This window comes from Ilumatobacter sp. (assembly GCF_030065885.1).
Classification (GTDB): Bacteria; Actinomycetota; Acidimicrobiia; order Acidimicrobiales; family Ilumatobacteraceae; genus Ilumatobacter.
This window is the reverse complement of sequence record NZ_JASJCS010000001.1, coordinates 57672-114028: the sequence shown is the minus strand read 5'-3', so window position 1 is coordinate 114028 and position 56357 is coordinate 57672. Positions and strand designations below refer to the sequence as shown.

General features: G+C 71.0%; 50 protein-coding genes. 27 read left to right on the top strand and 23 right to left on the bottom strand.

The features are described 5' to 3' along the window. Positions 1–197 precede the first annotated feature (197 nt). The gene (locus QNJ12_RS00495; RefSeq protein WP_300617418.1) at positions 198–527 is read right to left on the bottom strand and encodes a hypothetical protein; all 330 of its coding nucleotides are present in this window, start codon (positions 525–527) and stop codon (positions 198–200) included. On the opposite strand from QNJ12_RS00495, the gene QNJ12_RS00490 reads away from it, so the two are divergent. The 4 genes from QNJ12_RS00490 (at position 511) to QNJ12_RS00475 (ending at position 4084) form a co-directional block, all read left to right on the top strand. Beyond that, the gene (locus tag QNJ12_RS00490; RefSeq protein WP_300617415.1) at positions 511–1431 is read left to right on the top strand and encodes a hypothetical protein; all 921 of its coding nucleotides are present in this window, start codon (positions 511–513) and stop codon (positions 1429–1431) included. The two genes, QNJ12_RS00495 and QNJ12_RS00490, sit on opposite strands and share 17 nt — an antisense overlap. A gap of 89 nt (positions 1432–1520) precedes the next feature. Further along, complete coding sequence (locus QNJ12_RS00485) at positions 1521–1865, top strand: antibiotic biosynthesis monooxygenase (RefSeq protein ID WP_300617412.1); 345 nt, start codon at positions 1521–1523, stop codon at positions 1863–1865. Between the two features lie 89 nt (positions 1866–1954). Next, entirely contained in the window at positions 1955–3205 is a 1251-nt protein-coding gene (locus QNJ12_RS00480) for an aspartate kinase (RefSeq protein WP_300617410.1), read from the top strand. A gap of 54 nt (positions 3206–3259) precedes the next feature. Then, positions 3260–4084 carry a class I SAM-dependent methyltransferase gene (locus QNJ12_RS00475; protein ID WP_300617408.1) on the top strand — a complete coding sequence of 275 codons (825 nt, stop codon included), beginning with the start codon at positions 3260–3262 and terminating at the stop codon, positions 4082–4084. Here the strand turns inward: QNJ12_RS00475 and QNJ12_RS00470 are convergent. After that, positions 4044–12566 (bottom strand): Calx-beta domain-containing protein, encoded by an 8523-nt coding sequence (locus QNJ12_RS00470; RefSeq protein WP_300617405.1) that lies wholly within the window; start codon positions 12564–12566, stop codon positions 4044–4046. The genes QNJ12_RS00475 and QNJ12_RS00470 overlap by 41 nt on opposite strands. A gap of 72 nt (positions 12567–12638) precedes the next feature. Between QNJ12_RS00470 and QNJ12_RS00465 the strand changes: the two genes are divergently transcribed. From QNJ12_RS00465 to QNJ12_RS00450, 4 genes are all read left to right on the top strand, one after another. Further along, positions 12639–15587: a BTAD domain-containing putative transcriptional regulator gene (locus tag QNJ12_RS00465; RefSeq protein WP_300617402.1), complete on the top strand. Its 2949-nt coding sequence runs from the start codon at positions 12639–12641 to the stop codon at positions 15585–15587. Between the two features lie 89 nt (positions 15588–15676). Continuing rightward, positions 15677–16699 (top strand): aspartate-semialdehyde dehydrogenase, encoded by a 1023-nt coding sequence (locus QNJ12_RS00460; protein ID WP_300617399.1) that lies wholly within the window; start codon positions 15677–15679, stop codon positions 16697–16699. A 342-nt stretch (positions 16700–17041) separates the two neighbouring features. Then, on the top strand, positions 17042–18058 hold the full coding sequence (locus tag QNJ12_RS00455) for a L,D-transpeptidase family protein (protein WP_300617396.1): 1017 nt from the start codon (positions 17042–17044) through the stop codon (positions 18056–18058). Between the two features lie 53 nt (positions 18059–18111). Continuing rightward, the gene (locus QNJ12_RS00450) at positions 18112–18963 is read left to right on the top strand and encodes a penicillin-binding transpeptidase domain-containing protein (protein ID WP_300617393.1); all 852 of its coding nucleotides are present in this window, start codon (positions 18112–18114) and stop codon (positions 18961–18963) included. A gap of 24 nt (positions 18964–18987) precedes the next feature. Here the strand turns inward: QNJ12_RS00450 and QNJ12_RS00445 are convergent, their stop codons facing one another. From QNJ12_RS00445 to QNJ12_RS00420, 6 genes are all read right to left on the bottom strand, one after another. Then, positions 18988–19299: a hypothetical protein gene (locus QNJ12_RS00445; RefSeq protein WP_300617390.1), complete on the bottom strand. Its 312-nt coding sequence runs from the start codon at positions 19297–19299 to the stop codon at positions 18988–18990. A gap of 19 nt (positions 19300–19318) precedes the next feature. Continuing rightward, the gene (locus tag QNJ12_RS00440) at positions 19319–20839 is read right to left on the bottom strand and encodes an SPFH domain-containing protein (RefSeq protein WP_300617388.1); all 1521 of its coding nucleotides are present in this window, start codon (positions 20837–20839) and stop codon (positions 19319–19321) included. Then, positions 20836–21108: a hypothetical protein gene (locus QNJ12_RS00435; protein WP_300617385.1), complete on the bottom strand. Its 273-nt coding sequence runs from the start codon at positions 21106–21108 to the stop codon at positions 20836–20838. Before QNJ12_RS00435 ends, QNJ12_RS00440 begins: the two co-directional genes overlap by 4 nt. Further along, entirely contained in the window at positions 21105–21605 is a 501-nt protein-coding gene (locus QNJ12_RS00430; RefSeq protein ID WP_300617382.1) for an NfeD family protein, read from the bottom strand. The genes QNJ12_RS00435 and QNJ12_RS00430 overlap by 4 nt, the downstream gene beginning before the upstream one ends. A 245-nt stretch (positions 21606–21850) precedes the next feature. Beyond that, positions 21851–22129 carry a MazG nucleotide pyrophosphohydrolase domain-containing protein gene (locus tag QNJ12_RS00425; RefSeq protein WP_300617380.1) on the bottom strand — a complete coding sequence of 93 codons (279 nt, stop codon included), beginning with the start codon at positions 22127–22129 and terminating at the stop codon, positions 21851–21853. A gap of 107 nt (positions 22130–22236) precedes the next feature. Further along, the gene (locus tag QNJ12_RS00420) at positions 22237–22947 is read right to left on the bottom strand and encodes a nucleoside/nucleotide kinase family protein (protein WP_367281730.1); all 711 of its coding nucleotides are present in this window, start codon (positions 22945–22947) and stop codon (positions 22237–22239) included. Here QNJ12_RS00420 and QNJ12_RS00415 point away from each other — a divergent pair. From QNJ12_RS00415 to QNJ12_RS00400, 4 genes are read left to right on the top strand one after another with little or no spacing between them, the layout of a single operon-like run. Beyond that, positions 22941–23414: a glutathione peroxidase gene (locus QNJ12_RS00415; protein WP_300617373.1), complete on the top strand. Its 474-nt coding sequence runs from the start codon at positions 22941–22943 to the stop codon at positions 23412–23414. The two genes, QNJ12_RS00420 and QNJ12_RS00415, sit on opposite strands and share 7 nt — an antisense overlap. A gap of 19 nt (positions 23415–23433) precedes the next feature. Next, positions 23434–24444, top strand: coding sequence for a hypothetical protein (locus QNJ12_RS00410; RefSeq protein ID WP_300617370.1), 1011 nt, complete (start codon positions 23434–23436; stop codon positions 24442–24444). A gap of 32 nt (positions 24445–24476) precedes the next feature. Then, positions 24477–25388 carry a TIGR03564 family F420-dependent LLM class oxidoreductase gene (locus QNJ12_RS00405; protein ID WP_300617367.1) on the top strand — a complete coding sequence of 304 codons (912 nt, stop codon included), beginning with the start codon at positions 24477–24479 and terminating at the stop codon, positions 25386–25388. Beyond that, positions 25378–25506 carry a hypothetical protein gene (locus tag QNJ12_RS00400; protein ID WP_300617364.1) on the top strand — a complete coding sequence of 43 codons (129 nt, stop codon included), beginning with the start codon at positions 25378–25380 and terminating at the stop codon, positions 25504–25506. The genes QNJ12_RS00405 and QNJ12_RS00400 overlap by 11 nt, the downstream gene beginning before the upstream one ends. Positions 25507–25787: 281 nt before the next feature. Here QNJ12_RS00400 and QNJ12_RS00395 read toward each other — a convergent pair whose 3' ends face one another. Next, positions 25788–27230 (bottom strand): amidase, encoded by a 1443-nt coding sequence (locus QNJ12_RS00395; RefSeq protein ID WP_300617361.1) that lies wholly within the window; start codon positions 27228–27230, stop codon positions 25788–25790. 116 nt (positions 27231–27346) lie between these two features. Here QNJ12_RS00395 and QNJ12_RS00390 point away from each other — a divergent pair, with 116 nt between their 5' ends. The 5 genes from QNJ12_RS00390 (at position 27347) to QNJ12_RS00370 (ending at position 31840) form a co-directional block, all read left to right on the top strand. Then, a complete protein-coding gene (locus QNJ12_RS00390) occupies positions 27347–27763 on the top strand; it encodes a nitroreductase/quinone reductase family protein (protein ID WP_300617358.1) in 417 nt (138 codons plus the stop codon). A gap of 68 nt (positions 27764–27831) precedes the next feature. Beyond that, positions 27832–28104, top strand: coding sequence for a GlsB/YeaQ/YmgE family stress response membrane protein (locus tag QNJ12_RS00385; protein WP_300617355.1), 273 nt, complete (start codon positions 27832–27834; stop codon positions 28102–28104). A gap of 90 nt (positions 28105–28194) precedes the next feature. Continuing rightward, entirely contained in the window at positions 28195–28815 is a 621-nt protein-coding gene (locus tag QNJ12_RS00380; RefSeq protein ID WP_300617352.1) for a TetR/AcrR family transcriptional regulator, read from the top strand. Next, positions 28812–29489, top strand: coding sequence for an ABC transporter ATP-binding protein (locus tag QNJ12_RS00375; RefSeq protein ID WP_300617349.1), 678 nt, complete (start codon positions 28812–28814; stop codon positions 29487–29489). Before QNJ12_RS00380 ends, QNJ12_RS00375 begins: the two co-directional genes overlap by 4 nt. Next, positions 29489–31840, top strand: a complete 2352-nt coding sequence (locus tag QNJ12_RS00370; RefSeq protein WP_300617486.1) for an FtsX-like permease family protein — start codon at positions 29489–29491, stop codon at positions 31838–31840. Before QNJ12_RS00375 ends, QNJ12_RS00370 begins: the two co-directional genes overlap by 1 nt. Before the next feature lie 134 nt (positions 31841–31974). Here QNJ12_RS00370 and QNJ12_RS00365 read toward each other — a convergent pair whose 3' ends face one another. Next, entirely contained in the window at positions 31975–32889 is a 915-nt protein-coding gene (locus QNJ12_RS00365; RefSeq protein ID WP_300617346.1) for a hypothetical protein, read from the bottom strand. A gap of 144 nt (positions 32890–33033) precedes the next feature. Beyond that, entirely contained in the window at positions 33034–33897 is an 864-nt protein-coding gene (locus QNJ12_RS00360) for an SMP-30/gluconolactonase/LRE family protein (RefSeq protein ID WP_300617343.1), read from the bottom strand. A 70-nt stretch (positions 33898–33967) separates the two neighbouring features. Between QNJ12_RS00360 and QNJ12_RS00355 the strand changes: the two genes are divergently transcribed. From QNJ12_RS00355 to QNJ12_RS00340, 4 genes are all read left to right on the top strand, one after another. Then, entirely contained in the window at positions 33968–34894 is a 927-nt protein-coding gene (locus QNJ12_RS00355; protein WP_300617340.1) for a hypothetical protein, read from the top strand. A 31-nt stretch (positions 34895–34925) separates the two neighbouring features. After that, positions 34926–35720: a DUF169 domain-containing protein gene (locus QNJ12_RS00350; protein WP_300617337.1), complete on the top strand. Its 795-nt coding sequence runs from the start codon at positions 34926–34928 to the stop codon at positions 35718–35720. 347 nt (positions 35721–36067) lie between these two features. After that, entirely contained in the window at positions 36068–36703 is a 636-nt protein-coding gene (locus QNJ12_RS00345) for a hypothetical protein (protein WP_300617334.1), read from the top strand. 10 nt (positions 36704–36713) lie between these two features. Beyond that, positions 36714–37682 carry a quinone oxidoreductase gene (locus tag QNJ12_RS00340; RefSeq protein WP_300617331.1) on the top strand — a complete coding sequence of 323 codons (969 nt, stop codon included), beginning with the start codon at positions 36714–36716 and terminating at the stop codon, positions 37680–37682. A gap of 26 nt (positions 37683–37708) precedes the next feature. Here QNJ12_RS00340 and QNJ12_RS00335 read toward each other — a convergent pair whose 3' ends face one another. The 7 genes from QNJ12_RS00335 to QNJ12_RS00305 all read right to left on the bottom strand — a co-directional run bounded on the left by QNJ12_RS00335 (position 37709) and on the right by QNJ12_RS00305 (position 44880). Continuing rightward, the gene (locus QNJ12_RS00335; protein ID WP_300617328.1) at positions 37709–38953 is read right to left on the bottom strand and encodes an MFS transporter; all 1245 of its coding nucleotides are present in this window, start codon (positions 38951–38953) and stop codon (positions 37709–37711) included. A gap of 47 nt (positions 38954–39000) precedes the next feature. Further along, positions 39001–39510, bottom strand: a complete 510-nt coding sequence (locus QNJ12_RS00330) for a hypothetical protein (RefSeq protein ID WP_300617324.1) — start codon at positions 39508–39510, stop codon at positions 39001–39003. Beyond that, on the bottom strand, positions 39492–40121 hold the full coding sequence (locus QNJ12_RS00325; protein ID WP_300617321.1) for a hypothetical protein: 630 nt from the start codon (positions 40119–40121) through the stop codon (positions 39492–39494). Before QNJ12_RS00325 ends, QNJ12_RS00330 begins: the two co-directional genes overlap by 19 nt. 10 nt (positions 40122–40131) lie before the next feature. Beyond that, positions 40132–41319: an LLM class flavin-dependent oxidoreductase gene (locus tag QNJ12_RS00320; protein WP_300617318.1), complete on the bottom strand. Its 1188-nt coding sequence runs from the start codon at positions 41317–41319 to the stop codon at positions 40132–40134. Between the two features lie 569 nt (positions 41320–41888). Then, on the bottom strand, positions 41889–43100 hold the full coding sequence (locus tag QNJ12_RS00315; protein ID WP_300617315.1) for a nitroreductase family protein: 1212 nt from the start codon (positions 43098–43100) through the stop codon (positions 41889–41891). 19 nt (positions 43101–43119) lie between these two features. Beyond that, on the bottom strand, positions 43120–43875 hold the full coding sequence (locus tag QNJ12_RS00310; RefSeq protein ID WP_300617312.1) for a hypothetical protein: 756 nt from the start codon (positions 43873–43875) through the stop codon (positions 43120–43122). Between the two features lie 111 nt (positions 43876–43986). Continuing rightward, positions 43987–44880 (bottom strand): bifunctional helix-turn-helix transcriptional regulator/GNAT family N-acetyltransferase, encoded by an 894-nt coding sequence (locus tag QNJ12_RS00305; RefSeq protein ID WP_300617309.1) that lies wholly within the window; start codon positions 44878–44880, stop codon positions 43987–43989. 151 nt (positions 44881–45031) lie between these two features. Here QNJ12_RS00305 and QNJ12_RS00300 point away from each other — a divergent pair, with 151 nt between their 5' ends. Beyond that, entirely contained in the window at positions 45032–46213 is a 1182-nt protein-coding gene (locus QNJ12_RS00300; protein ID WP_300617306.1) for an RtcB family protein, read from the top strand. Between the two features lie 83 nt (positions 46214–46296). Here QNJ12_RS00300 and QNJ12_RS00295 read toward each other — a convergent pair whose 3' ends face one another. Beyond that, entirely contained in the window at positions 46297–47658 is a 1362-nt protein-coding gene (locus QNJ12_RS00295) for an alkaline phosphatase (RefSeq protein ID WP_300617303.1), read from the bottom strand. Between the two features lie 250 nt (positions 47659–47908). Here QNJ12_RS00295 and QNJ12_RS00290 point away from each other — a divergent pair, with 250 nt between their 5' ends. Next, positions 47909–48844: an alpha/beta hydrolase gene (locus QNJ12_RS00290; RefSeq protein WP_300617301.1), complete on the top strand. Its 936-nt coding sequence runs from the start codon at positions 47909–47911 to the stop codon at positions 48842–48844. A 54-nt stretch (positions 48845–48898) separates the two neighbouring features. Here QNJ12_RS00290 and QNJ12_RS00285 read toward each other — a convergent pair whose 3' ends face one another. Both QNJ12_RS00285 and QNJ12_RS00280 read right to left on the bottom strand, forming a co-directional pair. Then, positions 48899–49927 carry a phosphotransferase gene (locus QNJ12_RS00285; protein ID WP_300617298.1) on the bottom strand — a complete coding sequence of 343 codons (1029 nt, stop codon included), beginning with the start codon at positions 49925–49927 and terminating at the stop codon, positions 48899–48901. Positions 49928–49984: 57 nt separating this feature from the next. Beyond that, positions 49985–51403 carry a diguanylate cyclase gene (locus QNJ12_RS00280; protein ID WP_300617295.1) on the bottom strand — a complete coding sequence of 473 codons (1419 nt, stop codon included), beginning with the start codon at positions 51401–51403 and terminating at the stop codon, positions 49985–49987. Positions 51404–51612: 209 nt separating this feature from the next. On the opposite strand from QNJ12_RS00280, the gene QNJ12_RS00275 reads away from it, so the two are divergent. Both QNJ12_RS00275 and QNJ12_RS00270 read left to right on the top strand, forming a co-directional pair. After that, positions 51613–52188: a hypothetical protein gene (locus QNJ12_RS00275; protein ID WP_300617292.1), complete on the top strand. Its 576-nt coding sequence runs from the start codon at positions 51613–51615 to the stop codon at positions 52186–52188. Between the two features lie 87 nt (positions 52189–52275). Next, positions 52276–53727 (top strand): wax ester/triacylglycerol synthase domain-containing protein, encoded by a 1452-nt coding sequence (locus QNJ12_RS00270; RefSeq protein WP_300617290.1) that lies wholly within the window; start codon positions 52276–52278, stop codon positions 53725–53727. Positions 53728–53858: 131 nt separating this feature from the next. Here QNJ12_RS00270 and QNJ12_RS00265 read toward each other — a convergent pair whose 3' ends face one another. Further along, the gene (locus QNJ12_RS00265; protein WP_300617287.1) at positions 53859–54395 is read right to left on the bottom strand and encodes a hypothetical protein; all 537 of its coding nucleotides are present in this window, start codon (positions 54393–54395) and stop codon (positions 53859–53861) included. Between the two features lie 166 nt (positions 54396–54561). Between QNJ12_RS00265 and QNJ12_RS00260 the strand changes: the two genes are divergently transcribed. Next, complete coding sequence (locus QNJ12_RS00260) at positions 54562–55014, top strand: flavodoxin (RefSeq protein ID WP_300617284.1); 453 nt, start codon at positions 54562–54564, stop codon at positions 55012–55014. A 64-nt stretch (positions 55015–55078) separates the two neighbouring features. On the opposite strand, the gene QNJ12_RS00255 is transcribed toward QNJ12_RS00260, so the two are convergent. Continuing rightward, the gene (locus QNJ12_RS00255) at positions 55079–55597 is read right to left on the bottom strand and encodes a type VI secretion system tube protein Hcp (protein ID WP_300617281.1); all 519 of its coding nucleotides are present in this window, start codon (positions 55595–55597) and stop codon (positions 55079–55081) included. Positions 55598–55727: 130 nt separating this feature from the next. Here QNJ12_RS00255 and QNJ12_RS00250 point away from each other — a divergent pair, with 130 nt between their 5' ends. Continuing rightward, positions 55728–56321: a hypothetical protein gene (locus QNJ12_RS00250; protein ID WP_300617278.1), complete on the top strand. Its 594-nt coding sequence runs from the start codon at positions 55728–55730 to the stop codon at positions 56319–56321. The last annotated feature ends 36 nt before the right edge of the window (positions 56322–56357 follow it).

Below are 56357 nucleotides of genomic sequence, written 5' to 3'. Positions count from 1 at the left end.
GTGGCGGGATGGTTGGGTGTGGTGGGGCGGATGTCACATCGATGACGTGCGGTGTTGTTGGTCGGGGGTGCCGGGATGGTTGGGTGTGGCGGGGCGGATGTCACATCGATGACGTGCGGTGTTGTTCGTGGGTCGGGGTTGCGGGATGGTTGGGTGTGGTGGGGCGGATGTCACATCGATGACGCGTGCCCCGCAGCTCACCGCTCGACGTGCCAGCATGAGCCGATGATCGGTGATCGACCACCGGCCGGCCTCGGCTCCCGAGGCCGGCCCGCTCGCGTGGCGATGACCGTGTCGGCCGTCGCGTTGCTCGCCCTCACCGCGTGCTCGCGATCCGACTCGGTGAGCAGCTCCGACGGTACTGCCCCGGCGGCGACCACCGCCTCGACCGGACCGACGATCCCACCACCGGCGACCACCGCGCCGGCTGCCACCACCACGCCGGTCGACACCACGGCGCCGGCGACCGCGCCGGCTCCGGCGACGACGGCGCCGCCGACCACGGCACCGATGACCGTTCCGGTCACGACGGAACCGCCGGTCCCGACGACGGCACCAGCCCGCGACGACGGCGGGACGCCGACGCCAGACGGGCCGGCGCCGGAGACGGCATTCGTCACCACCGGGACCGACCTGGTCGAGATCGACGTGGCGACCGGCACCGTGCTGCGCGTCGTCGAGGAATTCTTCAACGGCGACGGCGTCTTCCGTGGCGGGCTCCGGCTCACGTCCGACCGCCGGAGCGCCTACTTCAACGAGGGCTACGAGGACTCGTGGTACGGCTGCGAGTCGTCGAAGGGCTCGATCGGGCGGATCGACCTCGTCAGCGGTGACATCGACAGGGTCGCCACCGGGTCGTGGGTGGGGCTGTCGACCGACGGCACGCGGCTGGCCTACGTGACCTCCGACCTCTGCCTCCCCGACCCCGAACAGCCCGACCTCTGGGTGCTCACGCCCGCCGATCGCGTGGTCGTCGAGACCGTCGGCGGGGTGGTCCAGTACGTCACCGCATCACCTCCCGACTCCTACGATGCGCCCACTGCGATCGACTGGGCCGGCTTCGGCGGCGACGACCTCCTCGTGCTCACGGCTGCCGGCGATCTGCATCGCATCCCGCCCGACGGCGCGCCCGTGGTGCAGGACAATCCGATCGTCGGATCCGGCCTCGCCGTGCTACCCGTCGGCATGCTCGGCGGCCGGCTGCTGGCGATCGAGCTCGGTGACGAGGGCAGCGCCGATCTCCAGCTGATCGACCTCGTCACCGGCACCGTGACCCCGCTCGCATCGGCCGAGTCGTTCATGAGCGCCGGCATCAGCGAGGGCGGTCACGTGGCGGTGGTCGCCTTCAGTGACGTCACGGTGGTGCCGGGCGCGCCGGTCACGGTCGTCACGCCGCCGCCCGACGACTCGTACTTCGACATCGACTGGTAGATCGACCGGCCGTCGACACGTTCGTGACCGACTCGTGCCGGCCCGGAGCGCATGAGGAATCTGGCGTCCGCACATGCCACCATCTCGACATGTCAGTCGTGAAGATCAACGCGATCGAGGTGCCCGAGGGTGCCGGGCCCGAGCTCGAGAAGCGCTTCGCCGCCCGCGCCGGCATGGTCGACCAGGAGCCCGGGTTCGAGGAGTTCATGCTGCTGCGGCCGATCGCCGGTGACGACCGCTACTTCGTCGTCACCCGGTGGGAGTCCGAGGAGGCGTTCCAGAACTGGCGCACCGGCCAGGCCTTCCAGCACCAGCACCGTGAGACGCACGACGACGACGGCACGGGCGAGGCCAAGCCCCAGCACGCCGTCGCGACCGGTGCGAGCCTGCTCGAGTTCGAGGTGGTCTCGCTGGCCATGCCGCCGACGTCCTGATCCGGCCCGGGCGGGCCGCGCCGGTCCTGGTGCGAGTTTCCGAATCGGTGGCGAGGGTCGGCGGCGACGCGGCATAGGCTCCCGTACCCGTGGCACTGATCGTTCAGAAGTACGGCGGCACGTCGGTCGCCGATCCCGATCGCATCCGGGCCTGCGCCGACAACGTCGCCATCACGAAGCGGCACGGCAACGACGTCGTGGTCGTCGTCTCGGCCATGGGCAAGGCGACCGACAACCTCATCTCGCTCGCCGACTCCGTCTCGGACAACCAGCCCGGCCGCGAGATGGACATGCTGCTGACCACGGGGGAGCGCGTCACTGCGGCACTCATGACGATGGCGCTCCACGACCGTGGCGTCGATGCGATCAGCTTCACCGGCAGCCAGGTCGGGATCATCACCGACACCGAGCACCGCAAGGCCAAGATCATCGAGGTCAAGGGCGACCGCGTGAGGAAAGCACTCGGCGAGGGCAAGGTGTGCGTCATCGCCGGGTTCCAGGGCGTGTCCACGGCCAAGGAGATCACCACGATGGGCCGCGGCGCCTCCGATCTCACCGCCTCGGCCATGGCGAAGGCCCTCGACGCTGCGGCCTGCGAGATCTACACCGACGTCACCGGCGTCTTCTCGGCCGATCCGCGCATCATCCCGCAGGCCCGCAAGCTCCAGCGCATCAACTTCGACGAGATGCTCGAGATGGCGGGCGCCGGGTCGAAGGTGCTGGCGCTGCGCTCCGTCGAGTTCGCCCGCAACCACAACGTTTCGCTCCACGTGCGCTCGGCCTTCACCTGGGAGTCCGGCACGTGGGTCACCACCGAGGAGCCCTCCATGGAAGATCCGATCATCCGCGGCGTCGTCACCGACACCACCGAGGCCAAGGTGACGGTGCTCGGTGTGCCCGACCGGCCTGGCATCTCGGCGGCGCTGTTCGAGCCGCTCGCCGGTGCCAGCGTCAACGTCGACATGATCGTGCAGAACACCTCGACCGACGGCACCACCGACATCAGCTTCACGATGCCGATGTCGGACATGAAGGTGGCCGAGGACATCGTCGCCCGCGTCGCCGAGGAGATCGGGGCGAAGGGTGTCACCCACGACAACGACATCGCCAAGGTGTCGCTCGTCGGGGCCGGCATGAAGTCGTCGCCGGGCATCGCGGCCTCGATGTTCCGCACGCTCGCCGACGAGGACGTCAACATCGAGATGATCTCGACCTCGACCATCCGGATCTCGGTCGTGGTCGCCAGTGCCGACCTCGAGCGGGCCGCGCGGGCGCTGCACACCGCGTTCGGCCTCGACTCCGGCGAGGGGTACGCCGGGCCGCTGCCCGAGCGCCGGTGAGTGGGCTCACCGACGCGGAGCAAACCGCCGACCGGTCTGGCACAATTCGAGCCCATGCGGCGGCGTAGCCAACTGATCCCCTGGAAGGCGGCGGGCCGCGTCTCCGAGCGCATGATCAGCGGCGACGACGTCGTGCGCGAGACCGGCTGGGTGTTCAACAACGCCACCGGCGACGAGCTGACCCTCGCCGAGTTCGTCGCCACCGGCGACGACGAGGTGCCCGCGTACCTCGAGACGTTCGGGCTGCGCGACCCCGAGAACCAGCAGCGCACCGTGGTCGAGATCGGCGCCGGCATCGGTCGCATGACCTGTGCGTTCACCCGCGAGTACGGGTCGGTGATCGCCTGCGACCTCGATCAGGGCTTCCTCGAACGCTGCTACGAGACGGTCGGCCGGTTCGGCAAGGTCGAGCGGCTGACCACGCTCGAGGTACCCGACGGCCGAACGCTCGACCTGGCCCCCAACACCGCCGATCTCGCGTTCAGCTACATCACGCTCCAGCACTGCGACGAGGACGACGCGCTCGAGCTCGCCTCCGAGGCCGTGCGCGTGGTGCGCCCGGGCGGCAAGATCGCGCTCAACTTCCGTGGGCATGCCGCTGCCGACCCGATCGTCGTGCCCGCCGGGTCGGTCGTGCGCAGCCTGTATCGAGTGCCCCGTGTCGGCGACTGGCTGTCGCGTCAGCGCTTCGTCACCCGGGTCGCATGGCAGGCCTCGCGGCTGCATCCCGACGTCGTCACCGGCCCGCTCGCGCCGCAGCTCACCAAGATCGAGGTCTGGACCAACCCGAAGAGCAAGCTCCGGGCGATCGACGCGTCGATGCGCACGTTCGAGGGCGTCAACCCCCGCCACTGGTGGTTGGTCGCCGAGGTGACGTAGCCGCGAGCTCGCCCCTGCCGCGCCAGATCCACCGGCCGCCCCGCAGCGCGGCTGCGAACACCAGCAGTCCGCTCGCCACCATCGACGCCGCGAGCGCGAGCGACCAGCCGATGCCCCCGCCGGTTGCCGGCAAGGTGCCGACCGGCACCCGGGCGACGCTGATCGGGAGCAGGGTCACGCTGCTCGGACTGGACTCGTCGACCGGGACGATCGCGACGTCGTGGTCGCCGATCGGTGCGTCGGCGGGGATGGTGACGGTGACGTCGACGACGCCCTGTGCGTCCGCGCTGGATGTGCCGAGCACGATCGGATCCGACCGCAACTCGATCCGCACGGGCTCGAACGGCCGGTAGCCGCCCGCTCTGACTCGGATGTCGTCGCCGGGCCCGGTGATCCGGTCGTCGCCGACGAGTGCCGCAGCGGCGTTCCGTTCCTCGACCACGGTGACGTCGAAGCGCTCGACGTCGGTGTTGCCGACCGAATCCTCTGCCGTGCACTCGACGCGAGCGGTGCCGAGGGGGAAGCCGGCGCCCGACGCCGGATCGCACACGACCGCCACCGCACCGTCCTCGTCGTCGATCGCGTTCGCGGTCCAGCCGACCTTCGTGAGGCCGGTCGTGCCGTCGGGGACGACCACGACGAGATCGGCCACCGGCGAGATGCGCGGCGGGCCGTCGTCGAGGATCGTCACGGTGATCGACGAGTTCGACATCTCACCGCGACTCGTCTCGAAGTCGACGAGGAACGTCTCGTCGCCCTCGGTGATGCCATCGGCGACGGTGTCGATGCGGATCGTCCTGGTGGACGCGCCGGGCGGGAACACGGCGGTCGACGAGTCCTCCGCGTAGTCGGCTCCTTCGGTCGCGGCCCTGGACCCGCTTCCGTCGGCCGTCGCCCAGGCCACTTCGACCGGGAACTCCGACGGATTGCTGAGCTCGATGTCGAGGTCGACCGAATCGCCCTCGACCACCGACGCGCCGGCGACGTTCACGACGATGTCGTCGTCGTCGAGGATCGTGACCTGGGCCGACCCCTTGGTGACGCCGGCCCCGCTCGTCGTGATCTCGACCCGGAACGCCTGATCGCCCTCCTCGAGCAGGTCGCCGACGATCGGGATCTCGATCGTGCGGCTCCACGGAGCGGGCTGCGGCGCCAGCGATCCCTCCGTGTGCTCGTAGTCCTTGGCGGGGAGTGCCGCCCCGCCGGGCGCGTCGCCGCCGGGCAGCGTCCGGTACTCCACCCCGACGGGAACGCCGAGGCCGCTCGCCGAGACCGTGACCACCGCAGTCGTCGACCCGCCGGTTCCCTCGACCACGGTCACGTCGGCAACCGAGACCTCGGGCGCGTCGACGTCGACGATCTCGACCTGCACCGTCGCGTACACCTCGGGAGCGAGCAGCTGCTCCGGCGTGGCCGGCGGTCGGGCGAGGAGCAGCGAGAAGGAGCCGTCGTCGTCGAGCGGCGTGTCGCCGCAGATCGTCACGTCGACGTCGAAGCCCGATGCGTCGGCCGGGATCTGGACGATCTCGCCCGGGAGCGGTTCGAAGTCGGCGGGTGAGCCGGGGAGGCACACGCCGGGCGTCGCGTCGCCCGACGGCGGCGTGAGCACCAGCACCGAGCGCACGTACGACACCGGCACGACGCCGATCGAGACCTTCCGAGTGGCATTCGTGGACGACTCCTCGACCGTCACGCCGGTCGTGGTGATCGTGGGCGGCTGGTCGTTGTCGAGCACGGTCACGGTGGTCGAGTCGACCGAGCCGTCCGGGGCGACGAGCACCAGGTCGTAGACGGCGGGTGCCTCGAACAGGTTGTCGGCGCACACCACGACGTCGACCTCGGCCCCCTGTGGTTCGACGACCGCCGACACCGACGGCGAGCCGACGAGGCGGAGGCCGACGTCCTGCCCGGTGCCGCCGAGGAGCGGTGAGCACGTCGCTCCGACGCCACCCGTGCCGGCGAGGAGCACCTGCGCGGGCGGGGACGAGTACCACGGCGGCCGCCCGTCGTCGAGCCGTCTTGTGACCTCGCCGCCGGCGAAGGAGAGATCGACGTCGGCCTCCCGGATGGTGATCGGTTCGAGGTCGTAGCGGTCGTCGTCGCGGATCGTCAGCGTTCGCGAGAGGACCACGGTCTCGTCGCCCGGCACGTCGCCGGGCACGACGAGCTCGACGAGCAGCGTCGCGTCGCGCTCGACGTCGTCGTCGCGGCACACGACGATCGGCAGCGCGGACGGACCGGTGCCGACGGTCACGTCGGTGTCGTCGCCCGCCGCATCCCGACCGAACGCGCACGACGACGCCATCACCGCAGGCCGCGACAGCAGCGTGGTCGGCCCGGTCGGACCGACTCGCAGTTCGACCTCGAGGGCGCGTGCGAGGTCGCCGGCGACGCTCCACGGGCGGTTCAGCGGGCCGGCGCTGTCGCCTTCGACCGCCACCGCAGGGGTGACCGTCAGGGTCGTCGGCTCGACGACGACGTCGACGGTCATCGGCGTCGACTCGTTGCCGCCCGCGTCGACCGCCACGACGCGCAGCGTGTTCACGCCGACATCGGTCATCACCACGTCGAGGTCGGGCGTGCCGGTCGTCCAGCTCCGGCCCGACGGCTGGAGCGCCCACCGGTACTCGACGATGTCCCCGTCGCCGTCCACGGCGTCGGCGGCGAACCGGTTGCGGAGCGGCGACGGCCCAGCCTCGAAGTCGGCGAGCACGTCCTGGATCACCGGCGCAGTGTCGTCGTCCTCGACCACGACGTGGACGAGCAATCGACGACCGCTGTCCACCTCCTCGATCGCCACGACGAAGCCCTCGTCGGCCTCCTCGAGCCCGTCGGCGACGAGGCCCAGTGAGACGGTGTGGCGCAGGGTGCCGGTCGGCAGCGTCACGACGCTCGACGCGCCGGCGACGTCGGCCGGCGACGCCGGGTCCGGGAGCGCACGAGCACGGGCAGCCTGCCCGTAGGCGTCGCCGGTGAGGATCTCGACCGCCAGCTGGTAGCCCGCCGGTGTCGGCTCGTCGAAGCCGAGTCCGATGTTGAGCGGTGTGTCGGCGCCAGTGCCCTCTGCGAGCACGCGTGTCGTGCCGCCCGCTGCGAATGCCGGCCGGGTCGGCGCCAGCGCGATCGTGCAGATCGTCAGCTCGGCCGCTGCCACGTCGATCGTGCCGGGGCCGCAGTCGCCGGCGGGTGTCGCATCCCAGAGGTCGTCGAACTCGTTGTCGAGCGCCAGGGCGTAGGAGCCGGCGTCGACCGGGACGAACCGGCGGCACGTCGCCGGCAGGTCGTCGACGGTCGTGTCGGGTTCGCTGCAGTCGAGCGCCGGCTGGTCCTGTGGTGGCAGCGCGTCGGCGTACGCCGCCTCGGCGACTGTCGTCGCGCCGTCGACCAGCCGGGCATCGACCCGGATGTCGGGCCGCGGGCCGAGCGGTCCGAAGAAGGCCTCGTCGGGGTCGATCGACCATTCGAACAGCACGCCGCCCCGCTGCTCTGACGCCACGTGGACCACCTCGCAGATGACCAGCGTGCCCGGCGCGATCGTGCCCAGTTCGCCGGTCGGGCCGCAGTCGCCGAGCAGGTGCGTCTGCCAGCCCGGGGTGGGTTCGACCTCGATCGTGACGTCGGCGCCGTCGCCCACGGGGAGCGCGACGAACGCCTGGCAGCCGGCGTCGTGACTCGGACAGTCGTCGACCGCCGCGACACACGCAGCGAGGGCTTGCCCGGGCGTCTGGCCGGCGGCGGGCGGCGGGCAGGGAGCGTCGAGGATCGGGTCGACGTCCAACGGCGCGGGCCCGAGCGTGACGACGCCCGCAGTGGTGACCGTCACGTCGGGCGACGACGCGGTGTCGGGCTCGCCGACCCAGCGCTGTGTCAGGTGCAGCGCGGCACCGGTGGCGTCGCCCTGGACCGTCCGCACCATCGACACGCGGCACGTCGGCGACCCCGTGGCGTCGAGGTCGATCACGGCGCCGTCGGCGATGGGCGCGCAGTCCCCGGCGAAGAGCGGGAGCGCGAAGTCGGACGAACCGGTGGCGTCGAGCCGGAGGAGCTCGCCGGTGCCGATCGTGACGTCGAACGCTCCGGAGCAGCCGGGCCGGTCGAACTCGAACCAGTCCGAGAGCACGCCCGAGCAGCTGTCGGGGTCGGCGAACGGCCAGCCGGCTTCGACGGCGAGCGGCTCGGACGCGAGCGCGCTGACGGCGTTCGGGAAGGAGACGGCGGCGTCGAACCCGACGTCCTCGACGGGTCCGCCGAGGAACTCGACCTCGATGGTCACGTCGCCGGCCAGGCCCGCGACGTCGATCGAGACCAGCCCGACGTCCGAGCCGAGGTCGCTGAACACCCGGTACTCGAACGTGTCGGTGCCGACGAACTCGGGCGTCGGCGTGTAGCTGAACGAGCCGTCCGCCGAGAGCGTGAACGCGGCGGCGTGGGCCGGCGGTGTCGCACTGGTCACCAGCACCGGCGCGTCGCCACCGTCGTCGTTGCCGAGCACGCCGGGAGCGGCGACGTCGAGGGTCGTCGCGAGGTCGACCTTGAACGCGTCGTCGACCGCCTCCGGCGGCCGGGGCGGTGGTACCGGTCCGGCTTCGATGGTGGTCGTCGCCGACGTCGTCGACCGGCCGAACAGGTCGGTGGTCGTGACGGTCACGAACCACCGGGTCGCGGGAGCGACGTTCGGCAGCGTGGTGGCGAGCACCGGTTCGCCCTGCGTCAGTTCGAACGGCGTCGGCGGGGCGACCGGGTCGCCGGCGGCGTCGAACGATTCGCCCGTGAACGAGAACCGGTAGCTCTCGATCGTGTTGACCGGGCCGGACGACGAGGCGTCGAGCGTGACGTCGAGTGGCACGTCGCCGGCGACCGGCGTCGCCTCGAGGAGCGCCGTCGGCGCCGGGATGGGCTCGGACTCAGCGATCTGCCGGAGCCGGATCGTGCACGTCGCCCGTTCACCCACGCCGGTCAACAGCTCGACGACGGTCGCGTCACCGTCCTCGCCGACCGCTGCGCACCGTCCGTCGGCGACCGGCAGCCATGCGGCGTTGGCGTCGAGATCGACCCGATCGCCGACGTCGTGGACGATCAGGCCGGAACAGCCGGTTGGCAGTGCGCCGGGCTCGGCGCACGGACCGCCGGCGCCGCTCTCACGGAGGAGCTCGGTGACCGAGCCCGATCCGTCCGAGAACGTGATCGTGGGGATCGCGTCCGGCGCAGTGCTCTCGAACTCGCCGATGCCGGTCCAGACCAGCTCCAGGTCGGTCGTCGGGCGGCCGGGTTGCACGGCGGCCCCGGTGTCGACGAGAGCGACGTCGCACGTCGAGCGGGCGCCGGCGGCGACCTCGAACCAGCCGCTCGGTGACCGGCTGCTCGACGCCTCGAACGCGCAGTCGCCCGAGAGGCGGAACGTCCAGCCAGGCGGCAACCCGCGGACGTCGACGGCGTAGGTGCCGGGCGGGGCGGCGACCGAGCCGAGACATCCGGTCGGGCTGGCCGTGTCGCAGGGCAGCGCGACACCCGACCAGAGGTCGTCCCGGCCGACGCTCGTCGTGGCGCCGCCGTCGGCGGCGAGCTCGATCGACGAGAACGCGGCCGGGACGCTCGGAGATGTGACGGTCAGGGCCACGACGCCCGCCGCACCCGGTGTGCCCGCGCCGATCTTCACGAACGTGATCGTGCACGTCGCACGGGTCGCCGGCGCGAGCCTCACGGCCGGACCGCCGGGGCCGTCGGCGCAGTCACCGGTGAACGTCGCGGTCCAGCCGTCGGGCCCGTCGATCGTCAGCGTCCCGTCGAGGTCGGGGAGCGGCACGCCCGTGGCCTCGCACCCGTTGACGATCGCCTCGTTGCCTGCGCAGCTCGATCCGGACGACCGATCGACCAGCAGGGCGTCCAGATCGGTGCTCGCCGGTGCGGTGCCGACCTCGAGCGACCATGCGCCGGCATCGGCGCCCGCGTCGGGCTGGTCGCTCTCCCACCGGACGGTCAGGCCGAGCAGCGCGCCGTTGGTCGGGACCGGCGACGGGTGCTCGATCAGCACGATGCGGCAACCCAGGCGCGAACCCGGCTCGACGCTGAACCAGCCGCTGCTGCCGTCGACGGCGGCGCCGCCGTCCGCCGTGGAGGCACAGTCGCCGTCGAGCAGCGTCGACCACGTGATGGGGAGGTCGGCGACCGACGGGAGGTACCCCGGAGCGACCGATGCCGGCACCGCGGCGCGTCCGGCGCAGGGGCCGCCGGGGTCCCCGCAGCCGGGGGACAGTTCGTCCCAGCCGAGGGTCAGCGTCGTGACGCCGTCGGTCAAGCGAAGGCCGGTGCCCGGCGCGCCGGTGTCGACGCTGGTCGCGAGCGGTCGCCACACGACCTCGACGTCGACGAGCCCGGCGGTCGGTGTGACCGGGTCGGCGCCGACGCGGACGAGCCCGATCGTGCACCTCGGTGTGGCGCCGGGCGTCACGCCGGCCAGCACGGCGGTCGTGGTGGTCAGGCCCGAGCAGGCGTCCGAGAACGTGGCGAGCCAGTTGCCGGGCACCCCCACCAACTCGACGTCGGGGGCGACCGTCACCGACGTGTCGTCCCACCACGCGCCGAGCGAGCACGCCGGTGGCGAGCACGAGCCGCTGGACACGGTCGTGCCCTGCAGCAGCAGGGTCGGGTCGCTGACGGCGTCGGCCGCCCAGTCCCCGTCGAACGTCACGTCGAGGGTCACCTCGGCGGCACCCGCAGCCGGAGGCGGCGGCGAGGGCTGGGAGATCTCGATCGTGCACGTCGTGCTCGACGAGGGCGCCACGTCGAACCAGCCGTCGGGCACCGCATGGGGACCCGGTGCACAGTCGCCGTCGAGCAGCCAGGTCCAGCCGGCCGGCAGGCCGGTCACGGCGACCGCGTACGGTTCACCGTCCGACGGCGGTACGACACCATGCCCGCTGCACACCGTCTCGTCCGAGACGCACGAACGCCGCGGGAGGTCGATCGTGTGCACCCCGTCGGTGTTCGAGAACCGCACGTCTGCGTCTGGCTGTTCGTCGGCCGTCGGCCAGCCGACCGTGAGCTCGACGAGGCTCGATCGTGGCGCCGGCTCGGGCAGCACGACGATGGTGGCCGTCGCCAGGTCGCTGACCGCACCGTCGTCGTCGATCGCCTGGACCGAGACCTCGTACGTTCCGGCCTCGGCGTACGCGAACCGCTGCGACGACGCGGCGACGGGCGTCGTCGCGCCGTTCCACAGGTAGCCGGTGATCGTCCCGTCGGCATCATCGGCACCGGCGCTCACGTCGACCACGATCGGCGCGATCGCCACCTGCGGGGACGCGTTCGGCTCGACCGTCGGCGGCGTGTTCGCCGTGAACCCGCACGTGCCGTCGCTGTCCGAGTTGCCACCGTTGTCGACCGCGAACGAGCCGCGGTCGAACGCACAGTCGACCGCGTTGCCGGTGATCGACGAGTTCGTGAACTGCAGCTCGTTGGTGTTCGAGGACTGGACGCCGGCGACCGAGTTGCCGGTGATCGTCACGCCGGAGAAGCTGCCGTCCGAGCCGGTGCTCACTCCGGTCTGCAGCGAGTCGAATGAACTGTCGGTGACCGAGAAGCCGGGCGAGCCGCTGATCGCCAACCCGGTGTCGCTGCGGCTCGACCCGCGCAACTCGACGTCGACCAACTCGGGCGCCGCAGCAGTGCGGATCACGATGCCGTCGGCGGGATGGCCGGACACGACGGTCGAGTGGATCGTGACGGTGCGCGGGCCCGTGCCGCCCGGGTTGGAGACGTCGATGCCGTTCGCGAACGAGTTGCCACGGCCGTTGGCGACGAATCGGCTGCCGGTGATCTCCACGGGCGCGTCGCGGACGAACACGCCGGTGGCGTGGCCGTCGTGGACGTAGGCGCCGCTGATCATCAGGCTGCCGCCGTCGACGTCGAGCGCCGTGCCGTCCATGCTCGCCAGCTCGGTGTCGGTGACGACCACGTCGCTGTCCGTCGCGTCGATGCCCCACCCACCGCCGTTCTCGTCGCCGAACGTGCCGATCAGCTCGACGCCGTCGAGCTCGACGCGGCCGTCGGCCACCCGGACGTACCCGATCTTGCCGGCGTCGCGCTGCTCCATCCGGATGCCGCGCAGCACGAGCGTGGCCGAGACGACGTCGAAGGGCCGGTTCTGGTTCTGGAACCCGAACTCGCCGTCGACGAGGAACGTCGCGGCCGAGGGATCGCGCGCCTCGATCGTCAAGTCGTCGCTCACGGTGCGTTCGAACGGGGCGTACGTGCCCGGCTCGACGATGATCGTCTCGGCGCCGACGCAGTCGTTCGCACGCGTGATCGCGTCCTGCAGCTCGCCGTCGGTGTCGACCGTCGCGCCCGGGCAGACGGCGGCGTGTACCGGCGATGTCGGGTTCGACGAGAGCGCCGGGGCCACGAGCGTGCCGACGAGCGCGCCGGAGACGAGGAGCCGGAGTGGTCGACGCCGGCCACCCGGCCACAGGGTGTGTTCCGCCATGCCGGCAGTTCACCAGGCGCCGCTTAAGCGTCGCTGAAGACAACCGGGCCTGCGCTCGCTACGGTGCCGACCATGAGCGGCGACGTCGCCGTCCAGGTGCTCGGTGGACTCCGCTGCCTGGTGGGCGGCAACGAGGTGTCGATCGGCGGCGAGCGGCGACGACAGGTGCTCGCGCGGCTCGCCCTCGCCGCGCCCGAGTTCGTGACGCCGGAGGCGCTCGTCGACGCGGTCTGGGGGCGAGGTGCCGGGGCGAAGGCCAAGTCGACCTTGCACGTGCACCTCTCGACGCTCCGGGCGGCGCTGCGCGAGGCCGGGGCGTCCACGGTCGTCGTCACCGGCGAGCAGGGGTACCGCCTCGCCGTCCCCGCCGACGCGGTCGACGTCCACCGCTTCGAGCGTCTCGTGGGCGAGGGCGTGCGCGCGGTCGTCGCCGGTCGCTACCTGCCCGGTCGGGCCGATCTCGCCGATGCGATCGATCTGTGGGCCGAGCCGTTCCCCGAGCTGGTTGCCGACGAGGAGGCGACCGCAGAGCGACATCGGCTCGGCCTCGTCCTCGAACGGGCCCAGGACCACCTCGTCGATGCCGAGCTCGGGCTCGGGCGCGCATCCGACGTCGTCGACGAGCTCGAGAGGCGGGTCGAGGTGGCACCGTGGCGCGAGCGGTCGGTCGAACAGCTCGTTCGTGCGCACGCTGCGCTCGGTCGCCGAGACGCGGCGGCGCTCGCCTACGACCGGGCGTGCGCCCGGATGCGAGCGGAGTTCGATCTCGAGCCCTCCGAGCGGTTGCGCGCTGCGGCCGGCCACCTGATCGCGTCGGATGCGAGCGGCGGTACTGCAGCCGGGCCGCAGCAGGCCATCGTCGACGACATCGTCGAGCGGCTTCGCCCTGCCGGCGCGTCGGTGGTGGTCGTCGCGGCGACGGCGGCCGCGCGAGCGGCGCTCGTCGCCGATGTCTGCCTCCGCGTCCAGCACGATCTGCGACGCACGCTCGTGGTGCGAACGTCGGCCTCGGATCGATCGCCGTTCGAGCCCGTCGACCGCGCGGTGTGGCCACTGCTCGACGTCGAGGGCCGGCCGGAGCACCCCGGCGCCGCCAACGAGGCGCTCGTCCAGCGCGTCGGTCCGGGTGGTGTCGTCGTGCTCGCCGACCTCCACCTGGCCGGCGACTCGATGTTGGCGTTCGCCGATCAGCTGATCGGACGCGCGGGCGAGCTCGGCATCGCCGTCGTGGCGTTCGCTGCGGAACCTGTGACCGCGATCGCCTTCGGGTCGACGATCCCGGTCGACGACATGGCACCGGCGCGACCGAGCGGCGAGCTGGCTGCCCGACTCGAGCCGGTGCTCACCGCCGCTGCGCTCGCCGGACCGGAGTTCCCCGTCGAGTTGATGATCCGGCTGCCGTCGCTCGGCGGTCACCGGGTGCTCGCCGACCTCGACGAGGCGCGACGCCGACGGCTGATCGAGGACGGCGCCGACGGGCACTTCCGCATCGCGGACGCGGCGATCGAGTTGCTCGACGTCTCGACGCCTCGGCCGGCGCTCCATCTCGAGATCGCGGCTGCAGCGGCGGCGACCTGGTCGATCTCCGGCCCGCGGCGGCGGACGCTGGTGGCCTGGCACCTCGGCGCGGCCCTCCCCGACGGCGACCTCACCCCGGCGGCCGACGCCGTCGTCGTCGCCGTCGACGACCTGCTCGCCTCGGACCTCTACCGCGACGCGTTGGTGCTGCTGCGCGCCCTCGAGCCGTACTGCGCCGAGCTCGAAGCGAGCGACCGCGCGCTGGCGGGCGTCCTGATCGACCGGCTGGCGCGCTGCCACGTCCGAGGTGGACGACTCGACGACGGTGAGCGCTGGGCGCGCGAGCTCATCGCGTTCGGTCGTCGCCACGACGACACCGAGCGGTTCGCCGAGGGGGTCCGCCTGCTCGGGGAACGGACGTCCCCGCAGCGTCACGGTGCCGAGCTGATGGCGCTGCAGCGCGAGGCGATCACACGCATCGGCGAGCCGCCGACCGACGCGTCCGTGCAACTCCTGACCGACCTCGCCGGTGCGCACTACGAGCGCGACCTGGCCGAGGCCCGCCGGCTCGCCGACGAGGCGGTCGCAACTGCCGACCGGGTCGGCCGGCGCGACACCGTCGCCCGTGCGATGACCGGCAAGCTCCAGAGCTTGCTCCGGCCGACCGACGCCGACGGGCGGCTCGCGCTCGCGATCGATGCGCAGGCCGTCGCCCGTCGAGCCGACCGGCCTGAGCTCCAGGTGCTCGCCTTGACCTACGAGATCTACACGCTGTTCGAGCTCGGGCGCATCGGCGCCGTCGGCCCGCCGTTGCGGTACGCCGAGGAGCTCGTGCGCGACATGCAGTTCGGCAGGGTTCGCTGGTGGGTCGAGGCGTGGTCGGCGCTCCACGACATCGCGACCGGGCGACCGGAACGCGGCGAATCGCGGGCGCACGCGGCACTCGAGCGCTGGTCGGATCCGGACAGCGGCGACGCCTACGAGTGCTACGTCAGCCAGCTCGTGACCATGCGTCTCCTGAGCGGCGACGGTGCGGCGGTGGCGCCGATCCTGGTCGGGCTCGCGGAGGCGGCGCCCGACCGGGTCGGCTACCGGGGCGTCGCCGCCCTGGCGCTCGCGCAGAGCGGGGACCTGGCGGCAGCCAACGCGCATCTCGATGCCGTCGCCGGACGCGGCATCGACGCGCTCCGCGACGACGCGACGTTCACCACGTCGGCGGCGCTGCTGGCGGAGTCGGCGTGGGTCTGCGGCCGTGCCGACGTCGCCGAGCTGCTGCACCCTCGGCTCGAACCGCTGGCCGATCGGCACGCCGTGCTGAACATGTGGGGCGGCGGCGGCATGTACTGGGGCTCGCTGCGCCACTCGCTCGGCCTGCTGGACGCCCTGCGCGGTGACACGGCTCGGGCGGCCGAGCAGCTGGCCGCTGCGGCCACGTCGGCGCGCCAGGACGGCACGACACCGTTCGCCGAGCGTGCGGAGTCCGCCCTCGCCACGTTGCGCTGAGCTGGCCTGACGTTCGCTCGCTCGACGCGGTCCGTGTGCGGCCGATACCTGCGGCGTGTCGCGGCGTCGGCCTCGTTAGCCTGGCGACCATGCGCGTTGGAGTCGTTGGTGCAACCGGGCAGGTCGGCAGCGTGATGCGCCGGCTGCTCGACGAACGCGGGTTCCCCGTGGAGGAGATGCGGTACTTCGCGTCCGCCCGGTCCGCCGGCACGACGTTGCCCTGGCAGGGCGCCGATGTGGTGGTCGAGGACGCCGACGTCGCCGACCCCTCCGGTCTCGACATCGCGCTGTTCTCGGCAGGGGCCACGTCGTCACGCGCCTACGCCGAGAAGTTCGCGGCGGCGGGGGCGACCGTCATCGACAACTCGTCGGCCTGGCGGATGCACGCCGAGGTACCGCTGATCGTCAGCGAGGTCAACGGTCACCTGATCCGCGAGGCGCCCAAGGGCATCATCGCCAACCCGAACTGCACCACGATGGCTGCGATGCCGGTGCTCAAGCCCCTGCACGATGCCGCCGGGCTGACCCGTCTGGTCGTCTCGACGTACCAGGCCGTGTCGGGTGCGGGCCTGTCGGGCGTCGACGAGCTCGACAAGCAGGTGCACGAGGTCGTCGACCGTGCCGCCGAGCTCACCCACGACGGTTCGGCGGTCGAGTTCCCCGCTCCCGAGAAGTTCGTCGAGCCGATCGCCTTCAACGTGTTGCCGATGGCCGGTTCGATCGTCGACGACGGCGAGTACGAGACCGACGAGGAGAAGAAGCTCCGCGACGAGAGCCGCAAGATCCTCGACATCCCCGAGCTGCTCGTGTCGGGCACGTGCGTGCGGGTGCCCGTCTACACCGGGCACTCGCTGTCGATCAACGCCGAGTTCGCCGAGCACATCTCGGTCGATCGGGCCTGTGACGTGCTGGCGGCGGCGCCCGGGGTCGAGCTGAGCCACGTGCCGACGCCGCTCGAGGCGGCCGGCCGTGATCCGAGCTACGTCGGTCGCATCCGCCAGGATCCGGGCGTGCCCGACGGGCGCGGCCTCGCGCTGTTCGTCAGCAACGACAACCTCCGCAAGGGAGCGGCCCTCAACGCGATCCAGATCGCCGAGCTCTTCCTCGACTGATCGCGCTGCGCACGGGCTCGGGCGAGCAGCCCTCGCCCGCCGGAGCTCGGCTGCGAACCAGGTCTCGTAGAGAACTGGCGCGCTCCTCGCCGCCGTGGCGGGAGTGATCGACGTCGCGACGTGGCTGGTTGCGAGCACTCTGGGCTCGGTCCACTCGCTTGGTGCGACGCGGTCGGCCGGTGAGACGGGCGCCGGGTGCTGCGCCGCCGGCCCCTGTTGCGACCGTGCTTCGGTGCTTCCGTTCGACGCTCGGCCGCTTGCCGCCCACGCAGTTGTGCCGGCGCGTCGAGGGCGGAGGCCCGAGGGGCGCTCGGTCGCACGGGGCCGTAGGCTTGCCGGGTCATGTCTCGCTCGTACGTCGTGCTCGTCGCCGCGCTCGTCGGCGTGGCGGGATTGGCCGGCGTCGTCGCGCTGACCCAGGACGACGCCGGGTTCGTCGCCTCCGCCGATGTCGACCCTCCCGCCGACGACGCCACCACCGACCCCGGTATCGCCGTCGGCGACGACGACGCCGCGGCGGCCGACCAGGCGGCCGACACGAGCGGAGCTGTCAGCGACGCCGCGGCCCAACCGATCGGCGCGGCTGCGATCGACGCTGCGATCCCCGGCGGCGAGTCAGATGCCGGCGCACCGGCGCTCGCCGACGAGGTCCGGCAGACGATGGGGCTCGAGCCGATCTCGGTCGTCGACCCGGAATGCACGCTGTCGATCCGGCTCGAGGTCGGCATGACCGACCCCGAGGTCGCCTGCCTCGAGTCGCAGCTCGTGGCCTCGGGTGTCCGTTTCGAGGAAGGGCCCGACGAGGTCTTCGACGAGGTCACCGAGGCCGCGGTCGAGTCGTTCCAGGCGCGGAACGGCCTGGTCGTCGACGGCGTCGTCGGCCCGCAGACCGCCAACCAACTCGGCGTGTGGGTCGGTCCCGACGTGTTGCCGCCCGACCCGGCGACCTGTCCCGGCAGCGGGCGTGCCGCGGTCGTCGACCGGTTCAACCAGCGCACCTGGTTGTGCGAGGCGGGCGAGATCACCGAGCTGATGCCGATCACGACCGCGCTGTCCCAGCCCGACCCGGGGACGTACGAGGTCTACGCGAAGGAGCTCGAGGCCTCGTCGACGATCTCGGGCGACTACTCCGAGATGACCCACTTCGTCGCGTTCACCTACGGCAAGTACCAGGGCGCGAGGATCGCGTTCCACAGCATCCCGACGTACCCGAACGGTGAGTACGTCCAGCCGCTCGACAGCGTCGGCACCGACGAGCTGCACGGCGCATCGGCGGGCTGCATCCGCGTGCTGCCCGAGGACGCCGAGCTGATCTGGAGCTGGCTCGACATCGGCGACACGGTCAAGGTCGTCACCTGACGACGCAACTCGCCGAGCCCGCGTGGTCGTTCCCGCCGGTTCGAGCCCGGTGGGTGCTCGTCGTCGGCCTGCTGGTCGTCGTGGCGTGCTCGTCCGGCGACGGAGCGGCCGGACCCGGTCAGTCGACGACCACCACCGGAGCGGCCGTGTCGAGCGCTCGCCTCGTCGAGCGCCCGGACTGGGGCGCGGTGTTCGAGGACGCCGGCATCGTCGGCACGTTCGTGCTGCGGGCCGTCGGCTCGGACGAGACGCACGTCTGGGACGCGGGGCGCGCCGACGAACGGCGCCTGCCGGCGTCGACGTTCAAGATCCTCAACTCGATGATCATCCTCGAGACCGGCGTGCTCGACGACGTCGACGAGATCGTGCCGTGGGACGGAGTCGAGCGCGACGTGGAGGTCTGGAATCGCGACCACTCGCTCCGGACCGGCATCGAGGTCTCGGCGGTCTGGATGTACCAGCAGCTCGCGAGGGAGGTCGGCGAGGATCGGATGCGCGAGTGGGTCGCGCGCTCCAGCTACGGCAACGCGGACGCCGGTGGTGGCATCGACCGGTTCTGGCTCAGCGGTTCGCTGCGGATCAGTCCACTCGAGCAGCTCGACGTGCTGGAGGAGATGCTGACGGGTGGGCTCCCGTTCCGAGCGGAGGTCGTCGACGCGGTCCGCGAGATCCTGATCCGCGAGCAGGGCGAGGGGTGGGCGTGGTCCCACAAGACCGGCACGGCGCTCGCCGAGGAGCGGGCGCTCGGGTGGTTGGTCGGCACGACGGAGTCCGAGGACGGGGCGTGGGTGTTCGCGATGAACATCGATCTCGAGGCGATCGGAGGACTCGAAGGTCAGGTCGACCCACTCGTCCGGCAGCACATCGCCCGGAGGATCCTCCGATCCGAGGGAGCGCTTCCCTGAGCCGACGCGGGACCGGCCCGTCGCTCAGCGGCGGGGCCCGATCGGCGACGCGGGCGGGTCGTGGCGACGCCAGTACCACCGCTCCCAGACGCCCTCGACGACGTACATCCCGACGGCGAACCCGACGAGCCCGCCGAACAGCACGCGCAGCACCGCCGCATTCGAATCGCCGAACAGCAGCCATGCGACGCCGGCACCGACGAGGAAGCAGATGACCGCGGCGGCCCGCCACGGCCCCGACGGCATCTTGGGGCGCGTCCGCTCGAACGGCTTCGAGGGCTGCATCCGGTTCCGGACGTAGATCTGCCGGAACCGGAACTGCTGATCGTCGCTCATCGTCGATGCTCGGCGGCGGTCACTCGTCGCCGTTGGTGGCGGCGCCGATCTCGGTGGCGGCGATCTCGCCGGCCTGTTGGTTGGCGAAGTTCTTGAACATGTCGGCCAGGTCGACGCCGAGCAGATCGCTGGCGAGCTCGAGCCCCTGGGTCACGTTCTGCGCAGCGTTCTTGGTGATCTGGCTGGCGCCATCGGTCGAGATGACGGTCATCTTGTCGACCGCCGACAGCGGCGCAGCGGCCTCCTTCACCAGTTCGGGCAGCATGTCGGCGAGCAGGTCGAGGATCGCCGCCTGGCCGTACTGCTCGTAGGCCTCGGCCTTCTTCTCCATCGCCGTTGCCTCCGCGTCGCCGCGGGCGAGGATCGCGGCTGCCTCGGCGTCACCCTCCAACTGCAGCGCCTCCGCCGCCGCGGCGCGCTGCGCCCGCTCGGCGGCACCCTTGGCCTGGCCCTCGAGCTCGATCGCCTTGGCCAGCTCCTCGCGGCGCTGTCGTTCGCCGGCACCGACCAGCCGGTCCTCCTCGGCGTGCGCCTGCGCGGCCTCGATCGACGCGATGCGGGCGGCTTCTGCCTCGCGGACGCGCTTGGTCTTCTCGGCCTCGGCCCGCTGCTCGACCGCGTACCGCTCGGCGTCAGCCGGCTTGCGGACCTCGGTGTCGAGCTCGCGCTCCTTGAGCGCCGCGACGCGTTCGGCGACCAGCTCTTGCGCCGCGATGACCTCCTGGTCCTTGGCGGCCTTCGCCAGCGGACCCGACGCCTGCGCGTCGGCAGCTGCTGCATCGGTCTCCGCGAGGATCTCGGCCTTGCGCAGCTCGAGCTCGCGGTTCGCGATCGCGATCTCCTCCTCGGCCTTGAGGCGCGCCTCCTCGGACTGCCGGCGGGCCTCGGCCTCGGCGATCGACGCCTCCTTCTCGGCGCGTGCCGCCTCGGGGCGCCCGAGGTCCTTGAGGTAGTTGCCCTCGGTCTGGATGTCCTGGAGCTGGAACGTGTCGAGCACGAGCCCCTGGTTGGTCAGCGACGACTCGGCTTCCTCGGCGACCTCGCGTGCGAACGCGGCGCGGTCCTTGATGATCTCCTCCACCGAGAGCCGGCCGACGATCGCCCGGAGCGAGCCGGCGAGCACCTCCTGGGTGAACGGCTCGATCTCGTTCTGCTGCCCGAGGAACCGCTGCGCCGACGCCCGGATCGCGTTCTCGGTGCCGCCGACCTTCACGATCGCCACGCCCTCGAGCGAGCACTTGATGCCCTGCGCCGACACCGCCGAGCCGACCGAGATCGCAATCTGGCGCGACGACAGATCGAGCACGGCGAGCTTCTGCACGACCGGCAGCACGAACGTGCTCGCACCCATCACGACCTTCTGGCCCGAGAGGTCGGTGCTGATCGCACCTGTCTCGGGGTTCGTCACCGCCTTGCCCTTCCGCCCCGTCACGATGAAGGCCTCGTTGGGGCCCGCGACCTTGAAGCGGCTGGCGATGAGCACGACGATCGAGACGAGCAGCGCTGCGATCACGATCAGGAAGACGACGACGGGGCTCATGGTGTCCTTTCGATGGAGCTGGGGTGGTGGATGTCGTGGTGGACGATGTGCTCGACCGGGCGGATGTCGTGGTGGACGATGTGCTCGACGGGGCGGTGGTCGTGGTGGACGATGTGCTCGATGGGGCGGTGGTCGTGGTGGGCGATGTGCTCGGCGGGGCGGTGATCGTGGTGGACGATGTGCTCGGCGGGGCGGAGGTCGTGGTCGGCGATGTGCTCGACCGGGCGGATGTCGTGGTGGACGTCGGCGGTTCGGGACGAGTTGGTCACGTCCAGAACTCCGCCTCGGCCTGGACGCGGACCTTGGTCGGCGACTCGACGGCGATCACGACGACCGAGGCGCCGGTCGGCAGGTCGGTATCGGCGGTCGCCGTGTACTTCGTGGAGGCGCCACCCAGCAGCACGAGGACCTCACCGATGCTGTCGGCGCGGACCGGCGTGACGACCTTGCCCGAAGCGCCGACGAGCGACGCGGTCGTCGGCGTCGCGTCGGTCGGCTGGTTGATCAACGCCATGGTGAGCCGGAACGTGAACGCCCCGAAGACGATGCCGCCGCCGATCGCCACCACACCTGCGAGCAACAGCGGTGCCTCCAGGCCGGATCCGACGAACCAGCCGAACAGCCCGAACGCGGCCAGGAAGGCCCCGATGACCGGACCGGAGATGAAGTCGAGGTCGGGGACGAGACCGTCGATCAGGTCGTCGAACAGCAGCGACGACAACAGGAGCACCGCCCCGACGACGCCGATGACGATGAACATAGACATCTGATCATGCCATCCCCGGGGTGGGCGACAACCTCCGGCGATGTCAGAACCGTGATATCGCCCGTCATCGATCCGTCATGGATCGCTGGCCGCTGCATGCGCCCACTCGCGTGCGAGATCGACCGCGTCCTGGGCCGCAGCTCGGCGATCGTCGATCCAGACCGATCGCTTCGTCGTCGTCGCGACGTCGGGCGGGGTCGGCGAGCGCCAGCAGGGCCCGGTGTGCGTCGGATCCCATCGTGCGGTCAGCAGGAGCAGGGGATCGAGTCGCACTTCGGGCAGCCGTCGCGATAGCGGTCGACGACGGCGGTCAGGTCGACGCCGACCTGGTTGGCGAGCGTGGCCAGCCAGGCGAGCACGTCGCTGAACTCGTGCTCGAGGTCGGCCTGTGTCCCCTTGCGGACAGCCTGGGCCAGCTCACCGAACTCCTCGGCCAGCCACGCCACGGTCGGCGCCACGCCCCGCTCGCGGTCGCGCTCGCCGTACGTGCGCTCGATCACGTCCTGCAGCTCGGCCAGATCCATCGCCCCGACCGTACCCAGAGTGACGAGGTGTGCCAGGCACACGTCGCGACCGCCCTGCATCCCACATCACGTTGTGTCTGACACAACTTGAACCGACTGGGCGCCCGCTACCACCAGGGGGTGCGCCAGTCGGGTGGGAGGGGGAACGCGAGGCGGCCGTCCTCGGAGCGGATGACGACGTCGGCGGTCTCGAGTCCCGCCCGGATGATCCTCGAGTTCGGCTCGTCGACATCGTGGACCCACGCTGCGGCCTGAGCACCGGTCCTGCCGTGCTCGATGTGACGAGCGATCAGCCGGACGATGCGGGCCGAGTACTCGCAGTCGACGTACCAGCACTCGTCGAGCAGCGGCCGCACTCGCTCCCACCCCTCGCCGCTGTGGAGCAGGTAGTTGCCCTCGGTGATGATCGTCGTGTGATGGGGCTCGATGGCGATCGCGTTGGCGATCGGCTCCTCGGTGTGGCGATCGAACCGGGGTGCGTAGACGATCTGGTCGCGCGAGGTCCGGATCCGCTCGAGCAAGGCGAGGTACCCGAAGAGGTCGAACGTGTCGGGCGCACCCTTGCGGTTCATCCGCCCCAGCCGGAACAGCTCGCGCTGGGCGAGGTGGAACCCGTCCATCGGCACGACGACCGACGTCTCGGGATGTTCGGCGGCGAGCCCTGCTGCGAGTGTCGACTTGCCCGACCCGGGGCATCCGACGATCCCCAACACGCGGCGCTCGGTGGTCACGTCCGACATCTTGGCCGATCTCCCAGCGGCGGTTCGCCGCTCGGCGAGAACACCACCACCGGCCGGTAGGGTCACGCTCCATGTCATCGATCTACGACCTCCAGATGACGAGCATCACCGGCGAGCAGGTCGACTTCGACCGGTTCCGCGACCAGGTGCTCCTCATCGTCAACGTCGCCAGCCGTTGAGGCCTCACCCCCCAGTACGCAGGTCTGCGTGCGCTCCACCACCAGTTCGACGACGTGCAGGTGCTCGGGTTCCCGTGCAACCAGTTCGCCGGGCAAGAGCCCGGCACCGAGGCCGAGATCCTCGAGTTCGTCACGTCGGAGTTCGACGTCGACTTCCCGATGTTCGCCAAGATCGACGTCAACGGCGCCGACGAAGCGCCGCTCTACACGATGCTGAAGGCCGCCCAGCCGGGCGACGGTGACAGCCCAGACATCACCTGGAACTTCGAGAAGTTCCTCGTCGACAGGCAGGGCAACATCGTGCGGCGGTTCGCCCCGCCGACGACGCCCGAGGACGTCGCCGAGGTCGTCCCCGAGCTGCTCTGACGAGATCGGCGTCCGCACCATGCCCCCGCGACTCGACCCGCGGGCCCTGGTCGGGGTGGTGGCGGTCCTCACCGCCGGCGCGTGCGGTGCCGACGGCACGTCGGCGCCGTCGGTCCCGGTGACGGTGGCGTCAGCGAGCCCGTCGGCTGCCCCGACCGTGGTGGCCACGTCAGAGGGTGACGGCGCCACCGCGTCTCCGGCGACCGCGTCCACGGGCGCGAACACGACCCGGCCGACCGTCGCACCGCCGACGTCGGCCCCCACGACGGTCGACGAGACCGTCGCACCGCTCGAGTCGGCCCCCACGGCGGTCGACGTCGGGGATCGCACGATCCTCGTGTTCGGCAACTCGGTCGACGCCAGCGCCGGTCACGGCGACGAGTTCCGGGCCCTCGCGTGGCCGACGCAGCTGCAGGAGCGGCTCGAGGCGCGCGACGACCTCGTGAACGTCACCGTCGTCAACGAGGCTCAGCCGGGCGCCACCGTGACCGCCGACAGCCAGTGGGGCTACTCGGCCAACCTGCGCCTGATCACCTACGTGCCCGAGGTCATGCCGCGCTACTCCGACGAGCAGCGTGCCGCGATGATCGCGATCGTCGCGCCGAGCGTCATCGACCTGCAGTTCAACGGAGCCGACGCGGACGCCACCGCAGCAGGTGTCGGCGACGTGGTCGCCCTGCTCGACGATGCGGGCGTCGGCACCGTCGTCGTGCTGCCGATGAATCCGGTGAGCCAGAGCATCGACGACATCGTCGACCTCAACGACAGCGTCGCAGAGGTCAACCGCCTGCTCGACGAGGCGGGTCTGCTCGCGACGCAGACCGCTCGCTCTCCGTTGATGGTCGACGGCTCGAGCGACGGCGACCGCCGGTTCTACGACGACTACCCCGGCCGCGACACCGAGGGGAACCCGGTCGGCGCCGACGGCCTGCACGTCGACGAGGAGGGCCACCGCGTCCTGGCGGCTGCGATCGAGCCGACCATCGCACCCTTGCTGACCGAGCTGCCCGAAGCCGCCGCACGACCCTGACGCGGACGCCGCGCCGTCGTACGCTCACCTGCATGCGGATCGGCATCAACGGCTCCGACAAGTTGGTCAACCCCGATCTCGACCGGATCATCGTCGACATCGAGGAGGCCGAGAGCGAGGGGTTCGCGACGTACTGGCTCGCACAGACGGGGCTGCTCGACGCCACGGCGACCCTCGGCCTCGCCGGGACGCGCACGTCGACGATCACGCTCGGCACCGCCGTCGTCCCCACGTGGGAACGTCACCCGCGCTCGCTGGCAGCGCAGGCGCTCACCGCGCAGGCGGCGAGCGGCGGTCGAATCGTCCTGGGCATCGGCCTCTCGCACCGGCCCGTCGTGGAGGGCCAGCTCCGCATGACCTGGGACCGTCCGGTCCGGCACATGATCGACTACCTCGACGTGCTGCTGCCCCTGCTGCACGAGGGCAACGTCAGCCATCAGGGTGAGATCTGGAGCTACATGGGCGGGGGCGGGCGGCCGACCGAGCAGGCGCCGTCGGTGATGCTGGCCGCGTTGGGCGAGCAGATGTTGCGCCTCGCCGGCAGCCGCACCGACGGCACGATCCTCTGGTGCGTCGGCCCGCGTACGATCGAGCAGCAGATCCGGCCGCTGATCGAGCAGGCAGCCGACGCGGCGGGCCGCCCGGCGCCGAGCATCGTGTGCAGCCTGCCGGTGTGGGTGACCGACGACACCACCGCGGCGAAGGACTTCGTCGGCTCGATCCTCAAGGACTACGCCGCGCTGCCGTCCTACCGGGCGATGCTCGACATCGAGGGCGTGCAGGGCATCGAGTCGATCTCGCTGATCGGGAGCGAGCAGCAGGTCACCGACGGGCTGGCGGCGATCGCCCAGGCAGGCGCGACCGACTTCACCGCGGTCGTGATGGGTGGCAACGCCGACGAGCTGGCGCTCACGCGTGAGACGCTCGCGGCCTATGCGGGTTGAGATCGTCTCGGGGAGTGATGCTCGGCTGAGCGCGACCGCCTTCACCGCGGTCGTCATGGGTGGCAACGCCGACGAGCTGGCGCTCACGCGTGAGACGCTCGCGGCGTACGCGGGTTGAGACCGTGTCGGGGAGCGATGCTCGGCTGAGCGCGACCGACTTCACCGCGGTCGTCATGGGCGGCAACGCCGACGAGCTGGCGCTCACGCGTGAGACGCTCGCGGCGTACGCGGGTTGAGATCGTGTCGGGGAGTGGTGCTCGGGTGAGCGTGATCGACTTCATTGCGGTCGTGATGGGTGGCAACGCCGACGAGCTCGCGCTCACACGTCAGACGCTCGCGGCCGACGCCGGTTGAGACGGCGTCCGGGGTGGGATCGCCGCGTAGGTTGGCGCGGCCGGGTCAGACGGCCAGCGCCGGTCGCGGGCAGCCGCCGCCCAGGTGGCTGATCAGGTCGGCCGCTCGCAGCGTGGTCCGGTCGTGCAGGTAGGGCCCGACGATCTGGACCCCGATCGGCAGGCCGTCGTCGCCGAGCCCGGCCGGCACCACGGTGGCCGGCAGCATGCCGGCGCCCGCCGGACCGGTCCATCCGAACAGGTCGAGGTACGGCCGTTCGACGCCGTCGATCTCGACCCGACGATCCCACTGTGGTTCGGAGTGATCGTGGGGGATCGCACCCCTGGGCTGCACCGGCAGCAGGATCACGTCGACGTCGAGGAAGAACTCGCGCCAGCGCTCGCGGATCTGCAGCCGGCGCTCGTTGTCGGCGAGCCAGTCGCGATGCCGAGCCGCCGTGCCGCCGGCCATGACCCCGAGCGGCGAGTCGTCGGAGGCCGCCGCCAGCTCCTCGATCGTCGCACGCGGGACACCGCCCGCGAGCGCAGCGAACAGCAGGTGCTTGAACACCCGGTCGGCCTTGGCCAGCGTGAACCCGGGCCGTGCGCTGGTGTCGACGCGGCCGCCCGCCGCCTCGATCCGGGCGACGAGCTCGCCGAGCACCCGGCGCGTCGATGCGTCGACCGGGCAGTCCTCGTCGTCCAACCACGCTGCGATGCGCAGCTCGCTCACGTCGTCGGCGTCGGCCGCGGGCAACTCGAGCCGCCACGCCGGTTCGTTCCAGCGGTCGGGGCCGGCGAGCACGTCGAGACCGAGCTCGAGGTCGGCGACGGTGCGCGCCATCGGCCCGCACACCGCGAGATCGGCCTGGCTGAGCGTGCCGGGCATGCCGGGAATCTGACCGTGCGCCGGCACGATCCCGTAGCTCGGCTTGTGGCCCATGACGCCCGAGTAGTGCGCGGGGACGCGGATCGAGCCGCCGATGTCCGAGCCGACCTCGAGCGGGGTGAATCCCATCGCCAGCGCCGCGGCCGAGCCGCCGGACGAGCCCCCAGCGGTGCGGGTGACGTCGTGTGGGTTGTTGGTCGTGCCGTAGACCTCGTTGTAGCTCTGGATGTCGCCGGCGAAGATCGGCAGGTTCGTCTTCGCGAACGGGATCGCGCCGGCGTTGCGCAACCGGGCGACCGGCCAGGCATCGTGGTCGGGCACGTGGTCGGCCAGCTCGGGCGCACCCGACGTCGTGATGCACCCCTCGGTCTGGAACGAGTCCTTGATGGTCATCGGCACGCCGTGCAGCGGCCCCAGCGCCTCGCCGGCGGCGAGTGCCGCGTCGGCCGCGTCGGCTGCGGTCCGGGCCCGCTCGAGGTCCCACTGGACGACGGCGTTGATCGGCCCGTCCAGCTGCTCGACCCGCGCGACGAGGTGCTCGAGCGCATCGCGGGCGGTCACCTCGTGGCCGCGGATGGCGGCCGCGAGGTCGGTTGCCGACCACCAGTGCAGATCGTTCATGACGTGCACGTTGCTCGCGCGGGGCCCGCCGCGTCAACGCGGCCGATTGGTGGCAGCCGGAATCCTCGCCGTCGCCCGCGTGTTGTCACATCCACGCCACCCACAGGAGGTCCGTCATGGATGATGTCAACGAGTGGAACAAGCAGGTCATCGCCGAGTTCCGTGAGAACGGCGGCAAGGTCGGCGGCATGTTCGAGGGCATGCCCATGCTGATCCTGCACTCGACGGGAGCGAAGAGCGGGCTCGAACGCCTCAACCCGCTCGCCTACCAGGCGGTCGACGGTGGCTGGGCGGTCTTCGGTTCGAAGGCGGGCGCGACGACGCACCCCGACTGGTACCGCAACATCGTCGCCCATCCCGACGCCACCATCGAGGTCGGCACCGAGACCGTCGCCGTGCGCGCCCGGGTCACCGAAGGCGACGAGCGCAACCGCATCTACGACGCCCAGAAGGCCGCGATCCCGCAGTTCGCGCAGTACGAGGTCTCCGCGGGCGACCGGGTGATCCCGGTCGTGGTGCTCGAACGAGCCTGATCGAACCGCGTCCCGGGCCGTCGAACCGACCCGACGTCACATCCGCGCGATCGTCGTACGATGACCGTGTGAACATCCTCGGCTGGATCGTCGTCGGTCTCCTCGCCGGTGGGATCGCCCGCTGGATCGTCAAGGACGACCGCACCGGCTGCATCTACACGATGGTCGTCGGCGTGCTCGGCGCGATCATCGGCGGCGGCCTGATGTCGCTGATCGACGCCGACGGCGTCGACGAGTTCTCGCTCCGCAGCATCGGCGTCGCCGCGCTCGGCGCAGTGCTCCTCCTGCTCGTGCTCCAAGCGCTCGCCGGGCGCGGCCCGCGCCGCCCGGCGCGCCGCTGAGCCCTCGCCACCCAGTGCGGCGCCCGGCCGACCCCGGGACGAGACTTTCGGCCCTAGCAGACTGAACGTTTGTTCAGTACCATGCTGAACATGTGTTCAGCGGCCGCGTCCTCGTCCGGCTCCTCCGACGACGCGCCCGGCCGTGAGGCGATCATCCACGCCGCGGTCGACTTGGTCGGCCGCGGTGGCCCGGACGGCACCACCGTGCGGGCCGTCGCCGAACGGGCCGACGTGTCGGCGGCGCTCGTCATCCACCACTTCGGTTCGAAGGCAGGGCTGATCGAGGCGTGCGACGCCCACGTGCGGGTGACGATCTCGGCCGCTGCCGACGCGATCACGGAGGACCCGCGAGGCGGTGGCGTGCAGGCGCTGCTCGGCCACACCGACCTCGGCCCGGCGCTCGCCTACGTGGCCCGCTCACTGCAGTCGGGTGGCGAGGTCGGCCGATGGTGGTTCGCCGAGCTGCTCGAGGTGACCGACCGGATGCTCCCCGCTCTGGTCGAGTCCGGGGTCGCCCGACGCCCCGACGATCCCGAGATGACGGCCCTGCTCCTGATGGCGATGGAGGTCGGACTGTTGCTGATGCGACCGCTCGTCGAGGAGCGGCTGGGCGGCGACCTGACCGACGAGGCGGTGCTGGCCCGCTGGGCGCGAGCCGAGCTCGACCTGCTCAGCCACGCGCTGCTGATCGACCGGGAGGACGTGCGATGACGGCGCTGATCGATGCCCGCAAGGTCTCGCGGGTCTACGGGGAGGGGGCAACCGCCGTGCTGGCGCTCGACGGGGTCGACCTCGAGATCCCCGTCGGTCAGTTCGTCGCGCTCGTCGGGCCGTCGGGCTCTGGCAAGACGACGCTGCTCAACATGATCGGAGCGATGGACGCGCCGACCGGCGGCCGGATCAGCGTCGACGGTGTCGACCTCGGCTCGCTCGACCGCGACGGCCTCACGGCCTATCGCCGTGACAAGGTCGGCTTCGTCTTCCAGTTCTTCAACCTGGTCCCCACCCTCACGGCGCTCGAGAACGTCGAGCTGATCGCCCGCCTCACCGGCGACGGTGCCCACGTCCGCTCGGTCGAGGCGCTCGCGGCGGTGGGACTCGACGATCGCGTCGATCACTTCCCGTCCCAACTGTCTGGCGGCCAGCAGCAGCGGGTCGCGATCGCGCGGGCGCTGGCCAAGCAGACGCCCGTCCTGCTCTGCGACGAGCCGACCGGTGCGCTCGACCGGGCGAACGGTGCCGAGGTGCTCGACCTCCTGCAGCGCGCCGCCCGCGACTTCGGCCGCACGGTGATCGTCGTCAGCCACGACCCGGCGGTCGAGGACGTGGCGGATCGGGCCCTGCACCTGGTCGACGGGCAGATCGTCGACGATCGGCGCTCGTGATGGCCGACGTGCCGCCCCGCACGACGCTCCGCACGACGCGCCGCGTCCTGTGGGCGAAGACCCGGCGCGACCTCGCGCGGCGTCGCTCGCAGATCGCCGCCGTCGCCGTCACCGTGTTCCTCGGGATCGTGCTGTTCGCCGCCAACATCGACGCCGCCGGGAATCTGGCGGCGAGCTACGAGGAACTGTACGACCGGCTCGAGTTCGGCGACGTGTGGGCAACCGCAGGACCGACCGACGAGATGGTCGAGCGGCTCGCCCGTGACCCGGACGTCACCGCGGTCGCCACCCGCACACGGTTCGACGCGTCGCTCGAGATCGGCGGCCAGCAACTGCGCGGCACGGTCATCGGTGTGCGAGCCGAACCGGTCCTCAACCGGCTGATGGTCCTCCACGGGACCGGCCTCGAGTCGCGTGGGACCGAGCCGGTCGCGGTCGTCGAGCAACACGGGTGGGAGGAGTTCGGGCTCGCGCCGGGCGATCCGGTCTCGATCCACGGCGCCGACGGTTGGCGGACCGTCCGCGCCGTCGGTGGCGCCGCGTCGGCCGAGTACGTGTGGCTCGCCCCCAGCCGCCAGCAGATCTTCACCGTGCCCGACGAGTTCGCCGTCGTGTTCGTACCCGAGGCGGTGGCCCGCGAGATCGCGCCGGACGCCCCGCTCCAGGTGACGGCCTCGGTGCGAGATCACGATCCGCAGCGTGCGGCGGACTGGGTGGACGAGCTCACCGAGCTGGGCGCATCCGATGTGTACGCGCGCGCGGACCAGGCGAGCAATCAGGCGCTCCAGGCCGATGTGACCGGCTTCGAGCAGCTGTCGTTCCTGTTCCCGGTGCTGTTCCTCACCGTCGCCGGCATGGCCGCGTTCGTGCTGCTCTCCCGGCTCGTGCGGACCGAACGACCGCAGATCGGCATGATGGTGGCGAACGGCATGAGCCCCCGCACGATCAGGTGGCACTACACGTCCCACGCACTCGTCGCGGTGCTGCTCGGTGCGATTCCTGGCCTCGTGGTCGGGATGCTGCTCGGTCGATGGATCAGCGGTCTGTACACCGACTTCGTCAACGTGCCGATCACGGTGGTGCAATTCTCTGCCGCGACGGTGGTCTGGTCGCTCGGGTTCGCCATCGGCGTCGCACTGCTCGCCGGCGGCCTGCCCGCGCGGGCCGCAGCACGGATCCAACCGGCCGAGGCGATGCGGCCGCCGGCGCCGACCGCGGTGTCGAGGCGGTCGTTGATCGAGCGGGTCTGGCCCGGTGAGCTCCCGCAGTGGGTGCGGATGGCGCTGCGCAACGTCACCCGCAGCCGCCGCCGCTTCGTGTCGACCACCGCCGGCATCGTGCTCGCGATGGTGCTCGTCATCGTCTCGATGGGGCTGTCCGACACCGTGTTCGATCTGCTCGACCGGGCCTTCAACGACGTCGACCGACGGGATCTGGTCGTGAGCTTCGACGACGAGTTGCGCGACGACGACCTGACACGGCTGGCGTCCTCGCCGGACATCGCCAGCTCCGAGCCGTTCGCCGAGGCGCCCGTCGTCCTGGCCGCGGGCGCGCGGTCGACCGACCAGCTGCTCCAGGCGTTCGAGCCGTCGACGTCGATGCACGGGTTCGAGTCGCCGTTGCCCGAGTCGGGCATCGTCCTGGGGTCGCGCGCCCGTGACGAGTTGAGGGTGTCGGCGGGGGATCGGGTCACGGTCGCGTTGGCCTCCGGGGAGCGGTTCGAGGCAGAGGTTGCCGCCTTCGTCTCCGAGCCGGTGCCGGCGATCAGCTACGTCTCGATCGACCAGTGGCGGGCGGCCGGTGGCGCCATCGACACCGCCGTGGTCGCGCTGACCGACCGCAGCGCACACGAGGCGGTCCGCGCCGAGGTGCAGACGCTGCCGGGCGTCACCGCGGTCGTCGATCAACAGGCGACGCAGCGCGCGATCGAGGAGTTGATGGCCCTCACGTATCTGTTCGTCGGGCTGATGGTGGCGTTCGCGATCGTGATGGCCGTGGCGCTGGTCTACAACATGGTGTCGGTGTCGATCGCCGAGCGGACGGGTGAGGTCGCGACGCTCGAGGCCAACGGCGTCGGCCGGCGGCTCATCGCACGGACGGTGACGATCGAGAACTTGATGACCGTCGCCGCCGGCGCCGTGCCGGGCACGATCCTCGGCTGGATCGTGGCCGGGCAGTTCATCGGCCAGTTCGACATGGAGTCGCTCGCGTTCCAGCTCGCGCTCCGCGATCGATCGCTGGTCGTCGCGATCGTCCTGGTGCTCGGCGCCGCCCTCGTCGCGCAGTGGCCGGGCCTGCGCTCCCTGCGCCGCCTCGACCTCGCAACCGTCGTCCGCGAACGCTGCGAGTAGACGCGGGCCGCCGGCCGGCCCTCGCTCCACCCGTCGGGCGGTCGTCGCACATGCCGTCGGGCACGGCCGCGCTGTGCGCGGGCGCGGCGACGACGCGGCGACGACGCGGTGGTCGTATCAGCTGGTGGTGTCGCTCAGCCGTTGAGCCAGGCGTCGATGTCGGCGCGCTGGAAGAAGGCGTCCATCTCGTTGAACGAGCACTCGGTCGTGATCGTGAACAACGTCTCGGAGAGCTCCGAGATCTCACTCAGCGGCAGATCGTTCATGCTGTCGCTCGCCGCGACGGCCTGCTCGATCACGGCGATCGCCTCGTTGCACGAACCGCCGGCGTCCGGCGACGCAGTGTCACCGTCGCCGTCACCACCGTCGTCGTCACCGCCATCGCCGTCCTCGCCGGTGACGATGGACGTGTCGAGGTCACCGATGAAGCCGGCGATGAACTCGAAGTATCCGACCGTGCCGGGTGCTTCGTTGCGGGCGAATTCGACGATTGCGTCGAAGCTGGCGGCATCGCTGCCGAAGTCGAGGTTCTCGCAGTTCTCGTCGGCCGCGCGGACGTCGAAGTCGGCCGTTGCGCCGTCGAGGTCGTCGGCGATCGCCTCGAGGTCGGCCATGGTCGCAGTCTGGAAGTCGATGTCCTCGACCAGGGGCTCGAGCTCGCGCAGGAAGCTGCGCATGAGGTCCTTGCAGTTGTCGGGGACGTCGTCGAGCGAGTTGACCCGGATGCTGTTGCCGTCGTCGCCGTCGTCGCCGTCGCCGCTGTCGCCGCCGTCGTCGCCGTCGCCGCTGTCGCCACCGTCGTCGCTCGCGCCGCTGTCGCCACCGTCGTCGCTCCCGTCGCCACCGCCGTCGTCGCCGTCGTCGGTGTCGTCGCCGTCGTCGGCGGGTGCCTCGTTCGGCTCCTCGTCGTTGCCGCCTGCGGCGTCCTCATTGGCCGCAGCATCGTTCTCCTGATCGGTGGGTTCGTCCGCGGCCGGTTCGTCGTCGTCGCCCCCGCATGCGGCGAACGTCAATGCCGCCGCGGCAACCAGTGCAAGTGTGCGCTTCATGGGGTCTCCTCCCGCCTGAGTCGGTCCTGCGGCAACAGTAGCCCCGCACACGATGGTGCAACCCGCGGATTGGCGCCGAGCCCTCGACTCGAACCGACGACCGGCTCGCCGGCCCTGCGTGTTGCGGGTCGATCGGCGCCCGATCTAGGGACGCCCGGCGTGCGGGTGCTCGACCCGCATCGTGTAGATCGCGCCGGCCGCCCGGTCGGCGACCTCGTCCGGGTGCGAGCCGGGCGCGCAGAGTGCGAACAGCGTGCGGCCGTCGTCGCCGCCGAGCATGCAGGCGAACGTCGGCGCCGGCGTGGCCACCCGGTCGGTGACCTCGCCGCCCTCCCGCACCCGGACGACCTGCGAGCCGAGCGCGTCCGAGAACCAGATCGCCCCGTCGGTGTCGAGCGCGCAGCCGTCGGGTGCGGTGCCGGGGATCTCGGCCCACTGGCGGCGGTTCGAGAGTGTCGCATCGTCGGCGATGTCGAAGGCCAGGTAGTCGCCGCCGAACGATTGGCCCACGATCAACGTGTCACCGCCGGGCGTGATGATCGACCCGTTCGGGAACGCCATCGCGGTCGCTGCCACCTCCACCGTCCCGTCGGGCCGGACGAGCGCCAGATCGGCCGGCGCGAACGAGGACTGCGCCTCGAGGTCGAAACCGAAGTTGCCGACGTAGGCATTGCCGTTGCCGTCGACGACCATGTCGTTGCAGTGCCAGGCCGCCACGCCCGACACGTCGGCGTGGTCGCGGAGGGTGCCGTCGCCGCGGTCGATCATCAACCGCCGGGTGGTCATGAACACCACCAGGAGCGAGCCGTCCGGCATCCATCCCAGGCCGGAGGGGCGATCGGGCAGGTCGGTGTACATCGCGGTGCGCTCGCCCTCGGGCGTCACTGCGTAGATGGTCCGCTGGTAGAAGTCGGAGTACCAGAGCCGGCCGTCGTGCCATCGAGGGCCCTCCCCGAAGTCGACGCCGTCGACCAGCAGCGTCCAGGCGCTCGTGCCGTCGTCGGTCATGATCGGTGACCGTAGCGGTCGTCGGCGCGCCGTCTCGTGGCCGGGCGGCGACCCGCGCCATGCTCGACGGATGGCGTTCGACACACCGATCATCCCGCATGACGACGCCGTGACGACGAGCGGGCCGCTGCGTCGTCCCAGACAGATGTTGGCCGACCAGGAGTACGACGGGCACGCCAGCGTTCACGACGGCGCCGTCGCCGACGACCTCGGTCTGACCGGCGCGCCGATCGAGGGGCCGACCCACTTCTCGCAGTTCGACCCGCTGGCCTTCTCGGCGTGGGGACAGCGGTGGTTCGAGACCGGGTGCATCAGCGCGCACTTCCGGACGATGGTGGTCGAGGGTGAGGAGGTCGTCGCGTCGGTGACGTCGAGCGGCGAGGGAACAGCCCGCATCGAGGCCGCGAAGGCGGACGGCACACCGGTGCTCACCGGCACGGCGACGGTCGACCCGGCCGCTCCCACCGAGCTCGGCGAACGGTTGGCGGCGGCGAAGAACCGTGACGCCGGCGAGCTGTTCATCGTCGATCAGCTGTCGGTCGGCGATCGTGCGTCGGCGCGCGCGGCGGTGTCGATCGACATGACGACGGCGAACGGCAACCTCTACCCGTTCTCGCTGCGCCAGAAGCTCGACGCGATCACCGAGCCGAGCCCGTGGTACGAGACCGACGACAACCCCTGGGGTCGCCCGATCGTGCCGTTCGAGATGATCAGCGTCCTGTCGGGCAAGGCGGGCGGCGGCTTCCGGGTGCGCGGCCCCGCGGTCGGGTTGTTCGTCGACCTCGAGGTGCGGCTCGTCGCCGGACCGCTCTTCGTCGGCGACGCCTACCTGGTCAAACGTGAGGTGGTGGCGGTCGGCCAGAGCCGTCGCGTCGAGTCGTACTGGATCCGCAACACGATCTCGTCGGCGACGACCGGGGCGCACGCCGCGACCGTGCTGCTGCACTCGGGCGTCTTCAAGGCCTCGTACGCGGGCTACCCGGCCGACCGCCTCTGATCCCCGCTCCGCGGCGTCGTACGGTGACGCCATGAGCGAGCCCGATGGCACCCCGGTCGACGTCGCCGGCCACCTCGACTGGCCGCGGTTGGTCGACGACCTGCATCGTCTGCTTCGGCTGCGCACCACGCCGATCGGCATGAAGCGGTTCGAGACCGTCGCCGAGATGGAGGCCGTGCCGAGGATCCGGCGGCCGCAGGCGATCCACACGACCGATCAGATCGTCGGTCAGGCGGCGCGCAACGGCTGGACGGTCGGCATCACCAGGGCCGACCTGGTGGGCGACCAGTGCGCGGCGGTCATCGGCCTGCACCCGCGTGACGCGGAGTGGCTGCGCGGCGAGCGGTACGCCGGCGTCTGGTACTCGTCGCCGGAGGACGCAGCCGCGCACCAGGCGGCGATGGATCTCCCCTCGTTCGGCACCCACGAGGCGCTCGCCGTGTCGCCGCTCGCCACCGGCCGCCTCGACCCGCCCGACGTCTGCCTGATCTACGCCACGCCGGCGCAGATGATCCTGTTCATCAACGGGCTGCAGTGGACGGGCTATCGCAAGCTCGACTGGGGCTGCGTCGGCGAGTCGTCGTGCGCCGACTCCTGGGGGCGAGCGCTCGCCACCGGTGAGCCGAGCCTCTCGATCCCGTGCTTCGCCGAGCGCCGCTACGGCGGCGTGATGGAGGACGAGCTCTTGATGGCCATCCCGCCGGGGTTCCTGCCGAAGGTGATCGACGGCCTCGATGCGCTCTCGCGCAACGGTCTGCGGTACCCGATCCCGCCCTACGGCGTGAACACCGACGCCCGGGCCGGCCTCGGCGTCAGCTATCGATGACCGCGCTCGCCGTCGCTTCGACGGCGCGCTGGCGCCGCCGCTTCGACGCTCGCCCCTGGCTGGACCCCGGGATGGACTGGGAGACGACAGGTGCCGGGGGCTTCAGCGGAAAGGTACGCCTTGCGCGGCGAACGGCCTTCTCCTCGCCTTGCTTCGCAGGCGACATCGTGCACCGCAACCATTGGGTCGCCCCGCCCATCGGCTCGGCTCCCAGGCACATCTCGCGACGGGTCGGCGTCACGGCAGGCGGGCGTCCGCTGTCAGCGTTGTGTGGGACACCAGCCCTCCTGCACCCGTAGGAGTCGGGGTGCGTATCTTGGCCCGATGGCGCTCGCCTGGCCACGTCCGTGCCGAAGGACGACCTCGTGCTGATCAAGCGGGTCGTCCTCGACCGGATCGCAGCCGGCGAGCTCGACACGGTCCTCCGGCGCCAGAAGCGCCCGACGGTCAAGGCCGGCGGCACGCTGCGGACCGCCGTTGGCGTGCTCGACATCGCGGCGGTCGAAACCGTCGAGCTGTCCGAGATCACCACCGACGACGCCCGGCGTGCCGGGTACGAGTCGCTCGACGAGGCGATCGCCGAGCTCACTCGCAAGCCCGAGGGCCGCTTCTACCGGGTGCGCGTCCGGCTCGCAGGGCCCGACCCGCGCATCGAGCTGCGGGAGCGCGACGAGCTGAGCGCGGCCGAGCTCGCCGAGCTCAGCGGCCGGCTCGACCGCCTCGACCGGGCCAGCCGGCGTGGCCCGTGGACGCGAGAGGTGCTCGGGCTGATCCGTGATCACCCGCACGTGCGCGCGCCGGATCTCGCTGCGTCCATCGGTCGGGAGACGCAGCCGTTCAAGAACGACGTCCGCAAGTTGAAGGCGCTCGGTCTGACGATCAGCCTCAGTCCCGGCTACGAGCTCTCGCCCCGAGGCACGGCGCTGCTCGCCGCACTCGACGGCGGCGGGAACGGCACCGCAGGAACCGACGCCGGCTCGTAGGGTGGCGCCCATGTGGGGCATCCAGATCGACGAAGCGGGCGGACCCGAGGTGATGGTGTGGCGCGAGCTGCCCGATCCCGAGCCCGACGCAGGACAGATCGTGGTCGAAACCGCTGCTGCAGGCCTGAACTTCATCGACACCTATCAGCGAACCGGCCTCTACGCGGTGCCGCTGCCATGGGTGCTCGGGCTGGAGGGGTCGGGCACGGTGGTCGCCGTCGGTGACGGTGTGACGATGTGGTCGATCGGCGACCGCGTCGCCTGGCCCGGGAGCCCTGGTTCGTACGCGACGAAGGTCGCGCTGCCGGCCGATCGCGTCGTCGCCGTCCCCGAGTCGGTCGACCTCGAGACCGCCGCCGCACTGCCGCTGCAGGGCATGACCGCCCACTACCTCGCGACCGACACCTACGCCCTCACGGAGGGCAGCCGTTGCCTCGTGCACGCCGGCGCCGGCGGCGTCGGGCTGCTCTTGATCCAGATCGCCAAGCTGCTCGGCGCCGAGGTCTTCACGACGGTGGGCACCCCGGAGAAGGCCGAGCTCGCCGGCGCGGCAGGCGCCGACCACACGATCCTCTACCGCGACGTCGACTTCGCCGAGGCGATCACCGGGATCGCAGGCGCGCGGCCCCTCGACGTCGTCTACGACGGCGTTGGCAAGACGGTGTTCGACCAGAGTCTGAGCCTGCTCCGCAAGCGCGGCACGATGGCCACGTTCGGCAACGCCTCCGGCCCCGTCGACCCCGTCTCGCCGCTGACGCTGTCGAGCAACGGATCGATCTTCCTGACACGGCCGACGCTGTTCGACTACATCGCCGAGCGCGATGAGCTCGAGCGCCGCGCCGCCGACCTCTACGGCTGGGTCGCCGACGGCAGGCTCGACGTGCGCATCGGAGCCCGCTTCGCGCTCGAAGATGCCGCCGACGCCCACCGTGCGCTCGAGGGGCGCCAGACCACCGGCAAGGTCCTGCTCATCCCGTAGCCGACTCGGCGTCGGGGTCGTCGCGGTCAGAGCCGGCGTACGTGAGGGCCGACCGCGATCAGCGCCGTGCACGCGACGCAGATGAACCCGGCGATCACCATCGCCGTGCTCACCGACGTCGCCGAGACCAGCCCCACCAGCAGCAGCGCGCCGATCGGGAAGGCGCCGTTCTGGGCCATCATCGACAGGCCCATGACCCGCCCCATCAGTTCCGGTGGTGTGTTCATCTGCGTGAGCGTCCGCAACAGCGTCATCGCAACCCCGCCCGCCAGGCCCCACATCAGGCAGAACAGTGCGGTCACCAGGTAGGCGCGCGACGACCCGATCGCGATGAGGCCACCGCCGAGGAACGTGACCGAGAAGACCGTCAGCACCAGACCGGGACGGCTGGGAGTCCAGCGGGTCGCGAGCACCATCGACGTGGCCATCATGCCGAGGCTCATGAACACGTTGAGCGCGCTGGCAGCGAGCGACTCGTTGCCGAGGACGTCGCGAGCGAACTCGGGCAGCAGCAGCGTGGAGGTCGCGATCGCGAGGCCCATCACCGCGGTGATGCCGAGCAGCGATCGCAGCGGTTGTGTGCCGAGGCCGATGCGGAGTCCCTCGCGGACGGCGCCGCGGCGATCGGTCGGCGGGGCGCGGTCGGGGAGCGGCATCGTGGCGAAGCGGAGTGCGCCCAGGACACCGGCGATCGTGATCAGCCAGAACCCTGCGGCGACACCGAACGCCTGGATGACGGCGCCGCCCAGGAACACGCCGGCGATGACCGAGACCATCATGCTCAGGTTCTGCAGCGCGACTCCCTGCATCAGCCGGCCGGCGGGGACGATCGCCGGCACCAGCGCTTGCATCTGCGGCATGATCATCGACGGTGCGATCGCGGTGACGAACCCGCAGACCATGGCGAGCGGAACCGTCATCACGTCGGTGGCGACGAGCAGGCCGGTGACGCCGAACCCGGCGGCGCTCATCGCGAACAGCCCGACACCGAGCCGCCGCGGATCGATGTGATCCGCGAGCGAGCCCGCCCACGCCGAGAGGAGCAGCGGTGGCAGCCCGATCAGGATGCCGAGGATCGCCGTCGCAGGATTCCACTCGGTCAGCTCGCCGACGAGCCACACGAAGACGAACCTGCTCGTGCCGAAGGCGATCGCCGAGAGCACGTTGGCGACGATCAGCCCGCGGAACGCCGGCATCCCGAGCAGACCGCCGACGCCGTTCCCGGAGGGCCCCGTGCCGGGCGCGCTCGACGCGGTGGCGGCGGTCGTCATGGCCCCAGCCTGGCACCGCGGCGCAGACGGGGTCGGATCGTGGGCGGTCAGCCGATCAGGATGCCGCAGCCGGCAGCGATGACCGCCACCCGGGCGACGGCGCTGTCGCTCAGGTCGAACGTCCCACCCAGGCTCGCGGCGAGCAGCTCCTTCGCGAGGTCGAGATCGATGCCGTCGCTCAGACACGCCGCGGCGTCGTCACCGATCTCGACCGACAACGAGCGCGCCGCCTGCGCTCGGATGTCGATGCAGGCGGACCAGGCCTCGACGATCGCCTCGATCTGATCGCCGGACAGTGTCGCCTCGCCGAGCCGGGCGATCGACTCGCCGCTGACGCCCATCGACTCGAGCTCGGCCTCGCCGATGCCGGCGACGATGCGGCCGCTCACGCAGGTCGCCTCGCTCTCGGTCAGCGCCGGGCTCGTGCTCAGGAGGTCGTCGGTGATCGCCCGGCCGATCGGGGTCTGCGCCGCTTCGGACGGGTCGACGTCGTCGCCGGCGCCGCAGGCCGTGATCAGCACGGCTGCGACGGCCCCGATCAGAGACCGGCGAGCCACTGTCTCGCGTCGATCATCATCTCGATGCTCTGGCTGTGCGCCATGGGGTACCCGGCCTCGGTCACGTCCCAGCCGGCGGTCCGCAGTGTTGCCGCAGCCGCCCGCCCACGTTCGGGCGGCATGATCGGGTCGTGCTCGCCGACCTGTACCAGCGCCGGCCGGCCGCGACCGGCCGTCGGCGACGGATCGAGGTCCAGCCCGTCGACCTCGGGGAGCCCGCAGCACATGGCCCAGACGCCACCGTACGCCGGTGCCCCGGTCCGCAGTGCGAGCGCCAGCGCCAGGAAGCCGCCCTGTGAGAAGCCGCCGACCACGCACCGCTCGACGGGAACGCCGAACTGCTCGGTGCGGGACACGATCAGCTCGTCGACCACAGCGACGGCCTCGTGGAAGGACCCTGCGACCGGGACGCCGTCGACGCGGTCGTACCACGAGGCGCCGTCGCCCTCGGGCACGGCGAGCGGTGCCCGCGGGCAGACCGCGGTGAACCGCTCGTCCGGGTCGACGAGCGGTACGTATGCCGCGAGGTGGTGCTGCTCGGCGCTCCAGCCGTGCAAGAGGAACAGCAGGCGCTCGGCGCCCTCGCGGACGATGAAGTAGCTGCGCAGCATCACACGACCGTCAGGTGACCGTCGGCGCGGCGGCGGTCGGGTCGAGCGTCACCCCGAGGCGCGGCAGCACCTCGCCGGCCATCAGTTCGAGCTGCTCGTCCATCTGCTCCTGCGTCAGGCCGGGCATGTCGAAGAAGAGCACGACGTGCTCGCAGCCGAGCGTGTCGCGATACGTGCCGAGCGTGTCGGCGACCTCCTCGACGGATCCGATCGCCATCACCTGCTGGTCGATGCTGTCCTCGAGCGGCGGGCGGTGGTCGAAGGGCGCCGGGCTGCCGTCGGGCATCGCGTAGCCGCGGAACCGCCCGTACGGCGCGAGGAACTTGATCCACTCGTCGTGCGGGTTGCGGGCCGTACGGCGTGCTCCCTCCGACGTGCGGCCGACGTGGGCGTTGATCGCCAGGCACCGGGCCTCACCGGGACCGAGGTGCCAGCCGTGCTCGGCCGCCCGCTCGGCGAAGTCGTCCCACCACCGCTTCGTCACCTGCGGCCCGCGCGCGGGCAGCACCGCGTGGTGGCCGACCCGGGCGCAGTACTCGAGCGTCGGCGGTGTCGTCACCGCCTGCCAGATGTCGATCGGTGCGATCGGCTTGGGGATCAGCGTGAGGTCCTGCACGGTCGAGCCCCGGTCGGGGATGCCGGGCGGCGGCAACACGAAGTGCTTCCCGGTGTACGAGAACGTCTCGTTGGCCCAGGCGGCCTTGATGATCTCCATCGACTCCTCGAACAGCTCGCGGTTCTGGCGATCGAGCTCGGCCGACATCTCGTTGTCGCCGGACGCCACCACGCCGCCGAGCGATTGCGCTTCGCGCGGCACGGTGCCGCGGCCGACGCCGAACTGCATCCGGTTGCCGGTGAGGATCTGCATCATCGCTGCGTCCTCGGCGAGCCGGAGTGGATGCCACTGCGGCACGATGTTGAACATCTGGCCGAGCCGGAGCCGCTGCGTCTCCTTCGCGAGATGGAGCCCGAACAGGATCAGGTTCGGCGTGACCTCGTACCCCTCGTACTGGAAGTGGTGCTCGGTGAGCCACATCGTGTCGTAGCCGAGCCGGTCCATCGTGCCGGCCCAATGGGTGAGGTGGTCGTAGCAGGCGAGGAAGTCGGCGTTGCCGTAGCGCCGGTCGACCGGTGCTGGTGCGCCGGCGCCGGCGTCGGGCATCGGCACGCTGCCGTAGAAGTTGGCGTCGACTCGCATCCGCCGAGTCTTCCAGTTCTGCGGGCGACCTGCCGCCCCGTGCGACACGTCGACGTGGGCCTTGCGCGGGGACGGGAGGTGCCGGTCCCCGCGCCGCTCCGACTGCGACGTGAGGGGTTCGTCGCGGCGGCGAGCTCACTGGCGTTCGCACCGGGGGAGACTGGTGTCGACGACGGGAGAGGGGCGCCCGGTTGTCGCGGGGCGGCCGAGATCGCTGCCGAGTCCATGATGACCGCGGCCGTTGCATTCGCGGCGCGCTCTCGTGAACCGCAGGTGTTCCTGAGTTCCTCGAGTGATGAGATGTGCCGGACACATCTCATCAGTTGCGTAGCAGCGCCCGCTCGATCGCCCATCTCGCCGGCCGACTGCATCGCGGCACGGACGCGGGCCGAGCCCGGAAGGCTCGCAGTGTCGAAGCGCTCGCTGAGGCGGCGAGCTCGGGAGGCGCAGCAGCGCCGGCCGCGCGGATGGGCAGCTTCGCAGCGATCCAGCCGGGCGAGGAGCGCAGCGTCAGCGAGCCCCGTAGCTCCGAAGGATCGAGCCAGTGGCTCGACCGCCGCGGAGCCCGATCATTCGAAGATCGGGTTGGCGCGGTCGGGCTCGGGTTCCCAATGGAGCTCGGCCTTGATGCCGTCGACGACGCGCTGCATGTTGGCGCGGTGCTCCTCGATGCGGCGGAAGAGGATCCGCGGCTCCTTGTCGGGCATGCTCGCGATCGCTGCGCTGATGCCCGACGGCCCGGGCCCGATGATCACCGAGTAGCGCAGCCGGGTCGAGCCGGCGATCGACGCCACCTCGAAGCGCCATCGGGCGCCCGGATCGTCGGGGTCGGACGTGCACCAGCCGAACTCCTTGCCCTCGACGTAGCGGTGCACGAAGCACGGCACCTCCCACTCGCCGATCGCCGGGTGGGTGTTGGCACCGATGAACTGGGCGCCGAGCCGGGGCCCGCCGGGGGTGCCGTCGTCCTCGTCGACCCAGCGGGCGCCGGTGAACTCGTCGCTGAACCTCGCGCCGAACCCGATGTCGGTCACGAGCTTCCAGACCTCGGAGGTCGGCGCCTTGATGTCGACCTCGACCACCGTCCCCGGCCCGTCCGCGAGACGGGGCGGATCGCTCGGTCCCGACTCCCACGTGTGCGCGTACCGGTCCAGGTAGGTGATCTCGCGGGCCGGATATCGAGGCGCGGTCGTGAAGTCGGTGCCCGTGTACCAGGCGACCGGGATCATCGCGATCTGGGTGTTGCCGTCGGGGACGCCGAGCACCTCGCGGAGCTCGTCGCGCTTGCCGAGGATCGCCGTGGTCCAGGCCGTGCCCAGCCCGCGCGCTCGCAGCGCGACGCAGAAGCTCCACACCGACTGGATGACCGAGTCGAACAGACCGGGCCGACCGCTGCCGTCGTGCACGCCGATGATGGTCGGGATCACGATCGCCGGCACCTCGGCCAGGTGCTCGGCGAGGTGGGCGGCCGACTGCATCACCCGCTCTTGCGGGTGGCCGGTCCCGGCGATCTTGTCCCGGGCACCGAGCATGAACTCGCCGCCGGTCGCCATGTACAGCTCGGCGATCCTGGCCTTCACAGCCGGGTCCCGCACGACGACCCATCGGCGGCTGCCCTGGTTGCCGCCCGAGGGCGCCTGCTCGGCGATGTCGATGCAGTCGTAGATGATCTGGTCGTCGACCGGCCGCTCGAGGTCGAGCCGCAGCCGAACCGCCCGGGTGGTGGTGAGCGCCTTGTCGATCGACGCGACGTCGATGCCGGTGTCGGGATAGTCGGTCATGAGTGCTCCAGAGGACGGGTCACGTGCGTTCGGTTGCGTGGGCCCGCGCAGCCTTGGCGAGGTCGCGCAGCTCGGCGCGCTCGTCGTCGGTCAGGACCTCGAAGTCGGCGGCGTGGAGCCGGTCGGTGTGCGCCTCGATCTCGGTGCGCTGCTCGGCGAGCGAGGCGACGTACTCCTCGTCTGGGTACGGCTTCGGCCACCCGAAGAACTCGGCGTTCCACTCGCCGGCCGGGCCGCTGAGGATCGCGTCGAGCGGGCTCATGCCCGACGCCAGCACGGCGATCGTGTGGCGGCTGAACCTCAGCTCCCGCATGACCTGGCACAGCTGGAACGTGCGCGCCGGGCCCTCCTCGACGGGGATGTGTTGGTCGCGCCACCCCACGAAGAGTGGCGCGCCCAGGGGGCTGGCGTGGGCGACGACTCGCTCGCAGAGCTCGCCGAGCCGTTCGGTTCCGCCGAACGCGAACAGCTTCTGCTCGCCCCATTCCTGGCAGATGGCCGCGTAGATCGCGGCCCCGTCGTGTGGCGTCGCCGCGGACCGCCCCTCGATCACGAGGCCGCGCATGAAGTCGGGCTCCCAGAAGCAGGCGGCGCCGACGACGTTGTCGACCGGGCAGTCGCCCAGCACACCGAGCCGCCCGACCGCATAGGCGGCGAGGCCGGCCGGGAGGCCTCGCTCCTCGGCCGTCGTCCGCGTCGACTCGGCCATCAGCCAGTCCATCGCGAGCATGCCGATCGAGCCCCGCATGCTGCGTGCGACGGTGACGCTGTCCATCCGTTCCCCCTTCCGCTGCGTGGCGTGTGACCCGATTCCTAGCGTCCGGGGCTGCGGCGTGGCGAAGCGGCGCTCGGGGCCGTCACGTCGGTCGAGCGGCCTGACGGCCGTTCAGGATGGGCCGCCGTCGAGGTCCTTCGTGAACCAGTGGTGCGCGTAGGGGTTGTCGTTGTATCGCCCGATGCGGTGGTAGCCGGCGCGCTCGTACATCGCCACCGCCTCGAGCAACACCTCGTTCGTGTCGAGCACGGTTCGTCGATGGCCGCGAACGCGTGCCTCGATCTCGAGCCGCTCCAGCAGCCGGGGGCCGAGACCGAGCCCGCGCCACGCCGGGTCGATCCACATGCGCTTGATCTCGGCGGTGTGCTCGTCGATGCGCTGGAGCCCGCCGCAGCCGACGGCGATCCCCTGTTCGAACGCCAGCACGAACGCCCCGTTCGGCGGACTCATCTCGGCCGCATCGGAGGCAGTGCCACCCGCGCCTTGGTCAAACCCGTCGTCGAATCGGGCGTCGAGCTCGGCGAAGTAGCTCGCGAGGGCGCGGCGGGCATCGTGACCGCGGGGATCGGCGACGACGAACTCGACGCTCGCCGCGCGCAGCAGCCGCTCGGCACGCGCCAGCGCGTCGGCCAGATCGGCCCGCTGACGTTCGGACAGCGGCTCGATCATCCGGCGGGCCTTCCGGTCGGATCGGTCGTCGAGTCGGGCCCAGACGCGACGACCGGCACCGGTGAGGCGGGCGATCCGCTGCCGGCCGTCGTCGGCGTCTCGCTCGACCGCCACCAGCCCCTCGCCCTCGAGACCCCGGAGCAGTCGGCTGAGATAGCCGGAATCGAGGCCGAGCCGCCGGCGCAGATCGGCCACCCTGGCGCCGCCGGTGCCGATCTCGAACAGCACCCGGGACGGCCCCAGCGCCCGACCCGTGCCGAGGTACGACGCCTCGAGCACACCGATCCGCTGCGTGTACGAGCGGTTGAACCGGCGCAGTGTCTCGACGGCATCCACGATCGCTGACTTTAGTCAGCTATCGGGGCCGGGGCGAGTCGGCGACGACGCCGGACGAAACCGGCTTCGAACCGGCCGGGCGTCACGGCCACGATGGTGCGCCGCTCGACAACGGGCGGCGACGAGTTCACGATGAAGAAGGGAGGCAGCAATGCCGACGAAGCTGACCGACAACGTCCTCTCCTGGGCGACCGATCTCGACGAGAAGACACGCGAGCAGGCCGAGCGCTCGGCGTCGCTGCCGTTCATCCCCGGCCCGATCGCGCTGATGCCCGACGCCCACTACGGGTACGGCGCGACGGTCGGGTCGGTGATCCCGACCAAGGGTGCGGTGGTGCCGTCAGCGGTCGGCGTCGACATCGGTTGCGGGATGATCGCAGCCCGCCTCGACCTGGTGGCCGGCGACCTGCCCGACGACCTGCAGCCCCTGCACGGCTCGATCGCCCGCGCCGTGCCGGCAGGTGTCGGTAAGGGCCACTGGGACGTCGTCGACGACGACATGCCCGACCTGCCCGTGACGGCGCAGCGCGGCGAGGCGTGGTGGACGGACAAGCTGGCCCGCAAGGCGCGCGAGCAGTTCGGCTCGCTCGGCTCGGGCAACCACTTCGTCGAGATCTGTCTCGACGAGGCCGACCGGGTCTGGATCGTGCTGCACTCCGGCAGCCGCGGGGTCGGCAACCAGCTGGCCAACATCCACATCGACGGCGCGAAGGACATCATGAAGCAGCGGGCGATCGAGCTGCCCGACCGCGACCTCGCATACCTCAGCGAGGGCACGGCCGAGTTCGACGCGTACATCGCCGACATGCTCTGGTCGCAGCGCTATGCGATGGGCAACCGGCAGCGGATGCTGACGCTCGTGCACGAGTGCGTCGAGCGGTTCCTCGGACGCACCGTGGCGATCGTCGACGAGATCAACTGCCATCACAACTTCACCGAGCTCGAGACGCACCGCATCGACGGGGTCGACACCGAGGTCTGGCTCACCCGCAAGGGTGCGATCCGGGCTCGCGTCGGCGACCGCGGCGTGATCCCCGGCTCGATGGGTGCGCAGTCGTTCATCGTGTCGGGTCGCGGCGCCGAGGCGTCGTACCAGTCGTGCTCGCACGGCGCCGGCCGCCGGATGTCCCGGACAGCGGCGCGCAAGCGCCTCGACGTCGACACGCTCCGCGCCGAGATGCGCGGCAAGGCGTGGAACCAGCGCGACGCCAAGCGGCTGATCGACGAGGACCCGCGGGCCTACAAGGACATCGGCGAGGTGATGGCGGCGCAGGCCGACCTGGTGACGATCGAGCACACGCTCCACCAGATCCTCAACTACAAGGGAACCTGAACCACGGCGGACGGGTGGTTCATGGCGTGCCACCGCGGTCCGGCTGGGGCCGGATCGCGGTGGCCCGAGTCGAGCTCGGAGCGCTATCCGATTGCGGTGAACAGCACCTCGGCCAGCTGTGTGTTGTCGAGGTACGGGCCGCGGACGCCGTCGTGGTAGTCGGCGGCGTGGCGCAGCATGCGTGCTGCGGCACCCTTGGCGAACAGGGGGATGAGGCTGTTCGTGTGGTCCGGGCTGTGCCACTCCATGCCGGGGAGCGTCCCGGCGCCGTTGTTGACGATCGGCTCCCAGGTCGGGTCGGAACCGGGTCCATTCAGGTACCCGGTCTCGTGGTCGCCGGTCACGATCAGGAGCGTCTCGCCCCAGTTGCTGTGCCGCTTGACCCAGTCGACGACCGTCTCGACCGAGCGCTCGAAGTCGATGAACTCCTCGATCATCCGACCCGATGCGTTCGGTCCGTAGTTGCCGTGGCTCGCCCAGTCGACGGCGCCGCCTTCGACCATCAGGAACATGCCGTCAGGATCGTCGTCGAGGATGTTGAGCGCCGCAGCGGTCATCTCCTCGAGCGTCGGCACCGATTCGATGAACGGGACGACGAACGGATCGGCCAGGTAGTCGCCGCCCCGGTTCAGCTGGAGCGTGTCCTCGACCGGCGCGACGCCGAAGACGCGCGCTGGGGTCGGACCCGACATCAAGCCCTGGAACTCGGCCCGCTCGTCGATCAGCAGCCACGGGTCGTCGAAGCCGTCTCCGTCCGCGTCACCGCCGGCCGTACCGGCCGCGAGGTCCCACCACGTCGCGTCGCCGCCGACGTACCGCCAGTCCTTGGGGATCGCCGGTACCTGCGGCAGGCCGTCGTCGTCGTAGAACGGGTGCCCGGCACCCATGACGACGTCGGTGGCGCTGTCGTAGATCATCTCGTTGGCGATGTCGGCGTAGTTCCCGCGGTAGACGTTGTGGGCGACGAAGCCCGCCGGGGTGGCATGGCTCAGCTGCACGCTGGTGACCACACCGGTCGCCATGCCCCGCTCCTCGGCGCGCTCCAGCGCGTGGACAAGCGGCTGGTCGTCGATGTCGAGTCCGATCGTGCCGCTGTCGGTCTTCACGCCGGTCGACATCGTGGTCGCCGCCGCTGCCGAGTCGGTCGCGCACGTGGTCACGTACGCGAAGTCGGCCCACGCAGCGTCCGGGTCGTACCCGACCCCGCTGCACGCGTGGCCCTCCTCGTAGGCCATGTACGTGCTCATGGCGAGCTCGACGGGGAACCGGTTGAACAGTTGCCGATCGGGCTTGCCGTACTCGAAGTAGCTCGCCGCGTCGACGTGGTTGTAGCCCCAGCCGTCGGCAATCATGACGATGACGTTCTTCGTGGCCGGTGGCTTCGCGTCGGCAGAGGTGGCCGACAACGCGGTGACTCCCATGGTGAGCGTCAGGGCCGCCATCATGCAGAGCAGCCTGGTTGGGCGCGTTCGTATCATCTCCTGCACCTCCGTTCTGCAGCCGACCTGCTCCGGACGGAGGGCCGGATGCGATTTCATCGTGCGCCCGGGCCCAACCCGCCCATAGGGCCAAAGGTCCCGGGCCCATCGGCCCTGGCCGTCGGTGCGAAGCTGTCGAGCTGGGTGACGCCGGCACCGTCGTGGACGGGACGAATGACCCTGCTCGTGCCGGTTACCCACGGGTACGGTGGGTGGCGTGAAGGGATCTGTCGTGTCGGGCGCGCCGGTGGGCGAGTACGGCGCGGTCGTCAGGCCGACCTGGGCCGACGAGACCGAACGCGAGTGGCACCCCCGTGACGGGTCGCGCTTCTTCACCGTGCCCGAGTCGGTCGTTCGGCCACCGAAGGGCGCGAAGCCGCTGATGCTGCTGCACGGCATCGGCAACAACGGTGCGATCTTCGCGCCGCTGATGCCATCGCTCGCCGAGCTCGGCCCCGTCTTCGCACCCACCATGTCGCCCGAGCTGTTGGCTCCGCAGGAGCATCGCCGCGAGACCGTCGGGCAGCTCGTCGACTGGCTCGCCGAGCTCGCACCGCCGCCGTGGCGCATCGTCGGGCACTCCATGGGCGGCGTGTTGACCGGTCTGGTGCTCCGTACGCATCCCGAGGTCGTGTCGAGCGCCGTCCTGCTCAATTCGCCACTCCCCGGCACGGTCGGTCGGATCCAGGGCCGCAACGGCCTCGACCGGCCCGGTCGGGCACTGCTCGCGATGAAGGGCCTGGCCCGCATCTCCTCGTTCGGCCGGCCCCGGCTGCCGGGTTTCCTCCGCGGCGCCGAGCTCGCCGTGGTTCGCACTGCGCTGCGCGGGTTCATGCTTGATCCAGGTGAGCTCGACGACGAGGTGATCAGCCGGGCGATCGTGTCGTCGCGCACGACCGACGGCATCGACTTCCTGCGACTCGCCGAGCTGATGCCCGAGTGGGAGCTCGATCCGCACACCGAGCGACCGGTCGAGATCATCGTCGGCGACTCCGATCCGCTGATCGAGGTCGAGGATCACGACGAGGTCGCCGCCGCGTACCCCGATGCGATCGTGCACGTCGCCCCCGAGTGCGCGCACTTCGTCCACCTCGAGCGGCCGTTGTTCACGCTCGACAGGATCGAGCAGTTCTTCTCCGCCACGCACACGTAGCCGCGACGACCTGCCGAGCGGCGACGTGGGTTCGATCGTGCGGCACCCGTCGGGTCAGTGGTTCCCGAACTCGCGCTGCCACGAGTCGAGGAACCGGTGGAACCGCCGGTGGGCGTACGGGAGGAACCGGATCTTCTGGATCGGTTGCAGCGCGAGCGGCAGCGCGGCCATGGCGTACATGTAGTCCGAGAGCATGATCGCCCGGCGTGTCTGGTCGACGAGCGTACGGTGCTCGGCTGCGCGGGCCGCCGAGGTCGCGAACCCGGCGTTGTCGAGGTAGGCCCCGACGAGCGCGCCGATGTCGTCGTCGGTGTACGCGGGGTCGCCGATCGTGAAGTGGGGCGGGTCGGCGAGGCCGTGCACCATGACCGTCTCGGCGAACAGGTTCGCGAAGTCGAACGCCACGTGGTTGCGGCACGAGAACTCGAAGTCGAGCAGCCTGATCGACCCGTCGGTCAGCAGCATCACGTTGCCGTGGTAGGTGTCGTTGTGGCAGAACACCGGCGGCCGCTCGACCGGGTCGGGGAGGCATCGCAGCACCATGGAGAGCGTCCGATCGGCGAGCATCTCGGTGAGGTCGTCGCACAGGGCCCGCTCGTCGGCGGGGAACTCGTCGCGCCGGTCGTCGAGCACCGAGCGGGCCATCGGACCCCATCTCGCGTGGAGCAGCTCGAAGAAGGTCGGTGCCGGGAGACCGCCCGGTTCGATCTGGTGGAACCGGTACAGCTGGTCGGCGATCTTGCCGAGGACCTCGTGGTCGGTGAGGTCGTCGGCGGTCAGCGTGCGGCCCGTGTAGAACTCCTCGATCCGGCAGACGTCGTCGGCGTGGTAGCAGTGCGCCGCGATGTGATGTTCGCCGAGCAGCAGGAACACGTCGCGCTCGGCAGCGGCGTCGAGGATCGCGTTCTCCTTGCCGGCGAGGTGCCGGTACAGCACCGCCGGTGGATCGACGGCGACCAGCGGTCGGACGCCCATCGTGAACGACGAGAATCCCTTCGGCGCGTCGAACTCGACGTCGGCGACGGTGAGCTCGCGCCAGCCGGGCAGCGCGGCCCGGCACCTGGCGAGCACCTCGTCGTGCATCGATCGATCTTCGCACGTCGCCGCAGCGAGCGACGTCCGGCGCGCCACCGGACCGGATCAGTGGTGCGGGCCGATGTGGCGCCGGTCGCCGCCGGCGCGCTTGGCGGAGAACATCGCCCGGTCGGCGCGGGCGAGGAGCTCGTCGACGTCGAGCCCCGCGTCCGCCACGACCAACCCGACGCTGGCGGTGACCTGCGTCGTCACGTCGTCGACGTGGATCGGCTGCCCGATCGCCTCGACGATGCGATCGGCGACCGCCTTGGCCGAGATGGCGTCGACCGGCTCGTCCATCCGCCGGCCGAGCATGACGAAGAACTCGTCGCCGCCGAGGCGAGCGACGATGTCGCCGTCCCGGCACGCGCCACGCAGGCGCTCGGCGGTGATCTGCAGGACGCGGTCGCCGGTGGCATGGCCGAACTCGTCGTTGATCGGCTTGAAGTCGTCGAGGTCGACGAACAGCGCGGCGATCGGGTCGCCGACGTGCGCCGCCTGCATCTCCGCGGCCCGCTGCCGGAAGCCGGTCCGGTTGAGCAGTTGGGTGAGGTGGTCGTGGGCGGCGGCGTGTTCGAGGGCGGCATCGGTCTGGGCCCGCAGCAGGACGATCGAGGCGAGCTCGCCGGCGCGGATCACGCGGTTGATCACGCCGGTCGCAGGCGTGTGGTGGGACGGCGAGCACGTGATGATCCGGTAGGACTGGGATCCGATCTCGGACTCGACGGCGATGTGCCACAGGTCGACGAAGCCGAGCGCCGTCAGCCGTTCGGCGATCGGCGCCGGCAGGTCGGCGACGTCGACGAAGGTCGGCGATCGGGCCGGCTGGTCCCAGGGGGCGGCCTCGGTGTGGCCCTGGAAGGCGTCGCCGAGGTCGTCGCGCGAGGCGGCCAGGACGCCGAACGCACCGACCTCGCCCTGCTCGAGGATCACGGCGTCGAGGTCGAGTGGCGGGTTGGCGATCAGGTCGACGACGTGGCCGAGCAGCTCGCGGTCGCTGTCGCCGCTGGCGAGGCCCGTCAGCACGCTGGTCAGCACGGCCTGGTTGCGGGCCGGCCGGACGTCGTAGATCACACCGCCGATCACCGGATCGGAGACCGCACCGGTGGCGGTGACCTCGAGCGGGATCTCGGTCCCGTCGCGGCCGATCATCCGGACGTGGACCGACGCCCACGGCTGGACGTCGTGGGTGAGGCGAGGTCGTGGTTCGTCGACGAGCTGCACGAACGCCTCGACGACCCACTCCATGTCGTCGGGGTGGATGTAGCCGAGGATGCTGCTCCCGACGCTCTCCTCGGTGCTTCGGCCCTCGAGCTCGGCCATCGAGCGGTTGCCGTAGATGATCTCGCCGGAGGAGTTGACGACGAGGAGAGGGGTCGGGACGTGGTCGAGCACCCGCCGGTAGAACTCGGGGTCCTGCGGGAAGTGGGGGTCCGGCGACCAGTCGTCGGGCTGCCCGCCGGTCGGTTCCCCGGGCAGCCCCACGGATCGTGGCGCGTCGTCAGCGGACCGATCGTGGCCAGCGGTGTCGCGGCCAGTCGTCATCGTCGGCGCTCCGCCCGACGGCGACCGTGTTCGCTCATCTCGCGAGCGTAGATGCCGCTGACCAGGGCATGTTCCGATATATCGGAGATTTCCGGCACGGAGGGTGAATAATCGGAGCACCAGCGCGCTGAGAGTGCGAAACTCGAGGCATGTCGTTGTGGGGCACGTTGCGGTCGATCGGCGAAGTGTTCGGGTGGAAGCGCGCGGCGGAGCCGGTCGGCTGCAACCTCGGGAAGGTCATCTACCGGGAGACGAAGCGGTCGGCGCAGATCGCCAACTTCCATCGCCCCCGCCGGCAGCTGCGTCCCGGGACGAGAGCGCTGATGCGCGAGCTGTTCCCCGAGCTCGATGTCAACGCGATCCGGGTCCGCACCCGCTGTCGGCTGCCGTCGAACCGCTTCAGCCAGACCGGGTCGATCTACGGCATGACGTTCGGCTACACGATCTACTGGCGGGACAACCTCGACGAGGACGATCCGACCGACCTCGTCAAGCTCGTCCACGAGGTGATGCACGTCGATCAGGTTCGGCGCTACGGCAGCGAGGACGACTTCGCCTGCGAGTACGGCAAGGGCTACCTCGCCGGCGGCGGCGACGTGCCGGGCCACATCCGCAACCCGACCGCGTATCACCGCAACCCGCTCGAAGCCGAGGCCTACGCGTTCGACGCGCGATTCCGCGACGAGCGCGGCCGCGTCGTCCCCGATCGGCTGCCCACGCCCTGACGTCGCCGGCCCGCCATCGCGGGTCGTCCGGCCCTGGCGTGTGGGCCTCGCCGGCGGGATGATGGAACCTCGCAGGAGCGTCGCATCATGGCAGCACGAGAACGAGAGCAACGGTTCGCGCATCGCATGTCCGACAGCGAGGCGCTGATGTGGAACGTCGAGAAGGATCCCTGGCTCAACCCCAGCGGCGCGGCGCTGACCATCCTCGACAAGCCGCTCGACATGGATCACTTCCTCCAGACGATGCGGGCCGCGGTGGTCGGGCTGCCCCGCCTGCACGAGCGCGTCGTCCCGGGGATCGGCCGCCTGGCGACGCCCGTGTGGGTGCCCGACGCCGAGTTCGACCTCGGCTTCCACGTCCGCCACGTGCGACTCCCCAAGCCGGGCACCGAACGTCAGTTGTTCGACCTCGCGTCGACGCTGTACCAGGAACCGTTCGAGCGCACCCGGCCGCTGTGGCGCTACGTGGTGATCGACGGGCTGCGCGGGGGCCGCTCGGCGCTCTGGTCGATCGTGCACCACGTGGTCGCCGACGGCATCGGCCAGATGCGGATGGCCGAGCTCTACCAGCAGCTGTCACCCGACGACCCGCCGCCACCGGATGTCGACCTCGACGCGGTGATCGCCGAGTCCGTCGCGGCCCACGTGCCGCACCAGCTCGGCGGCGACCTCGGCGAGAGCGTGTTCGAATCGACGGTCGGTGCCGTCGGACACCTGGCCCGCCGCCAGCTCGGTCTGGCCCGCCGCGTGGCCGGCGAGTTCGCGGCCTGGCCGGCCGACCCGGGCCGCGCGGTCGAGACCGTCAGCGACGTGGTCACGGCGGCGAAGACCACTGTCGGTGGCGCGATCGGCTCGGGCGACGACGTGCCCGGCGGCTCGCCGCTGTGGGTCAGGCGATCACGCCATCGCCACCTCGAGGCCGTTCGCACGTCGCTCCAGCAGTTGAAGGCGACCTCGAAGCGCATCGATGCGTCGGTCAACGATCTGTTCCTCGCGGGCATGGTCGAGGGTGCGGTGCGCTACCACGCCGATCGCGGCGTCGAGGTCGACGCGTTCAACACGAGCTTCGTGCTGAGCACACGCAACGACAAGGCGGTCGGCGGCAACTCGTTCACGCCGGTCCCGGTGCAGGTGCCGGGCGGCCCGATGCCGTTCGAGGAGCGGATCGCCGACATCCACGTCCGCCTCGCCGAGAAGCGCGAGGCGCTGTCGCACGGTGGTGGGATGGGCGCTCTGGCGGGTGTCGTCAACCTGCTGCCGACGTCTGTCGTGACCCGGGCTGCGAGGGCGCGGGCAGCCCACGTCGACTTCGCCACCTCGAACCTGCGCGGGGCGCCGTTCACGCTCTACATCGCCGGTGCCCGCATCCTCGAGATGCTCCCGATGGGCCCGGTCGCCGGCACGGCGTGCAACGCGACGGGGATCTCCTACGACGGCGGGTTCGGCATCGGCCTGTTCGTCGACCCGATCGCCATCGAGGAGCCCGGCGACTTCCGTGATGCCGTCGACGAAGCGTTCCGCGACCTCGTGAAGCTCTGACCCGGCAGCTCTGCTGGAGAACTTCACCCGTCCGTAGGGCAGCGGCAGCTGACGCGTTCGGTCGGTGGGCGCGAGCGGCTTGCGTGGCGGTTCGACGGCTGCCTTGCCGCGCCGGCCGGTCGAGATGGTGCTCACCGCTCGGAGAACCAGCGGTGGCGTCCGAACTGGTTGCGGGAAACCGGCCGTCCGGTCGTGACGTACCAGTCGAAGCCGCGCACGACCGATTCGAGGTAGTTGCGGAGCTGGCGCCGGACGTACACGAACTGGACGGGTCGCTGAGCGACCTTCGGGATGCCGTCGATGGACCGCGGTCGGATCGTGATCGTCAGCGAGGCGCCGGCCTCACCCGTCGCCGACCGATCGGTCGCGATCCGCCACGCCACGTGGGACGGCTGCTCGCCCGCGCCGCCGACGCTGAGGTCGTAGCCCACCCCGTCGATCCACCCGGTGCACTCGCGGCGGTACACCCATCCGCTCAGGTAGTGGATCTCGTCACGCGCGCCGATGCCCGGCCACACCTCGACCGGATTCGTGTCGCAGAACGGATGAGCGAGCTCGAGATTGCCCGGCATCGAGATCGCCGCCCAGAGCTCGCCAGGAGTCGCGCCGATCGTCCGCGTCACCGTCACCGCCGGCCAGAGCCGCGCCTCGTCGGACTCGATCGCCATCGACGCAGCCTGTCAGACCGGTCGAGCCGGCTCGACCGCGAGCGCGGTGCGGTCACGCCGCCCGGCGGCGGGGGTCTGCCGGCTCCGTCCCGAACGGTGTGGACGGCCCGGGTCTGCGTGTCTCGGGGTGACGAGGTCGATCGATGAACCGTGCGACGATGGCGCCGTGGCGCGGTTGCTGATCATCCACCACACCCCGTCGCCGGCGATGCACATGCTCTTCGAGGCCGTGCGCGACGGGACGGCTGCGGACGGGATCGACGGTGTCCAGGTCGTGTGCCGCGCCGCCCTCGCGACCACAGCGGCCGACGTGCTCGCATCTGACGGCTACGTGCTGGGGACGCCCGCCAACCTGGGCACGATGAGCGGCGCCCTCAAGCACTGCTTCGACACGATCTACTACCCGTGCCTCGACGACACCCGAGGGCGACCGGTGGGTGTGTACGTGCACGGCAACAACGATGTCGACGGCGCGCTGCGCGACATCGCCAAGATCACCACCGGGCTCGACTGGCGCGAGACACAGGCGCCGTTGCGGGTCATCGGCGAACCGACCCGCGACGACCTCACCGCCTGCTGGGAGCTCGGGGCCGCGCTGGCAGCCGGCCTCATGTCCTGACTCCGCTCGGTTCCAGGCGGGCGAACGAACTCGGATGCGAGGGACTGCCGGACCGAACGGCGCGTCAGCCCGGTGATGGGATGGGTTCGAGCTCGTGCTGGTCCCACTTGGTGTTCTTGACGTCGTCCCATCCGAAGACCTGTCCGCCGCCGGCGACCGCGAACGCGATCTTGTTGAAGTAGAACGCGACCTCCTCGGTGGGGCGATCGTCCGCGTCGCCGCTCGTCGACCAGCTCTTCACGAAGCAGCGGTCGAGCTTGTAGCGAAGGTAGACCGTCGGCTTCTGGTCGCCGCCGGCCATCTGCAGGAAGTCGATCTGGGCGCCGCCTGCGCTGTTGCCGTTGACGGCGTACTGGGCGAGCACCGCCGACGCGGCATCCATCGACTTCGAGATGGTGCACTCCTGCAGCTCGCCGACGCCGATGTTGATGTCCTCGGTGCCGCCCTTCTCGCCCGACTCCTTCATCTCGCGTTCGACCCCGAACGAGAACGAGTCGGCGGTGAACCAGTCGCCGTCGCCGTAGCCCGCGATGATGGCGTCGCCGTGGCCGTTGAGACCGTCGATCTTCACCAGGATGGGCATGAGATGCTCCTTTGGTCGTCTCGCCGTCAGTCGTGACATCAACGTACCAAGCGGCTGCAGGGGGCCGTTTCCCGAACGTGTCGGCGTGGGGGCGGGCCGGTGGCGCTGCGGCGAGCAGTACCGTTCCGACATGTCGAGCAGGCTCGAGGAGGCCCGTCGCCGGTTCCGGTCGAACCTGACCGAGCGGCAGCAACGGGGCGTGAGGGTGCTGACGTGGGCGTCGATCGTCTGTCTCGTCGGGGTGTCGGTCACCGGCGCGTGGCAGTTCGTGACGCACGAGTCCGACCCCGGTTGGTACGGGTACGAACCCGGGAGCGACGTGCGCGTGGCGGCATCGCCGTCCGAGGGCGTCGCCGAGCTGCACGGCCTCTTCGCCGCAGGTGTCGCAGTCGTCGCGCTGGTCGGCGGTGCGTGGTTCGCGTACCGGGTCCTGTACGACATCCCGTGGCCGGCCGTGGTCGCGCTCCTGGGGGCGCTGGCCGGCCTGATCACCGGCTCGGTGATCCGCTTCAACCTCGTGAAGTTGCAGGACCGGGAGTACGACGACGCCGGTCGTGGGTACGCGCAGCTGTTCGGCGGCGACGTCGAGTTCGTGGTGACCGACCGGTGGGAGCTGGGGCCGATGGCGATCCGCTTGTGGACGATCGGTCACGTCCTCACGCTGCCGATCCTCCTGGCCGTGATCTGGTTCGGCCTGCCGCATGCCGACGGAGCGGAGTCCTGAGCCGCAGGCCGAAGCGACGGACGCGAACCGGTGGTG

Excerpts from the sequence above, each read along its gene's own strand:
- QNJ12_RS00430 (WP_300617382.1), bottom strand. The coding sequence starts at position 21,605 with ATGTCTATGTTCATCGTCATCGGCGTCGTCGGGGCGGTGCTCCTGTTG.
- QNJ12_RS00465 (WP_300617402.1), top strand. The coding sequence starts at position 12,639 with ATGAGCGGCGACGTCGCCGTCCAGGTGCTCGGTGGACTCCGCTGCCTG.
- QNJ12_RS00380 (WP_300617352.1), top strand. The coding sequence starts at position 28,195 with ATGTGTTCAGCGGCCGCGTCCTCGTCCGGCTCCTCCGACGACGCGCCC.
- QNJ12_RS00275 (WP_300617292.1), top strand. The coding sequence starts at position 51,613 with ATGTCGTTGTGGGGCACGTTGCGGTCGATCGGCGAAGTGTTCGGGTGG.
- QNJ12_RS00350 (WP_300617337.1), top strand. The coding sequence starts at position 34,926 with ATGAGCGAGCCCGATGGCACCCCGGTCGACGTCGCCGGCCACCTCGAC.
- QNJ12_RS00455 (WP_300617396.1), top strand. The coding sequence starts at position 17,042 with ATGTCTCGCTCGTACGTCGTGCTCGTCGCCGCGCTCGTCGGCGTGGCG.
- QNJ12_RS00375 (WP_300617349.1), top strand. The coding sequence starts at position 28,812 with ATGACGGCGCTGATCGATGCCCGCAAGGTCTCGCGGGTCTACGGGGAG.
- QNJ12_RS00320 (WP_300617318.1), bottom strand. The coding sequence starts at position 41,319 with ATGCGAGTCGACGCCAACTTCTACGGCAGCGTGCCGATGCCCGACGCC.
- QNJ12_RS00395 (WP_300617361.1), bottom strand. The coding sequence starts at position 27,230 with ATGAACGATCTGCACTGGTGGTCGGCAACCGACCTCGCGGCCGCCATC.
- QNJ12_RS00295 (WP_300617303.1), bottom strand. The coding sequence starts at position 47,658 with ATGATGGCGGCCCTGACGCTCACCATGGGAGTCACCGCGTTGTCGGCC.
- QNJ12_RS00310 (WP_300617312.1), bottom strand. The coding sequence starts at position 43,875 with ATGGACAGCGTCACCGTCGCACGCAGCATGCGGGGCTCGATCGGCATG.
- QNJ12_RS00270 (WP_300617290.1), top strand. The coding sequence starts at position 52,276 with ATGGCAGCACGAGAACGAGAGCAACGGTTCGCGCATCGCATGTCCGAC.
- QNJ12_RS00365 (WP_300617346.1), bottom strand. The coding sequence starts at position 32,889 with ATGAAGCGCACACTTGCACTGGTTGCCGCGGCGGCATTGACGTTCGCC.
- QNJ12_RS00405 (WP_300617367.1), top strand. The coding sequence starts at position 24,477 with ATGCGGATCGGCATCAACGGCTCCGACAAGTTGGTCAACCCCGATCTC.
- QNJ12_RS00470 (WP_300617405.1), bottom strand. The coding sequence starts at position 12,566 with ATGGCGGAACACACCCTGTGGCCGGGTGGCCGGCGTCGACCACTCCGG.
- QNJ12_RS00340 (WP_300617331.1), top strand. The coding sequence starts at position 36,714 with ATGTGGGGCATCCAGATCGACGAAGCGGGCGGACCCGAGGTGATGGTG.
- QNJ12_RS00410 (WP_300617370.1), top strand. The coding sequence starts at position 23,434 with ATGCCCCCGCGACTCGACCCGCGGGCCCTGGTCGGGGTGGTGGCGGTC.
- QNJ12_RS00475 (WP_300617408.1), top strand. The coding sequence starts at position 3,260 with ATGCGGCGGCGTAGCCAACTGATCCCCTGGAAGGCGGCGGGCCGCGTC.
- QNJ12_RS00325 (WP_300617321.1), bottom strand. The coding sequence starts at position 40,121 with ATGCTGCGCAGCTACTTCATCGTCCGCGAGGGCGCCGAGCGCCTGCTG.
- QNJ12_RS00265 (WP_300617287.1), bottom strand. The coding sequence starts at position 54,395 with ATGGCGATCGAGTCCGACGAGGCGCGGCTCTGGCCGGCGGTGACGGTG.
- QNJ12_RS00390 (WP_300617358.1), top strand. The coding sequence starts at position 27,347 with ATGGATGATGTCAACGAGTGGAACAAGCAGGTCATCGCCGAGTTCCGT.
- QNJ12_RS00440 (WP_300617388.1), bottom strand. The coding sequence starts at position 20,839 with ATGAGCCCCGTCGTCGTCTTCCTGATCGTGATCGCAGCGCTGCTCGTC.
- QNJ12_RS00285 (WP_300617298.1), bottom strand. The coding sequence starts at position 49,927 with ATGCACGACGAGGTGCTCGCCAGGTGCCGGGCCGCGCTGCCCGGCTGG.
- QNJ12_RS00315 (WP_300617315.1), bottom strand. The coding sequence starts at position 43,100 with ATGACCGACTATCCCGACACCGGCATCGACGTCGCGTCGATCGACAAG.
- QNJ12_RS00250 (WP_300617278.1), top strand. The coding sequence starts at position 55,728 with ATGTCGAGCAGGCTCGAGGAGGCCCGTCGCCGGTTCCGGTCGAACCTG.
- QNJ12_RS00425 (WP_300617380.1), bottom strand. The coding sequence starts at position 22,129 with ATGGATCTGGCCGAGCTGCAGGACGTGATCGAGCGCACGTACGGCGAG.
- QNJ12_RS00490 (WP_300617415.1), top strand. The coding sequence starts at position 511 with ATGACCGTTCCGGTCACGACGGAACCGCCGGTCCCGACGACGGCACCA.
- QNJ12_RS00255 (WP_300617281.1), bottom strand. The coding sequence starts at position 55,597 with ATGCCCATCCTGGTGAAGATCGACGGTCTCAACGGCCACGGCGACGCC.
- QNJ12_RS00445 (WP_300617390.1), bottom strand. The coding sequence starts at position 19,299 with ATGAGCGACGATCAGCAGTTCCGGTTCCGGCAGATCTACGTCCGGAAC.
- QNJ12_RS00420 (WP_367281730.1), bottom strand. The coding sequence starts at position 22,947 with ATGACATGGAGCGTGACCCTACCGGCCGGTGGTGGTGTTCTCGCCGAG.
- QNJ12_RS00400 (WP_300617364.1), top strand. The coding sequence starts at position 25,378 with ATGCGGGTTGAGATCGTCTCGGGGAGTGATGCTCGGCTGAGCGCGACC.
- QNJ12_RS00485 (WP_300617412.1), top strand. The coding sequence starts at position 1,521 with ATGTCAGTCGTGAAGATCAACGCGATCGAGGTGCCCGAGGGTGCCGGG.
- QNJ12_RS00370 (WP_300617486.1), top strand. The coding sequence starts at position 29,489 with ATGGCCGACGTGCCGCCCCGCACGACGCTCCGCACGACGCGCCGCGTC.
- QNJ12_RS00300 (WP_300617306.1), top strand. The coding sequence starts at position 45,032 with ATGCCGACGAAGCTGACCGACAACGTCCTCTCCTGGGCGACCGATCTC.
- QNJ12_RS00460 (WP_300617399.1), top strand. The coding sequence starts at position 15,677 with ATGCGCGTTGGAGTCGTTGGTGCAACCGGGCAGGTCGGCAGCGTGATG.
- QNJ12_RS00360 (WP_300617343.1), bottom strand. The coding sequence starts at position 33,897 with ATGACCGACGACGGCACGAGCGCCTGGACGCTGCTGGTCGACGGCGTC.
- QNJ12_RS00335 (WP_300617328.1), bottom strand. The coding sequence starts at position 38,953 with ATGACGACCGCCGCCACCGCGTCGAGCGCGCCCGGCACGGGGCCCTCC.
- QNJ12_RS00355 (WP_300617340.1), top strand. The coding sequence starts at position 33,968 with ATGGCGTTCGACACACCGATCATCCCGCATGACGACGCCGTGACGACG.